This is a genomic window from Butyrivibrio sp. AD3002, from assembly GCF_000420905.1.
Classification (GTDB): Bacteria; Bacillota; Clostridia; order Lachnospirales; family Lachnospiraceae; genus Butyrivibrio.
On sequence record NZ_ATVV01000010.1, the window covers coordinates 1 to 57,671 of the forward strand.

Here is a 57,671-nt window from a genome sequence, read left to right on the forward strand (position 1 = left end):
AAAACAGAACCATAAGAATAAACGAAGAACTGACCGCTATGCATCAGGAGGTTATAAATAATCTTGAAAGCATCCAGGGAGCACTCCTTAGAATGAACAGATCCATTCAAGCGGAAGGTACTTTCGGAATCATAAAAAATGATCGTTGGTATAAAAGAATAGTCCGAAAAGGAATAGAATCCGTAAAACTTGAGGTTCTTTTGGTTTCAATAGGTCATAACTTATATAAATATCACAATGAAAAGATGCATCTCCAAGAAGCTGCCTGAGTTTAAAAAGTTTGTAGTTCTTGGGGAAAGGGGTATTATACTCTGTTTTTGCCAGAAACAACATGCCTCACAAAAAATGATATAAAAAGGGAGCTGGAAAAATGATTATCTCATTTTTTCACAGCCCCTTTTTGTGTGTAGGAGATGATTGATTTGTAATCTTCGGAACATAAATATTAACTACTCGTAAACCAGCCGAAAAATTTATATAAAGCTATGACCGTTTAGACACGGGAAACGACCGCTTAGACAAAATCTATTGAACATATATAACCGTAAGATATCATTTAGTTATTCTGATACTACTTGTAAATCGATTATGAGGAAAGACAGGAAAGGAAGCGGCCTATGAAAAGAAGATTTTTTAGAATGATATCGACGGTCATGACATTCGCAATGACCGTGTCTATGGCTTTTGTAACTATGGATGGGATACATGTGCATGCAGATATGACAGCGTGTGGACAAAACCATGATACAAATTTATATCAAAAACGAGTGATTTCCCAAACAGGCACATCACATACTTACCGATACTTTTGTCCTGAGTGCAATATGCTTCTTGATGGTACACAGACTTATAACCTGGGGTTTGATACAAAAACAACAGAACACCATTCTGATTATCCTAATGCAACCATCACCATAACAAACAGTTCATACCATACATACAGTGGTACATGTGATGTATGTGGGGCATACAGCATTGGTGAGGATCATAAATTTGATGACAAGGGCATATGTACGGTTTGTAAATATGATAAGAATAATCCAAACGGTAATGAGTCATCTTCAGGATCAGGTGGAGCAGAAGGTGCCGGGGGTAATTCCGGAGCTGGCGGTGGTAATTCTGGAGCTGCCGGGGGTAATTCCGGAGCTGCCGGCGGTAATTCAGGTTCAGGAGGACAAAATGATGATGGAGGAGCCGGTGGCGGCGATGGCGCTACATCACAGAATGGGCGCAAGATTGCAAGTATACCGCAGGTGAATAATCCTGTATATAATGGCAAAACACAGACAGGTGTTGCTTCCGGAACCGGATATACAATTACCGGTAATAAAGGAACAAATGCCGGTAGTTATAAAGCTACAGCGAAACTTAAGAATGGTTATACATGGCCGGATGGAAGCAAAAAGAATAAATCCTTTAAATGGAAGATTAAAAAGGCTCCGAATCCGATTGCTATAAAGACACACAAGAATTATAAAGTTAAATATTCAAAGATTAAAAAATCGAGTCTCGTAGTTCCGTATGGCAAGTTGTTCAGGGCATCCAAGGCTATAGGTAAAAAGAGATATTTCATAGTAAAGGGAAGTAATGTAGCAAGTGTAGATAAGAGCACGGGAAAAGTTACTATCAAGAAGGGTGTAAAGAAAGGAACTTATGATATCACTGTTAAGGTTACAGCACAGGGAGATAGAAATCATGAAAAGGGAGTTGTCACAGGGACTTTTAGAATAACAGTGAAATAAGGGGGCTCTTTCATGTACGTATTTTAGTTTTGAACCATAGTGAAATATAGTATAATTGTGAGAGAAATACATGTTTTTCCTGGCAATATGTTTTCATAATGAAGACTAAAATATAACGTATAAATCGGAAAGTGTTTACTCCCATATGGATGATAGAATAAACATTCGCTTCGAATATGCCCCTGAGCATGATAAGCCGCAGGTGATAATCAGAGCCAGTGAAAAGAATGAACTGGTAGAAAACATTATAAAGAGTATCGAGCAGTATGCACTCGGGAATATCATGTCCAAAATAGTAGTTCAGGACAGGGATAAGGAGATACTAATTGAGATTAACGATATTATTCGTATATATACCGAGAGCAGAAAGCTGAAGGTGTGTACCATGGCGGGAGTATATGAAGTAAGGGGAGCGCTGCGCGACTTGGAAGACAGGCTTGATAAAAGTTTTTTTGCACGAATAAGCCGCGCAGAAATAGTTAATATTAAAAGGATTTCAGGGTTTGATCTGAGTATTACCGGTACTATTCATGTATCCTTTGAAGATGGAAGCGAAACCTGGGTCGCGAGACGCTTTGTCAAGGACTTGCAGAAGAGGCTTAGCTTTATGCGAAGAGGTGGTGAGTATCATGAATAGATTGATAAAAAAAGGAATTGTTTTAGCAACAATAGGATTTTGGATAGGACTGGCTATTGGTGTTTTCATAAGCTTTTTGGCTAATGGTAATGCGGATGGCCCTATGGTGTTTACCGGCGAAATCTTTTTGAAACTTTTGGCAGGAGGAATATACGGCGCTATACCCATGGGGGGAAGCGTTATGTATGAAATAGAGGAGTGGAGCATTTTTAGAGCAACTGCGACCCATTTTGTTATAACTTTTTCGGGATTCATTATACTTGCTGCTGTGCAGGGGTGGCTAAGACTTGATAATCCTGTATTTTGGATAATTTCAGTGGCTTTTCAGGTATGTTATTTTCTCATATGGCTGTTTAATTATCTGGCATATAGGAAGTATATCAGAGAGATGAATGATGATATTAGAGCGATACGCTCAAATAAGCAGATAAACTGAATTAGTTATATTTACATAATTATGTTTATATATATTTAATTTTACATTCATCTATGATGTGGGCTACAATGAAAATAGTGATAATCGCTTAATTTTCTTACGTATCAACTTATAAGGGGGTTATAAGATATGGCAGTTGATTATGAGTGGTTTAAAGGCGAAGTTTATAAGCTCACAAAAATTGATCTTAATGCATACAAAGAAAAGCAGATGAAGCGCAGAATTGATACGCTCATCGGTAAGACAGAATGTAAGGGTTATGATCAGTATATGGATCTTATCAAAAAGGACCAGACTGCAAGAGAAACCTTTATTACTTATCTTACAATCAATGTTTCCGAGTTTTTCAGAAACATCGATCAGTGGAATTTGATGGATAAGCAGATGGTGCCGGAGCTGATGAACAGGTTTGGTAAGAATCTGAAGATTTGGAGTGCTGCCTGCTCTACAGGTGATGAGCCATATACGATTGTCATGCTCATGTCCAATCATGTACCGCTCAATCAGATAAATGTCATGGCATGGGATATTGATACCGTAGCACTTGCGAAGGCAAGAGCGGGTGTCTATGATGCCAAGGAAGTATCGGGCGTTCCGGCTGACCTTAAGAAGAAATATCTTACGCAGGAAGGCGATAAGTGGCGTGTTTGCGATGATGTCAAAAAGCGTGTAAACTTTAAGCAGGCAGATCTTTTGAGAGAGCCTTATCCGAAGGATTATCACCTTATTGTATGTCGAAATGTACTTATCTATTTCACAGAGGAAGCTAAGGACGAGATTTTCAGAAAGTACTATGCTTCTCTTGCTCCCGGTGGAGTGCTGTTCATAGGTAGTACAGAGCAGATTATAAATTATAAGGAGATTGGCTTTATCAGAAAGAGCTCATTCTATTACGAAAAGCCGATGTAAAAAGGGGAAATATATGAAAAAAGTTTGGGGAAAAATAATACTGGGGACAATATGTATATTAGGATGCAGTCTGTTTGCGCCGAGTATTGGCGCAAAGGCTGCATCTTTGCATGGAAGTAGCAATGAGGAAAAGATTTTCTTTTTCCTGAGAGAAGAAATGAATTTCAACAATGCTGCCGGTGCCGGTGTTCTTGCAAATATTGAGAAAGAATCCTCGTTTAGGACAAATGCATTATCTGATGGTGGTACAAGCTATGGTATTTGCCAATGGCACGCAGAGAGAATGTCAAGACTTAGAGCCTGGTGTGATGACCACGGGTATGATTGGGAGGATCTGGAAGGGCAGCTCTATTACCTTGAATATGAGCTGGACACGTATTATCCATACACATGCTCGGTTCTTCGTGGGGTGAAAAATTCAAAATCAGGGGCTTATAGAGCGGGACATGATTGGTGCTACTATTTTGAAGTACCTGCGGACAAGGAGGAACGGGCCAGGGAAAGAGGCGAGCTTGCGCGTGATTATTACTGGCCAAAGTATAAAAATGTAAAGACCAAGCTTCAGAAGGGTAAAACCTATGAAACTGATATAGGCATTTTTAAGGCAACGGGAGATTTTGAGGTCACATTCTTAGAGATGACTGATGAAGAAGTGACTTCTCTTGAAATACCGGGAAAAGTCAAGATAGGTAATATTACCGCCAAAATAACGGCGATCTCTCCAAGGGCTTTTGAGGATAATGAAAACCTTGAAAGCGTAACAATAGGAGGGAATGTAACCAAAATAGGAAAGTGTGCCTTTGCAGGCTGCTCGCATCTTAATGAAATTACAATCAAGTCAAAGAAAATAAAAACCTTCGGAAAGGCCTGCTTTAGAGACATAAGTGAAACTGCTGTATTTTATGTCAAGAAGGCTGTTAAAAAGAAATATGCCAAAAAGCTGAAAAAAGTGGCACCTGAAGGCATTGAGATTCAAAAATATTAAGTATACTTTTCTTGTGAGGTAGGACTTATATGGAGCATAACAAGATATATCTGGTCTATTCACTTTTCATATTCCTTGTAGGCATGGGATTTTTTACCGCAGGAGAGTTTAACAGGCCGCCTAAGCCGGAACTCAAGGATCCAAATTTATTGGGGCATGAGGATGAAGAAAATGGAGAACAGGAAGGCCCCGGGACGGCTGAAATATCCGGAGAAGATATTCAGATGCCTGTACCTGAGCCTGAAGAACCAACCATAGAAGACATTGCTCTTGAGACGGACGAGGAGGGTGCAGTCGAGGAAGAGGCTGAATCCGAAGAACAGGCAGAGGGTGAAGAGGAAGAAGTCGGACCTCCGCTTTATGACGGTCACGAGGAGGAACGAATAGAACTAATTAAGGAAAACTACATCGCACAGGAAAAATATGACAGTTCCAGATGGACAACCTACGTAGGGTTCATGTTCTGGGCATTATCAATTGTTTGTGCAATCCTATATTTCAGAAGCTAAAAACAAAAGAAAAAGGCTATATCCGTAAGTTGCGGATATAGCCTTTTATTATGCTCTGGTTGGTTTCCAGGTTATCTCGTAAAAACTTTCCATTATTTTTCTGAGCTCATTCATCATGGAAAGACATGCACTATTCTCATCGGTATATCTCATAAGACCGATCTTTTTCTTATGATCCAGGAAATACACTTCCCAAAATTCTTTATTCTTGGTCAGACACACTCTGCCGTCACGCTCTTTACCAATCTTGTACAGTTTGGATGGAACGAGGTGTTCTTTGAAAAAACTCTTTAACTCTTTTGCTGTCATACCTTCCTCCAATATGCAATCCACAATGAGATAATAAAAATAACTATTTCATGTAGTATTTAAAACTACATATACATTACCACAAAGGAAGCAGACTATCAAGTATTATTAAAATCAAGTGAAATTTTTTCTAAAAATTGTCAATTATCCGACTATTTATTGTATATAATCATGAAAATGATATAATTCGGCAAAAATTTACAGGAATTTTATAATTTTTTTGAAATTTTTGTACGATAATATATTTATAAAAATATGGTCGCCTACATGGAGATTATTATTTTGTTGAGGGGGAAATTGAATATGAGTATAACAAGGATCAGGCTACTTAAGCTTCATTTTATTTTGTGTATCACAGTTATGATTTTTGTATCGGGCGGTATCACCGCGAGGGCAAAGACGGTAAATACCGGTGAGGTGGTTGTCTACATGAATGCGCTCAGAGGTGAATTAGGGCTTCCTGCTTTTGCTGTATCGGATTCGCTTAACCAGTCCGCAGCTATCAGAGCAAGCGAACTGCCGGCGAGATTCGATCACACGAGACCTGACGGAAGCGCATGGTATACAGTTGGTTCCGGCATCTATGGCGAAAATCTTGCACGCGCGGACAATGATGAGAAAAAAGGAACGCTGAATATAATGGCGGCCTGGTATCGCAGCCCGTCTCACAGGGCAAATCTTTTGAGCAAGTCCACGCAGATAGGAATTGCCTGCTACGAGGATGCAAACGGAGTGGCCTATATCGCCTGCGAATTTAATTGAATACTATGGGAAACAGCTATTCTTCCTTTACGAAAGGATGGCTGTTTTTTTATATAAATATAATAATTCCCATCGCTGTTTTATGACATAATTAAATTGTATATGTAGTTTACGTAATCAGGAGTGTTTTTATGAGTAGACGGGCACTTTCCGCAATTATTAGCTTAATACTTGTGCTCGGTACGGCAGGGTGTAATGAAGCGGTTCCTCCGAATGAGCCTGCCGAGCCTACTGCTTCAGAGCAGGAGGGCGGTTTTGTTGTGTCCGAAGAAATGCAGAACGGGACTGCCGGCATTTCACTTACAGAGAGTGAAGAAGAGGGCGGTTTTGATACTTCAGGTATTGATACCTCGGAGCATGTTGTCATAACTTATCTTACGACAGGAGATAAGCCGGTTGGAGAAGCGGCTGAAAGACTCAGGGAGACCATAGCTGAGCTTAATGAGACACTTAATGAAAAGGTCAATGCAGAGCTTAATATTGATTTTGTGGAATGGGATAATTACCTCGAAAACTATAATGAGAAGCTGGCATTGCTTGATGGAAGCGTAGATCTGGTGGGAGCCTCGACAGACTGGCTTGACGGATGGATCAATGCTAAAAAAGGTGTCTTTTTACCTCTGTCGGAAAATATGCTGAAAAAATATGCGCCCCTTACCTATGAGTCAGTTACACCTGAACATTGGGATATGTGCAAGTACAATGACGATATTTATTTTATGCCCGAGGATAATTATACCCAGTGGACAAACCATGGATTTATCTATCGTATGGATTTTGCAAAGGAACTGGGGCTGGAAGACGGCATTACAAACTGGGAAGAGTTAACCAGGTATCTGGAGAATGTCAGGAGTATTCATCCTGAACTTAAGGAAGTATGGGATGCTGATGGTACCCAGTATCTTAATATGGCAGAGGGATGGATAGTTTCCCATAGCGATTATGTACCTATTCAGGGGCTGTGTTCATCCAATCTGTGGGGCGGGACATTGGAAGATCCTTATACATTATATGTTCCTGCAATGCAGGATACGGATATGCTTATTGAATATGCAAGGCTCATGAAAGAGTGGGATGCCAGGGGAGTGTGGCCTTCGGATGTTATGACGAACAGCAGCGCTGATAATCGCGAGGAATACAGAAAAGGACAGGTTGCACTGGAACAGCATCACACACAGACCTATGTAAATCTTTGCTCAAAGACGGGTGAAAATATTCTATATCAGGACAATCCGGATGCAAGCTCAGGATTCTTTTACTTTGGGCAGGAAAACGGGAACCTTGTTGCACAGATTATCACTCACGGTGCCATGGCGGTTTCAGCGGCATCTGAAAATCCCGAGCGCGCACTTATGGTATATGATCTTTTGCGAAACGATCCTGTCTGCTATAGACTGATATGCTATGGAATAGAGGGAGTTTCTTATTCGATAAACGAGCAGGGGCTTCGCGATCAGCCTGAAGGCTATAATCCGGAAGCTGACAATATATATGACATAACCAACTTCTGGTGGGGCAGAAACGACAATAATGAGATTCGCGACGCAAAGACCAACTGGGATACGGTAGATGAGCTTTACACAGCCTATGAGAAAAAGAAGATGGATTATCCCTATGGGCAGTTTGTTCCGGATGAAACCGAGATAGAAGGCAAGATAGAAAAGTGTAATGAAATTTACAATAGTTATATGAAACAGATTTCTTACGGAAAGTATGATGGTACAGCTGAAGATATCGTGACAAAAATGCAGGATGAGCTTGCACTTGAGGGGATTGATGATGTTACGGCTGTTTTACAGGAACAGATAGACGCATTATATAAGTGATCATTTTATGCAAACATGATTGATATGAAAACCGGAGTGTAAATTCTCCGGTTTTTTTATGTCAAAAATGGCCGAAAAGCACGATTTTTCATTGAAAACATTGTGCAAAACACTTAGAATATAAGTTATAAAGTTTTTATAAATATAGAGAGGGGAATATACAATATGGCTCAGACTAATATGCTGGCTATGATCCTTGCAGGTGGCAGGGGAAGCCGACTCCACGAGCTCACAAACAAGGTTGCAAAACCTGCTGTAGCATACGGAGGAAAATACCGCATTATTGATTTTCCGCTTAGTAACTGTGCGAACAGTGGAATTGATATTGTCGGAGTCCTTACTCAGTACGAATCGGTACTTCTCAACAGTTATGTTGCAGCCGGCGGACGTTGGGGACTGGATACAAAGGACAGCGGAGTATTCGTTCTGACTCCGAGAGAAAAGGCAGATTCCGGACTCGATGTTTATCGCGGAACCGCTGATGCAATTTCACAGAATATTGATTTCATCGATGCATACGATCCGGAGTATCTTCTTGTTCTTTCCGGAGATCACATCTACAAAATGAATTATGATAAGATGCTCAGATTCCACAAAGAGCATAAGGCAGATGCGACCATCGCTGTTCGCGGCGTTCCGAAGAAGGAAGCAAGCCGTTTTGGTATCATGAACACTGATGGCAACGGACGCATTATAGAGTTCGAGGAAAAGCCCGCTAAGCCTAAGAGCAATCTGGCTTCCATGGGTATCTATATCTTCAACTGGAAGACCATGCGCAAGATGCTTATCGAGGATATGAAGAATCCTGATTCCAGCCATGACTTTGGTAAGGACTTTATCCCTGTAATGCTCAATGAAGGCAAGGGACTTTATGCTTATGAGTTCTCCGGTTACTGGAAGGATGTCGGAACAATCGATTCTCTTTGGGAAGCTAATATGGATCTTCTTGACAGTGAGAACGAGCTTAATCTTGATGATACATCCTGGAAGATTTATTCAGAGGATGTCGGAATGACACCTGCATATATCGCAGAAACGGCCAAGATTGACAGAGCTTATATCAATCAGGGTTCTGCTATCGGAGGAGAGGTTAAGAACTCAGTTATTTTTGCCGGAGCAAAGATCGGACCCGGAGCAAAGGTTATAGACTCTGTTCTTATGCCTAATGCTTCAGTCCTGGAAGGTGCTACGGTTACCAGATGCCTTGTGGCAGAGGGGGTACGCATTGGCAAGAATGCTGTTGTCGGAAGCAAAAAGAGCGAGGAAATCCTCCTTGTTGCAAAAAGTGTAAAGGGGGATGATAAATAATGGAAAATAAGGCATTTGGCGTGATCAATTCCGCCGCTAATTATATTCGCGTTGAGGGACTTCATGATTACAGACCTATAGGAGCTTTTTCATTCCTTGGAAGATTTCGTGTAATCGATTTTCCTATTTCCAACATGAGTAACAGTGGATTCGACAGAATTCAGGTATGCCTCAACAGCAGACCCAGATCAATAGTTGAGCACATCGGCTCCGGACGTCACTACAACATCAACTCCAAACGTGGTGCAATCCAGATGTTCTTTACGCAGAACAATGGCGCAAGCTCAATTTACAACACTGATATCAATGCCTATATTGAGAATATGGAGCAGATCGAGCGTATGCCTCAGGACTACGTTGTTGTTGCTCCAAGCTATATGATCTACAAGCAGGATTATCAGGCACTCCTTGATGAGCACGTAGCATCAGGGACAGATATTACACTTCTCTATCACAAAGTAGATCAGGCTAAGGAATATTACAGAGCTTGCAATACAGTGACTCTTAATAAGCAGAAGGGTATCGAGTCAATCGAGCGCAACATGGGTACGGCTAAGGAAAGAAATATCAGCATGGATACCTATGTTATGAAGAAGGGGATTTTCATTGATCTCATTAAGAAGTCAAGAAAAGAATCCTCTGCATATTCTCTGGCTGATATGATCGCCCTTTCATGCAAGGATCTCGATATAAGAGGATTCCAGCACAGAGGTTTCTTCGCAGCGATAACTAGTCTCGATGATTATTACAGAGCTAACATGGAGCTTCTTGATTATGGTACTGCAATGGAATTCTTCAGACCTGAGTGGCCTATTTATACAAGAACTACAGATGCATGTCCTACTCAGTATTTCCACGGCGCGAAGGTTACAAATTCTATGATATGTAATGCATCGCTCATCGAAGGAACTGTTGAGAACTCCATAATCGGACGTAATGTTCACATCGGTAAGAATGCGGTAGTAAGAAATTCAATTGTTCTTGCTTACAATAACATCGCTGATGGCGTGCATATCGAGAATGCTGTAATAGATAAGTGGGCTGATATAAGAAACGTGAAGAGAGTAGTTTCTGATTCGGTTACACCTGCCTATGTAAAGAGAAACGATATACTGTAACGTTTAAAAAATAAAACTAAATTTTAGCCACACATGGAACTTCCTTTATGATATTATTGAACACGTAGTGTTTAAATAATCATTATCGGGAGGTTTCCATGGGTGGTTTTTTTGGCGTAGCATCGCGTGAAAGCGCAGTTTTTGATCTGTTCTACGGAACTGATTATCATTCTCACCTCGGCACTCGCCGGGCAGGTCTCGCTGTATATGACAGGAAGAAGGGCTTCGATCGTTCCATACATAATATCGAGAGATCGTATTTCAGACCTAAATTTGAAGAGGATATGTTAAAAATGGAGGGACATCTCGGAATCGGCTGTATTTCCGATTTTGAGCCGCAGCCTCTCATTGTTCGTTCTCACCATGGCACTTATGCCATAACTACGGTCGGTAAGATCAACAACATTGAAGAGATTACCAATAAGCTATTTGCGGACAACAGATCGCATTTCCTTGAGATGAGCGGTGGCGATATAAACCCCACAGAGCTTGTTGCTTCCATCATTAATCAGAAGGTTACGATTGTTGAGGGCATTAGATATGCGCAGGAGATAATTAAGGGATCGCTCACAATGCTCCTTATGACTCCGGAGGGCATTTATGCAGCCAGAGATAGATTCGGTAGAACACCGGTTGAAATCGGCCATAAGGATGAGGGATATTGTGTATGCTTTGAGAGCTTTTCATATCTGAATCTGGGTTATGATCCCTACAGGGAACTCGGCCCCGGAGAGATTGCTTTCATCACACCCGAAAGTGTAGAGATAGTAGCTCCGGCCTTTGATGAAATGCGTATCTGTACCTTTCTGTGGATCTATTACGGATTTCCTGCTTCGACCTATGAGGGACTAAGTGTTGAGAATATCAGATACGGCTGCGGAAAAAAGCTTGCTCAGCGTGATATGCAAAGGGGACTGCATCCCGACCTTGTTGCAGGGGTACCTGACTCCGGAGTTGCTCATGCCATCGGATATTCGAATGCTTCTGGAATCCCGTATTCAAGACCGTTTGTAAAATACACACCCACCTGGCCGAGATCATTTATGCCCACAATTCAGTCAAGACGTGACCTCATCGCCAAGATGAAACTAATTCCCGTTAATCAGTTGATAAATAATAAGAGTCTTCTTCTTATAGATGACTCGATAGTAAGGGGTACTCAGCTTCGTGAGACAACTGAGTTCCTTTACAAGAGCGGTGCAAAAGAAGTTCATATAAGACCTGCATGTCCTCCGCTTATTTACGGCTGCAAATACCTGAATTTCTCCCGTTCGAATTCGGAGATGGAGCTTATCACAAGACGCGTCATTGAGAAGCTTGAAGGATATCCGAAGCCGGGTGAAGAGACTGTACGTAAGTATACCGATCCGGATTCTCCCCAATATGAGGCTATGCTTGAGGAGATAAGGAAAGAGCTTAATTTCACATCCCTTCACTACCACAGACTGGATGACATGGTGGAGGCTATACCGATCGAACCCTGCAAGCTGTGTACCTATTGTTGGAGCGGTAAAGAGTGATTCCACCTTCTGAAAACCCTTGAATCACCTTATTTTGCAAGTTTCAATATCTGTTTTTCACAAGAATAATCAGACTTTTTTGACAGATATCACTAAAAACGGCTTAAATACGGAAAAATCCGACTTTTTTTGTCAAAAAAGGCTTGTTTTTAGGCTTTTTGGGTGCTAGTATAGTCAATGTAGTTAAATTTTCTTATATTTGGAGGAAAACGATTATGAACAAGACAGAATTAGTAGAAGCAATTGCAAAGGAGACAGGTCTTTCTAAGAAGGATTCTGAGAAGGCTGTAAAGGCTTTCGTTGACGTTGTTTCAAAGCAGCTTAAGAAGAAGGATAAGGTTCAGCTTGTTGGCTTTGGTACTTTCGAGACTACAAAGAGAGCAGCTAGAACAGGTAAGAACCCTCAGACTGGCGAGAGCATCAAGATTCCCGCTTCTGTAGCTCCTAAGTTCAAGGCTGGTAAGGCTCTTAAGGATCTTGTTAATAAGAAATAATTTAAACTTCAGAAACAGCCGGTAGTCGTAAGACTACCGGTTTTTTCAATTAATCAAAAATTGTTTATGTTTGTTGTTTTGCTGAAGATTTGTAGTTAAAATAGTAAGTAGATTGAATTTAAGCATAACGTTGGAGGGTATGGAAATGTTTAAAGACAGTAAGGTGTGGGTAGCAAAAGCAGACAATGGGGATGATTTATGCCTTTTGCCGAAGATGGCAAACAGACACGGACTGATTGCAGGCGCAACCGGTTCAGGTAAAACGGTTACACTTAAGGTTCTTGCGGAATCCTTCTCCGATATGGGTGTTCCGGTATTTCTGGCCGATGTTAAGGGCGATCTTGCAGGAATGATCCGCGAAGGCTCAGGGATGGAAGAGAGAATAGAGAGATTTTCTCTTGCAGGAACAGGCTACGAATACAAAAAGTATCCTGTTACTTTCTGGGATCTTTTCGGAGAGAAGGGAATTCAGCTTCGCACCACTGTTTCTGAGATGGGACCTATTCTTTTGTCCAGAATTCTTGGACTTAACGATCTTCAGAGCGATATCCTCACAATTGCATTCAAAATAGCGGATGATAACGGGTGGTTTCTGTTTGATACCAAAGACCTGAAGGCTCTTTTAAATGAACTCTCAGAGAACAATAAGGAATATGCCGCCAAGTACGGTAAGATGAGTCCCGTATCCATAAGCGCGATCTTAAGAAGCGTTGTTGCATTGGAGACACAGGGGGCCGAGACTTTCTTCGGAGAGCCTGCGCTTAATCTCACCGATTGGTTTACAACAGATACGAACGGAAAGGGAATGATCAATATTCTTGATTCCGAGAGCCTTATAAATAACGGCGTTTTATATTCAACCTTCCTTCTCTGGATGCTCTCAGAGCTTTTTGAGACGCTTCCCGAGGTGGGAGATATGGAGAAGCCCAAGATGGTATTCTTCTTTGATGAAGCGCACCTTCTTTTCAAGGACACCTCCAAGGCCCTTCTTGATAAGATAGAGCAGGTCGTAAAACTTATTCGCTCCAAGGGAGTCGGTGTTTATTTCATCACTCAGAATCCGAGAGATATTCCGGACGGAGTTCTTGCACAGCTCGGCAATAAAATACAGCATGCGCTTCATGCCTATACTCCCGCAGATCAGAAGGCTGTTAAGGCCGCTGCGGATTCCTTCAGGGAGAATCCCGAGTTTAAGACTTATGATGCTATCATGGAACTTGGAACGGGAGAGGCTGTTGTGTCCTTCCTTGATGAGAACGGTACGCCGGGAGTTGTCAGACGTGCATTTATTCTTCCTCCTATGAGTAAAATCGGAGGAATTGACGACTCTGAGAGAGACAGCGCAATAAAGGGAAGCCTTCTCTACAGTAAATATGCAAATGCAGTAGATTCCGATTCTGCGTATGAAATGCTTCAGAGAAAGGGAGTAATGCTCGCAGAGGAAGCTGCTAAGGCTAAAGCTGAGGCAGAGGCTGCAAAAGCAAAGGAGAGAGAAGAGGCAGCCAAGGCAAAAGAAGAGGAGCGTGAAAAGCAGAAGACAGAAGCTGCAAAGAAGCGCGCTGCAAAATCCGTTGCTTCAACCGTGAGCGGCACAGTGGGACGTGAAGTAGGTAAAGCTGCCGGCAAGGGTTTCGGAAAGTTCGGAAAGACACTTGGAGGCAACATCGGAGCAAGCCTCGGCCGAGGAATTATCGGTACTTTGTTTAAACTATAATCTGGAGACATACACATGTGGCTGCTAATTCCAACAGCATTTTTTCTGACGGCATCTGTTCTTGCCGTTAAATTCAAAGAGAGCATATGCGATACCATAGCCATGACAGGTGCAATGCAGATACTTGCATTGTACCTTCTGGCTGTTATCGGGGAAATGAGGGCTATTTATGTAATAGCTCTTTTGATAATAGCCTTTTTTGTGCTGATTATTTATGCGGAGCACTGTATAAAGGAGGCATCGCTTGCATCCAAGGTTGTGAACATTAACAGCAAGAAAAGGGTATTTCGAAGATGTTTAAAGGTATTCTTTAAACCCTCTGTAATTACCTTTATCCTTGTTTTGACAGCTGTTACCTATCTTACAAAGGACCAGATTTTCACCTGGTGGGATGATATCAATTTCTGGTCATCTGATGCTAAACAGTTATTTTATCTGAACAGGTTTCCCGGAAAATACGGCAATGTTTCACCGGAATTCGGAGATTATCCGCCGGTAACGTCGCTATTTAAATGGGTCTTCCTGCAGATAAGTCCGGGCAGATATATTGAAGGACTCCAGTTTGCCGGCTATTTTGCGTTAAACGCAGTTTTTCTTATGCCTCTTGTAAAAGCAGTGAGGGACAAGCTTTCAGCGCCGGCAACTCTGCTTGCATTTATGGTCCCGGGAATTGTAAACGGGATTATCTTTTACGGAACTCCGGCTGATATCACTATGGGCATCATATATGGAGCTCTGCTGTATGCCATCTGGGACAAAAGAGACCATGCAGGTCTTTTTTATTACGGAAGGATTGCGCTATATGCAGCGGTGCTGTTCCTTACGAAATCTGTCGGTATCGAGTGGGCACTCTTTGCACTTTTGTTCTATTTTATGCTTGGATACAAAGAGAGAGGAATAATCTTCGCGTCACTTTTTTCGGCATCCTTTTACGGAAGCTGGCTTCTGTTCTGTCTGATAAACAGGAGAGTGGCCAAGGCTACGGGACTTGGAATAAAAATGGCAACAGGTTCCTATTCTGTCCCCGCTAATGCACTTGATAAAGCCAGATACTTTTTCCTCGGGCTTTGGACCATGCCGATGCATGCTGATCACAATATAACCTTTGACCTTCCGATAGGCGCGGTGATAATCCTTATCTTTGCTGCTTTTATTGTTATGGTAAAAAAGGGAATAATAGCAAGGGAGCAGGCGAAGCCGATAGGAATTTTCCTTTTGATATCAGCGATTATTTCACATGCAATTATTTTCATTGCACATATTTCGCTTTTTCAGGCTGAGGATCAGTATCTTGATGCCTTTGCTATGACAAATTCGATAGCAAGATATGGGGCACCTTTTACTATAGGCGGCATATATCTGCTTGCGGGAATGGCTTTTACGAAGGCGAGAAGATATGAGAAGCTTTCGGAAAAATCCGATGATCCGGATAACAATAAAAAAGCGCTTCTGATTTACATCGCGTTCGCAGCTTTTGTGCTTCTTACGGCAGATTATAAGGGTATGTATAAGTATCTTGCGGGATATAGAACAGAACTTGCCGATAATAAGACGTACAACGGCGATATGATAGACGATGGCGGAGAGATGTTTATCGAAGCAGTTTACGGACACAGAGACCTCTGGGGACACAGAGTATTGAATCTTAGGAGCGGTGAATCCAATCACTGGGTACATGATACCTATATAAGCAAGGAAGCATCGCCTGTTCCGGCAGTATATGATACACTTACAGAGGCTGATACAGTAGCCACTATATGTGAAAAAATATCAAGCAGTCATGCTGAGTATCTCTTTGCGGAAGCACCCTCTGTTGGGGAAGAGACTATGGCAGAAACTTTTAACACCATCACGGAAGGTGAGGAATATTTTAAATTCTGGAAGATATACAGGATAGAAAAATCAGGAAACGATATTAAACTATACCCTGTTTATTTATATTAAATATGGAAAATAAGACAATACCGATTATAATCCCGGCCTATGAGCCGGATGAAAAGTTAATAAAGCTTCTTTCCGACCTGAAAGCATCGGAGCTTAAACCTGTTGTAATAGTGGATGACGGCTCGGATAAGGATACCTATGGACAACTCTTTGAGACGGCCAAGTCTGAATATGGGGCAGTTGTCCTTCGACATGCAGTCAATATGGGTAAGGGAAGAGCACTGAAGGATGCCTTCAATTACTGCTTGAATGAGTATCCCGATATGATAGGAGTCATAACCGCTGATTCCGACGGACAGCATACAACGACAGATATCACAAGGGTCAAGAGAGAGCTTTTGGAAAACAGCGATGCTCTGATTTTAGGGTGCCGAAATTTTGATGAGGGCGGAATTCCCGCGAGATCCGTGTTTGGAAATAAAACCACCAGCAAGGTGATGGGTGTCCTGACCGGAGTAAAGGTGACTGATACACAGACCGGTCTGCGTGCGATTCCTGCGGGATTTATGCGCTACCTTTTGAATGAAAAGGGTGAGCGTTTTGAGTTTGAGACAAATATGCTCTTAGCCACCGGTTATCTGGGGATTCCGATAAGGCAGGTGGATATACAGACAATTTATATTGAGGAAAATAAATCCAGCCATTTCAGACCAATAAAGGATTCGCTTATTATTTATGCGGTGTTCTTTAAGTTTATTATTTCCTCGCTTTCGTCGAGTGTAATAGATATGCTTATGTTTGCTCTGTTTTGCAGACTTTTCAGGAATGTCGAGGACCTTTTTATAGGATATATTCTGCTCTCTACGATACTGGCAAGAGTGATATCCGCCACCTACAATTTTATGGTTAATTACAAGGTGGTATTTAAGGGGAGAGGAAACAAATTCCTTGCTGCAGCCAAATATCTGCTGCTTGCCGTTGTTATAATGCTGCTTAGCGGCTACGGAGTTACCTTTATTCACGGCTTCTTTGAATCGGCTCCGGAAGTATATGTGAAAATCCCGGTGGACACCGTATTGTTTTTGCTTAGCTTTGTTATACAGCGCGAATTTGTATATAAATAAATGACTTAGGTTTTGTTGGAGATTAGAGTAATGGATAATCGTCTAAATAGAAAACCACGCAGAAAAAAATCAAAGAGCTACTACATGGGGATAATGGTTCTTTTTATCATCTGCGTGATGTATATGATAATGTATCCCCAGTTTGGTCCATCGAATGAGGGGAATAATGCCGGAAGTAGCAGCTCTGAGCTTTCAAGCTACGAGCCTGCGGAAAATTCAGCGCAGCTCCTTACAGACGATGCAAAAAGCGATGCCAAAAGTGCAGCAGAGGCTGCTATATCAGCAATTGAAGAGCGTGATGGGAAAACCTACAACTTCCGCTATCCTGACCGCTTATCCGGCCATTTCGAAAAGCATGGGGCGGAAATGGGCTTTTCTTCAGAGGAAGAATATCTTGAAGGAGCCAATGCTCTTATAAACAATCCGGAGGCTCTTCACAAGACTGAAGCCGAGGACGGTGATGATATTTATTATCTTGAATCAACCAATGAAATCGCCTTTGTTTCCACAGACGGATACATCAGAACCTATTTTATTTGCTCAGGCAAAGCTTATTATGACAGGCAATAGGTTCGATTTATAAAGTAATTATAAAGAGAGAATATCCTTATTTAGTAAAAATTTAGAACTGAATTTCGTCTATTCTGATAAAATATTAAGTGTGAGAGTATTTGTAACAATTGTTTGCATTTATATATCAGGAGGACAATATGGATAAGAACCAATTCTCCCGTGTCAATCAGCGAGCGTTTACGGTATGCCTAATTATTGTGGCTACTTGTGCACTCGCTTTTTTGTTTGAGGGTGTTACGGTAGGCTTTTCCGGCGGAAGAATCCTTGAAATAGCTTCCGTTGTGATAAGTATTGCGGTAATGTGCGTAGCGATGGCGAAGTTCAGGGAAGGCCGTATCGGTTCTTCGATGATCATGATTGGTGCAACGGTTACTTTCGTTGTTGTAATGGCTGTCGAAGGTCAGCTCTACTATGTTATGTTCGGACTTCCTATTCTTGTATGCGGAATCCTTTATATGAACAAGCGCATTATAATAGGCGGAAGTTCGGTAATTCTGCTTATGTATGTCATCACCGCCCTAAGAGTCCTTTCGAAGGGGGAAAGAAGCGGTACAGAAATAGCACTTACCGGAATTGCTACAATACTTACGATTCTGGCATCATATTATACGATGAGCCTCTTGAACGCCTTTAATGAGGAGCATTTTGATACTATTCAGGAAAATGTAAAGGTTCAGGAAGCAGCAAGTCATGATATGGGAAAAATCGCGAGACGTATTTCCAGGCATTTCGACAGCGCTCAGGGTACTATAGCGGAACTCGAGTCGATTATTGAAAATACAAGCTCCGGAATGAAGGATATAGCAAGCTCTACAGAGAGTACCGCAAATGCCGTAACGGATGAAGCCCAGAAGGTGGCAGAGATAAGAGAGCAGACACAGGTTGCGGATTCTCAGAGACAGCAGATGATAGAAGCTTCGCATAGTACCAAGGAGACGGTTGCTGAAGTGGCTCAGACCATCGAAGTTTTGAGAGACAAGGCAAGAGGCGTCCGCTCTGCCAGCCAGATTACTGCCGAATCTACTAAGGCTGTTCTCAACAAGGTAGAAGAGGTTCAGAAAATTCTTGGTTCGATCATGGCTATTTCAAAACAGACGAACCTCCTTGCACTTAATGCTTCAATTGAGGCTGCCAGAGCGGGAGAAGCCGGAAAAGGCTTTGCGGTTGTTGCAGATGATATCAGACAGCTTTCTGAGCAGACTAATAATGCATCCAATGAGATTACAAAAATTATCGGTGAACTTACAGAAGATGCAAATAAGGCCATGGAGAGTATAGATAATACGGTTGAGTCCGTGGAATTGCAGAATCAGGTAATCCGTGATACCGCTTCCTCATTTGAGACGATCAATCATAATTTCGAGGATCTGATTGATAAGATCAGTGATATCGGAACCAGTATGGAGATGATTGATAATTCCACAAATGAGATAAATGATAATATTTCTAATCTGTCCGCCACAAGTGAAGAAGTTGCTGCACTTTCCAATGACGGACTAAAGAATGCTCAGGAGGCGGTTTTGAAGTTCGAAAGCTTCAGAGAATCCCTGGATGGTATTTACAAGCAGGCACAACGTCTCAAGGAGATTAACTTTGATGCGGATGACTCTGATGACGATTGATTAAGGAGGTTAATATGAGAGTATTATTTGCTGCAGGACGTGTTCGTGAAGTTACAGATGTCGAAGTAGTCGGCATGGATGTCGGCGATGGCCAGATTATTGGAACACAGGTGAATTTTATTATGGCAAACGGAAACAAGGTTGAGTATATCTACAGTCAGGGTGTACCGATTGAGGAATCCGGTCAGAAAGCCGTAGAATTTGTTCAGGAATTATATAAAAACGGCTATGCAGACTTCTCCCAGGAAGTTGTAGAAATGCTCTAAAATCTTGTTTTTTTCATAAAGAGAAACAGATCAGATCGCAAAATTTAACAGTATAGTTATGATAATGCACGCGATGATGAGGCTTATCATTCCTACATTTAAAACGGAGTCCTTACAGAATTTGTCCTGAATCGGAGTATTTGGGGAATTCTGTAGGAGACTTCCTTTTTTTACGTAAAAAATCAGCATGATAAGGCCTATTATAGCGACGATGTACTGAATCACGGAATAAATAATGGAACCCGTATTGGAGGGTGAAAGATTGGGATCAATCAGCATCGGCACAAAGGCTCCGAAGAAATTGAAGGTACAGTGCATGATGATGGTATAGATCAGTTTCCTTGTGTAAATATATACATAACCAAAAACAATTCCCAGCGCAAAAGCATAGAAGAACTGGAAAACATTGGTGTGTATAAGTCCGAAAATAAACGCGGATATAATGATGGCATTCCATTCACCATAGCGCCTGCAGTAACCGATCACTGCATATCTGAACATGATTTCTTCAAAAATCGGAGCAAGTACAACGCTGAGAAGAAAGACCATAGGAAGTGACATATTTGTGAGAGTGGATGACAGAACATCAGTCATGTCCTGTCCGGTAATGCTGCCCATTATTACTGCAAGTATCTGCCCTATAAGGGAGCCGATTATTCCAAGCGGAAACATGTACATGATAAATCTGAAAAATTCTCCCGGGGTAAGCTTCCTTCCCTGAGCCTTCTCCTCAGGAGTCATAAACTGCATACCCTTAAGCGGAAGAAGATCCCTGGTAGCCGGAGCGTTTAAGATGATTATTGAAATCGGAACAGCAATAAGGTATCCCGAGCACATGGTGATTAAGGTTGTGAGAGTGGTGTTAGTCCGGAATTGTTCTATAAGCTGCATATAAAGCTCCATGTTCAGACCGTCACCTGTTTGCGGGGAAGCGCTCAGATACGAGAAGTAATTAACGAAGATATATATAAACATTGCTGCAGCTACAACAACTACGCTGAGTATATTGGAGAAAACCACATAAAAGAGAATTGAAAAACCAAGGTGCGAGAATTTCTTTTTTACAGACATAAATAAACTCCTTTTGATATGAAAAGTAAGTATGTATTTATCATATCCGTTTACGAAATTATACGAAATAAAGTCAAGGGTGTAAAGAAACCCCTTCTGTGATATTATAACATCTATGAAAGAACGGGACGAATCAAGAGTCGGCATCAGAAGAACCAAGCGTGCTGAATACCGACGGGAGCTTAAAAAGTTTATAAGTGAAGGAAAAGGCCACTACAGATGCAGATTTGCTGAGGCTGCCTATGAGCTTGGCGATATGTACCGAAAGGGAATCGGAGGTACGGCGGACATATCACAGGCCTATTATTACTATTTGCAGGCAGAGTACGCGGTTATCTTAAGGCTCCAGGTCAGAAGAAACAGTGAGGATGAAGCGTTTATAGCCAAAATCAGACTAGCGCTCACAAGCCTTCGAAGAAAGCTTGGCTACGGCAGTGAGAGACTCTACTGCAGTACACATCCCTTTGTGCTTTATCAGGCTCTTGAAGGCGGCTATGAGATTATGATTTCCTTCAGACGAATGAAGAGCGGCAGGATTAAGATTATAGGAGCCAGAATACCCAAGGCAGGCGCGGACGAATGTAAGAGGTCCAGGATGCTTGTCACTTATGACAGATTCCACTATTGCGAGCTCAAGGATTTCGTTATTACCTATGCACAGAATGTTCAGGGCTTGTGGTATGAGAATTCCGAGGATTGTATCAGGGTTGATGCGATTACACTGGTAATGGATGAGATAAAGGGAAACCGCTGTGAATTTTATTATCATGGGAAACTGGTTGCTTATATTTGGGCAGAGGATTACGTGGTAAGTTCGGGTAGACCTAGGTATATCAGGTTCTGAGAGGAAACTGGTTTATTAAAAAATTATAAAAAACGCCTTAAAATCACTTTTTTCGGGTTGTATTATTGCGAAAGTGTGATAAAATCTAATTATATTGATGGGTGAGATATTTTAGTGCAGGCAGGACCTGCTAAATAAATCGTTCTGCGGTTTATGTATTTATGAGGGAGAAAGAGCCGATGGTTTTTACCACCGGCTCTTTTGTGCAATTATGATTCGTTTTCAGCTGCTTCCATGACGCTCTCAATCTTATTGTGCAGCCAGACAATATCCTGATCAAAGGCTTTCAGCAAAGCTGATGAATATTTGGATTTTCTTATAGCATCGGTTTTTCTCACATCGGATAGAAGAGACTTGAGCTCATCAATATTCTCAAGAGTTTCTGTCATTTCTTCCTTCAGAGAAGCAGATCCGCGTATGCAGCCATCCAGAACACTTCCTATACGGCTTCCCTTATATAGTATCTCACGGGCGGAGGTCATTATATCAGATCTGAAAACCTCCAACGCTTTCAGGTAATCAGCCTGAATAGCATCCTGTTTATCAAGTGTCTCCCTGAAATCCTGATTGAGTCTGGAAAGACTTTGAATCAATATATTCGTGTAGTTGGTGCTCTGCCTGTAATACTCGTTGCTGGCAGAGGAGTACATATCCGCGTACCGGGAAGCATCTCTGTGAGCGGATTCTATGGTGTTTACGGAAGACCTTACTGTTCTAAAGCCATTTTCCAATGCACCGAGCTCTGCATCAAGGGCAGCAGAGATATCATGAATCTTCCTGGACAGATCTCCGACCTCAGCGGCAACCTTCGTGGAAAAGACCCTGCTTTCTTCGTTCATATGAGTGGCATCTATAGTTGTATTAAGCGCCAGAAGATCAGCCTCCGATGCCAGGGCTTCGAGCATTTCTTTTTTCTTTGAAAGGCTTTGTACCTGCTTGTGGTACTGATCGAGGGATGAGAGTGTGTACTCAACGGATTTTTTTAATATGTGTGAAAAGGATGAGTAGCTGCGTATCTGCGCAACAAGCTCGGAATCTGGCATATACTCGGCAGAGAGCTTTGGCAGGTTTATCTGCGGAATCTCTATCTCATCGCTGAGCTCCGAATTGTCGGGGAGCTCAGGTAGATTATCGGTTGTCTCCTTTATGGATGAAAGAGCCTCGCGTACCTTTTCTATGGTTTCGTTTAAAGTGGCAACATCGTCTATATGCCCCTTGGTATCATCCACGATGTCGGAGAGCATTTCCTCGAGTTCATCAAAGCTCTCATCCTGATCCGATGAAAAGGATGAAAGGTCACTTTCTATTTGGTCTCTTCTTCCTCTTAAAGCTGTGGGAATGTCACGAATAGGGGAAATGAGGTCTGAGAGCTTTTTCCGCTTGACCACTTCCTGCCTGCTGATGGTAGGAGCAAACTCTTCGAGCGGCACATAATTATTATCAAGTTCATCATCATATTTTCTGCCAAAAAGCGCCAAAGTTCTATGCTCCTCCCCACGGAAATAATAACTTATAAACTCATTATATCATAATATTTTTAGAATAAATTAATTGCATTTAAGGTATGGTTTACCTAAGATTAATGATAGTAAAAAATATGGAGAAACCATATATGACAAGGCTTTTGACATTATATAAAAAGGTAATTATACCGGCTTTTATAATTATTCTATGTACGTTCGCACTTGCAGGCTGCAAAGGCTCTTCTGCAGGGGCGGACGGCGTCAGCACGATTAAAATTTGTGTAGCTATGCCCCGGGATGACTTCAGATGCGACTATGTCAGGCAGTTTGCATCTGATGTTGAGACCGGCACGCAGGGGCGCGTTAAATGCGATGTTCACTACCAGGATGAATACGGGGACCAGCTGCTTATCTATGATGATATGAAAAAAGGAAAGGTCGATGTTTCGATCATAGCTGCACCCTATTTTACTGATATAGTTCCTGAGGAAGGAATAACCGGACTTCCTTATCTTTTCACAGATCATGAGACTGCATGGGAATTTTCCGAATGTGACATCAATAGAGAGGTGGATGACAAGCTTGAAAAGAGAGGCTTTAAAGTGCTGAGCCATTACTGCGGATCCTTCAGAAATCTGTCCAATTCCGTTCGCCCGATCAATACTCCCGAGGATATGAAGGGACTAATAATAGGAACCGTTAAGAGCAAGACCCTGATGGATATGTTTTCAGTGCTTGGAGCAACCTCCTACAGTTATGTGAGCTCTGAACTATATGACAATCTGAACAGAAGGACTTTTGACGGAGCCGACTGGTCAGCAACTACCTTCTATACAAACGAATACTATAAGATTCAGAATTATGTTGCAGTTACCAATCATGCGTATAATTTATGGAACATGGTTATGAGGACAAGCGTGTACAACAGTCTGAGCGAAGAGGACAGAGCTGTCATTGATGCTGCAGCCAAGGTATCCGCGGAGGGAGAGCACGAGGCGGTTCATCAGAATGAAGAGGATATTTTTAAGAAGCTTGAGGAGCTTGGACTTGAGGTTACATATCCGGATCTCAAGCCGTTTATAGAGGCGACCGAGAAAATTCGCGAGAATTACTCAGGTGATTTCAAGGATGTTTACGCCAAGACCAGACAGTGGCTGGATAACAGGTAATCACTAATTATAGTATTTTTTAGTATGAACAAACCCAAAATATGGTATAATTCTTACATAGACGTAAGGGTTATACCATTTTTTGTGATATAGCATCACACGTCTAAACTAAACAGGATGGGGGGAAGTGCATGAAAAAAATCTATGTACTCGATACTAATGTCCTCATTCAGGCGCCACATGCTCTGCGGTGCTTCGATGACAACGATGTTGTCCTGCCGCTGGTGGTACTTGAAGAATTGGATACGCACAAACGCGACGAGGGTGAGCGCGGTGCCAATGTCCGAGAAGTAATCAGGTTACTTGAAGAACTGAGAAAGGAAGGAGATCTTACAAAGGGAGTAGAACTGCAAGACGGAGCGATCCTTAGGGTAGAGAAAAACTATAAGGATGTAGAGCTTCCCAAGGATATGGTGGAGTACAAATCCGACAACCGTATTCTCAGAGTTTGCAAAGGGCTCTCGGATACACATAAGGAGCAGGTAATCCTTGTAACAAAGGATATTCTGATGCGAATAAAGGCACAGCTCCTCGGGATCCAGGCTCAGGACTTTACAACTGAACAGGTAGTATCAGGTGACGATCAGTATGCCGGAAGAATAAGGGTATACGCACCGGAAGAGAATTTTAAAGAGTTTAGAAGAAAGGGAGTACCGGTTGATGTAGTTTATATCTGCGATGAAAACGGAGATAAGATCAAGCCGGAACTCTATGAGAATGAATTTGTAGTACTTCAGAGCGACCAGTCCACCAATAAGACACAGATGGGCAGAGTCGATCACGGAGTTATCAGAAAGCTTGAATTTGAAAAAGCGCAGCCCTACGGCGTAACGCCCAGGAACGCAGGTCAGTACTTCCTTCAGGAGGCGCTGATGCAGCCCGCGGACAAGGCGCCGCTGGTTATAGTTAAGGGTATGGCGGGTACAGCCAAGACCTTCTATTCATTGGCAGTAGGTCTTGAGAAGATGATAAACAGACCTACGGGAGAGTACAGAAGAATCCTTGTCTGCAGACCGAATTCCCAGTTTGATGACGATATCGGATTTTTGCCCGGAGATGAGCAGGAAAAGATAGGACCTCTTATGAGACCTATAATCGATAACCTTGAACAGCTCATCGATTCGAGCGAGGAAGAGCGCTATAACGATGAGAAGGAACTTCAGGATAAGACGGATGAGATCTTTGAGAGAGGAATCGTTCAGACTGAAGCCCTTAACTTCATCCGAGGCCGTTCAATCCTTAAGACCTACCTCATAATTGACGAAGCCCAGAATATGACGCCGGCTCAGGCGAAGGGCATCATCACCAGAGCAGGTAAGGATACCAAGATAATTCTATTGGGAGATCCCAATCAGATAGACAGACCTTTCCTTGATGAGAGGACAAACGGTCTATCCTATGCTTCCGAGCACATGAAGGGCTCCGAACTCTGCTGGCAGATTACACTGTCTACAGAAGAGTGCGAGAGATCCAGACTTGCTATGGACGCCATCGGAAGAATGCGAGATAAAGTGATATTATAAGTGTCAGCGAATACATAATGCCTTCCCCCACTGGGGGAAGGTGTCAACGAAGCTGACGGATGAGGGGAAGCTCCGGTATGCCGGAGCTTTTTTTTGTTGTAAAAAACATCCTATAGCCGTAAAATCATTATAAACATCGCAATTTATCAAACATTTTTTAGACAACGAGGAAACCTGCATGAAATCTTTAATGGCTGCATTTTTGACCATAACCTGCCTGCTAAGTACAGTAAACTTTGGAGGTGGCATAGTGACAGACAGACCAAATGGTGGCATACGGCAGGGACTTGCCATGTACTGCCAGCCGAGGGACAGCATAGATGTGGTTATGCTGGGATCAAGCCATGTAAATTATGGAATAAATACCTATAAGATGTGGGAGGAATACGGAATCAGTGCCTATGACTATTCCTCTGCAGAGCAGGCGATTTGGATTTCCTACTATTATCTTAGAGAGATCTGTAAATATCAAAAGCCCAAGGTTGTGGTGCTGGACTTCTTTGCGCCCTGCGCCTTTCTGGACAACTACGCCGATAAGTACTATTATCTGAACGATGCGCTTTGCGGCATCAGATATTCCCTCAATAAAGTTGAAATGGTCGAGACCGCGGTTGATGGCGATGAGAATATGAAAAAGAAATATCTTTCCTCATATTATGGAGCGGATTCCGAAGGAGATCTTGCCACACTGAAGGATGGATGGAGTAAGGACTACAGTTCTTTTAAGGGTTATACACCTTCTTTTAAAATGGCTGCCGTGAATACACCAAGTCCAAATACCACTGATGTTAAGGCACCTTCCGAAAAATCTCAGAAATACCTAAGAAAAATAATCGATTATACATATAAAAACGGAATAGAACTGTACATTACGATAGTTCCCTATAACCTGAATGTAGGGCAGCAGGAGGGCGTAACCCAGGAGGAAGACCTGAGGTACAACTGGCTGGAGAATTACCTGGCGGAGATAAAGAACGAGGGTATAGACAATGTTTATTTTGACTATACTTTTAAACATATAGGTGATCTTGGAATAGACTACGAGGGCGGTACGCATTTTGCAGATGGAAGTTCGCACCTGAATTATTACGGTGCCACACAGTTTGCAAAATACCTTGCGCAGGATCTGAGAAGCAGATACGGCGAAGAAAAACTTCCGGATCACAGAGGTGATGAATATTACAGTTCATGGGACGCAGGCGTGGAAGAGCTTAAGGCAGAGGTTGCCGGTGAGGGCTGGGAATGGCGATAAAGAAGAATAAAAAACTAAGACGCATAATTTTTATAGCCATCACGGTGCTGGTAATAGTAATACTTGCCACTGTACTTATTCTGCTGTTCAGACCGGGGAAGAGTGATAGTACCGGCATGACTTCCTATGACGATCTGAAAGAGACAATCACAGAGGAATCTGCCGGAGACAATATAGAGGCGACTGAGGAAGAACCTGTAGAACAAGCTGTTGTAGATCCGGGCGAAGTCCTTGCAAGTGCGGCATACAAGGAAGGAATTATTAGCAGGGCGACTCAGTTTAGGGATGAGTGTGCTTCTTTGTACACGGATATATCCGGAGACCTTGCCAGATTTTCTCTTATTGATATTGATAAGGATGGGATTCCGGAACTTATAATGCACGATGTTTCCGGAAAGAGAGCTTTCTACTGCAGCTATGTAGGTGAAGCTGTCTCCGAGCCCTTTGAGATTTATGTCGATGAAACTGACGATGATTCTTCATATATGCCGGGCACTTACGCAGCTCTTTTTCTTGAGAAGAATCTCTTTATAAAATATGTTATTTCAAATAACGGCGGCAGAATAGAGTCATATCTTTACAGGGTTAATGAACAGACCAAAGCTCCGGAACTGATAAATAATGTTGCGGTGGAAAACGGAGCTTCATTTATGGCAGGAGACGGAAGCAGTGTTTCTGAGGAGGATTACAGGGCTGCCTTTTCGAGTGCGCTTGGGGATGATTACGGTCATTATTTTCTTGACGAGCTTATGATAGCTGACGGTGAGTATGATTTTAAATCCCAGTATTCCTGGGGATCATCGCCGGCTCTTTCACATATGACTCTTGACGAATTATCAGCTAAGATTGGGGGATAATTTACTTGCTTTTTCAGCTTACGACTATTGGCTTTATAATCATATCGGTTTTACTTTTTCATATCACACCGGGGAGATTTCGTAAGTGGGTGCTTCTTGCTGCGAGTGTATTTTTTATATACTGGCAGGGGAAAGCATTTGGGCTTACGGTGCTCCTTTTTATTACGGTGATCTCATACCTTTTCGGGGGATTGATTTCATATTTTCAAAAAAGAGATGAGGTGAAACTTGCGCATATAACTACTGCTATAGGCATAGCTATTCCTGCGCTTATTCTCTTTGGGTGGAAATATCTTTATATTGCAGCAGCATTAGTCGGAGTATATGTTCCGGAAAAAGTGGCAGAGCTCGGACTTCCGATAGGTTTATCTTTCTATACCTTCCAGGCAATCAGCTATGTTGCCGACGTTTCAATGGGAAAAACTACATTACAGAAGAATCCGTTTATCTATGCGCTTTACATGATGTGGTTTCCTAAGTGGATGAGCGGCCCGATTGAGAGAGAAGGGGCATTCCTTGAGGAGATTAAGAAGACGGAGAGCGTAAAGTTTTTTGACTTTGACAGGACAATTCGCGCGCTGTCATATCTTATTTGGGGACTTTTCATGAAGATGGTTATTGCCGACAGGATAGGAATTCCCGTTGACGCTGCCTTTGAAAATCCGTCGGAATATGGCTTTCTGACTCTTATGCTGGTTTCACTCTTATATACGATGCAGATATACTGCGACTTCGCAGGCTATACCAATATAATGATAGGAATTTCCGCGCTGTACGGGATAGAGCTCACACAGAATTTCAGGACGCCTTATCTTACGGAGAATATAGTGGAATTCTGGCGAGGTTGGCATATTTCGCTAAGTAATTTCCTAAAGGATTACATCTATATTCCGCTTGGAGGAAATCGCAGGGGCAGTGCCAGAAAAGCCTTTAACACCTTGGTGGTTTTCTTTGTGTGCGGTATGTGGCACGGAGCAGGACTTACTTTCATAATCTGGGGAATTTTCCACGGAGTTATGAATGTATTTTCAAGCTTTTTGAGAAAGAGCAAAGCGGCATTTCTTGTAAAAGGAATGCTCGGACGAATTATAAGCTTTATTCTGGTATCCTTTGCCTGGATCTTTTTCAGAGCTCCGGATATGAGCGTTGCCGCTTCGTATATCAAAGGGATGATTCCTTTTGTGGGTACAGCAGGAATTAGAACTGGGCTTTCCTTTGAGGACGGACCAATGCTGGGACTCGTGCAGACAGAATGGTGGATTGCAGGATTATCTCTGGTTATCCTTACAGTTATGGATATCATTTCGTACAGGAAAGACACCATCCCACCCGAAACCATGTCCGCAAGATGGGGAGACATTACCAGAGGTGCGGTGTTTGTTTTCCTCGCACTTGTAATATTGATATTCGGAAAATACGGAGCAGGGGAAGAAATCAGAAGCTTTGTCTACGCACAATTTTAAAAGCCTTCCCCTAGGGGGGAAGGTGGCACGAAGTGCCGGATGAGGGGAATAACCTAATAGGATAAAAACATGAAAAGAATAATAGTTACTTCAATTAGTTTAATAGTATTTTTCTGCCTTCTTTCAGTCGCCAACAATGTCCTCTGCGTTAAGACCGAGGCCGGTGTTACGCAGTCGAGGGCACTATACGATCAGCCTAAAAACACAATAGATGTGGTTATGCTTGGTTCAAGTCATGTTCACTGCGGAATCAACACTGCGAAGCTTTTTACCGATTATGGCATAGCTGGTTATGACCTTTCTTCCGCGGAGCAGCCTTTGCATGTTTCCTATCATTATCTGAAGGAGCTATGTAAATATCAAAAGCCTAAGGTTGTTGTTCTCGACTTTTTTACGGCAGCAGCTTTTCAGGAGGATTACAAATACCACTATTATTTCCTCGGTGACAGCTTGTATGGCATGCGCTTTTCGCTAAACAAACTGCAGCTGATGACGGCTTGTTTTGATAATAAAGAAGAACTGTGGAATAAATATTTCCCTTCCTTTTTCGGTTATCATGACAGATATAACGACCTTGAGGAAAAGGATTTAGAGGCTGCTTTCGGCAAAGATTACAGCTATTATAAGGGCTTTGTTCCTCATTTTCATAACGAGTCTATGCCCGATCCTGTGATTGATACCGATGAGTGCAAGGCACCGCTTGAAAAGTCGGTGAGATATCTGGATAAGATAATAGAATATACAAAAGAAAATGATATAAAGCTTTATATAACAATGGTGCCCTACGAGCTGAATGTGGAGCAGCAGGAGGGCCTTAAGCAGGAGGAAACCCAGCGCTACAACTGGCTTGAAAATTATGTGAGAGAGCTTAATGCAGCCGGGGACGATCACGTCTGCTTCGATTATGTATTTAAACATCTGAGTGACATCGGTCTTGATTATACCGGAGGCTCCGACATATCGGATGGTAGCTCTCACCTCAACTACAACGGAGCAAATAAGTATTCCGATTACCTTGGAAATACTCTGATTAACAACTACGGAAGAGACCTCCTGCCCGATCACAGAGGTGATGTCGCCTACGATTCCTATCTAAGATACGCCGAAGCAATAGATCAGCTTGTCGCTGAAAATCAAGATTAAAGTAATCCTTCCATTTCTTTGCTGTTGTGGAAGACGATTATATTTACGATTCCAAAAATGACACCAATAATGCAACCGCCAAGGTGTGCTACGGTATTGGCATCCTTCTGGAAGAAGCATTCATAGACAATCAGTAAACCAAACAACAGAATATTTATCAGCATGTTTTCTTCCTTAACAAGCTGATCTCTGTTTACGATTAGCCATACCACCATAAAACCTGATAAACCCATGGTGCATCCGCTCGCGCCAAGGGAACCAAAGAAATCGTCAAAAGTAATATTGTAGGCCAGTGTGAGAACATTACCTGCAATACCGGCTAAAAAATACATAATGAAATAAAGACCGTGTCCCATATAGTTTTCAAGTAATGCGCCGATTGCAACCAGGCACAGCATATTTCCGAAGATGTGATCAACGTCTGCGTGCATAAAGGTTGCCGTAATCAGTCTATACCATTCTATTTTATCCGTGTAAAAAAATGCGGCGGGATCCAATATCAGATCATCATAGAAATTCGGTGCGATGCTGTTAGATGCAAGATAAACAAGAACGTTTATAATTACAAGAGCTATCGTTACATAAGCTGTCCTATAAATCTGACCTCTTGTCTTTTTGAAAACCGGACGATAAATATTGTTATCGGACGGGGCTTCTTTGATTTTATTCATAATCCATATTCCTCTAAAGCTTTCTAAAGATTCCCCTCAAAGGCTAATTATACAGCATGTCGGCTGTCAAAGAAATCTCTTTTCTAATACTCTGTGTTCGTATAAAATATTGATATTATGGAAAATACAAACACAGAGAAAAAAACAAATTCATTTTGGAGCATTTTAAGAATAGTGCTCATTCTAATTCTTCTTGGGGTCATAATATATGAGGGAGTCATGATATATTTTGATCAAAAGGAGTATTCTGTCGCGATTTCGGAGTACGACAACATCGCCGATCAATATGTCATTGTAAAAGATGATAATTCCGAACTATTCGAAAAAATCGATGAGGATTCAGAGGACGAATATCCGAGGCTGGATATCAATTTTGAGGCATTAAAGGGCATCAATTCCGATTTCATTGGATGGCTCTATTTCCCAGCCATTTCCACAATTAACTATCCGGTGGTAAAGGAACAGTCAATCGATCAGTATCTTCATAAGACCTTTGAAGGAACACCCAATAAGGCAGGCTGCATATTTATGGATGTTGATTCTGATGCTGATTTTTGCGGCCTCAGTGACTTCTTATTTGGTCATAACATGAGAAACGGTTCGATGTTCGGTTCTCTTAAAACTATTTATAAAAACAAGGACAAGGATATCCTTGCGGATAATCCGTATGTATATATTTATACGGAGGATAAGATATATAAGTACAAAGTATTCTCATACTATGCTACAACCGTGGGCTCATACAGCTACACGGAAGTTAAGAACGAGAGTGAATACGAAGATTTTGTAAATTATGTTAAAAACTGTTCTATGAAGGAAATCTCCGGAGATATTGATTTTTCGGAGCATCCTTCACTTCTTACATTGTCGACCTGTTCCGGCCAGTCGGGCAGTGGAAACAGGTTCGTTGTTCACTCTGTAAAGGTCGCTTCCTTTGACAGGCAATAGCGACGTAATATCGGTAGCGATTATTTTTTCCAAAACAGAAAAATACAATATTTAAAGGCTCCAAAACCGATATGTATTCACGATTTTACGTAGATTACAATTAAATCACTCAAACAAAAGTGTTTCAGAGAAAGGAAGGTCGTTATGACTACATCATTAACAATGGCAATTGTAATTGCCGCAATCATTATCATTTCTATTATCATTATTGCAGCCGGATATGTTAAGGCACCTCCGGACAGAGCATACATTATATCCGGTATGAGAAAGGTTCCTCGTATCCTCATTGGACGCGCAGGTATCAAAATCCCCTTCTTTGAGAGGGTCGACAGATTGTATCTTGGGCAGATGACTGTTGACATCAAAACAGAGCAGTCCGTTCCTACCAATGACTTCATCAACGTTAATGTTGACGCTGTTGCAAAGGTAAGAATCGGTACTACTCCAGAAGCAATTCAGCTTGCTGCCAAGAACTTCCTCAACAAGAATCCCGAGCAGATCACACTTGATCTTCAGGATTCCCTTCAGGGTAACATGCGTGAGATCATCGGTACACTTGCTCTTAAGGCAATCAATACCGACAGAGACAGCTTCTCAGATCAGGTTATGGAGAAGGCTTCAAAGGACATGAGTAAACTCGGTATCGAGATTTTGTCCTGCAACATTCAGAACGTAACCGATGAAAACGGTCTCATCAATGACCTTGGTATGGATAACACCTCCAAGATCAAGAAGGACGCAGCTGTAGCTAAGGCTCAGGCTGAGAAGGAAGTTGCAGTTGAAAAAGCAAAAGCTGACAAGGAAGCCAATGATGCAAGAATTGCAGCTGATCTTGAGATTGCACAGAAGCAGCGTGACCTTGCTATGAAGCAGGCAGAACTTAAACTGGAGACCGATGCTGCTATGGCTAAAGCCGATGCCGCATACGAGATTCAGAGACAGGAACAGGAAAAGACAATTCAGACCAACACCGTTAATGCTCAGATTGCAAAGGCAGAGCGCGAGGCTGAACTTAAGCAGAAGGAAGTTGCTGTAAAGCAGCAGGAACTTGCAGCTGAGATTGAGAAAAAGGCTGATGCTGAAAAGTACCAGGCTGAGAAGGCCGCTGAGGCAGAGCTTGTAAAACGTCAGAAGAAAGCCGATGCTGATAAGTATGAGCAGGAGCGTGAGGCTGATGCTAAGAGAGCACAGGCTGAGGCACAGAAATTCGCAGCAGAGCAGGAAGCAGCAGGTATCAAAGCTAAGTACGATGCCGAGGCTGCAGGTATTGAAGCCAAGGGTCGTGCCGAGGCGGAAGCTATCAAGGCTAAAGGTCTTGCGGAAGCTGAAGCAATGGAGAAAAAGGCAGAAGCGTACAAGAAGTACAACGGAGCTGCTATGGCTGAGATGATGATCAAGATCATGCCTCAGATGGCTGCCGAGATTGCAAAGCCTCTTTCACAGATCGACAAGATCAATATATACGGAACAGGCGATGGAACAAACGGTGCAAGCCAGATTTCAGGCAACATGCCTATCGTTATGAAGCAGGTATTTGATACCATGTCAGAAGCTACCGGTGTTGATTTCACTGAGATCATGAGAGCCGGAACCTATGATGCTAAGGTAAACAAGAACATCAACCTCACCGGCAACGGTGTGAATGTGAGTGTTGAAGCAGAGGATACAGTTACTGAATAAGTAAAAAATGATCAAGATTTTTAATTTGAAAAAAGTTAAAAAAGTATCTTGACACATCTGTTTCATAAGCGTAAAATCACAAACTATAAAAGACAAGGGCGTCTTAGAGTTAACACTCTAAGGCGCTTTTTCTTATCTTTTTGAATACACTCCGGAGAATGTGTACTCACAATTGTATACATGTATTCATAAGTAATCACCGGGCATTGTTTTGACCGGAAGTTCTACAAATGATTTATTAGGCGGTGCAATGGGGCATCAGACTGTATGAGCAGTCTCCCTGCGCACCGCCAATTTTATTATCCCGACTAATTTAGGAATCGGAGGAGCAGGTTATGAGTGAAGAAATTTTAAGTGCAATTGATTCGAGTGTTTTCGGAGTTTGGTTTTTGATCGGAGCAGCTCTTGTATTCTGGATGCAGGCAGGCTTTGCAATGTGTGAGGCAGGTTTTACAAGAGCAAAGAATACAGGAAACATCATTATGAAAAACCTGATGGATTTCTGTATCGGTACTGTAGTATTTATTCTCATCGGTTTTGGATTACTCCTTGGTGAGGACATGATGGGAATCATCGGAAGACCGGGATTTGATATTTTTACAAATTATGCAAATTTCGACTGGTCCAATTTCGTATTTAACTTAGTGTTCTGTGCAACAACAGCAACGATCGTTTCAGGATCCATGGCTGAGAGAACAAAGTTCATTTCCTACTGTGTATACTCAGCAGTTATCTCAGCAATCATTTATCCTATTGAAGCTCACTGGACATGGGGCGGCGGTTTCCTTGCACAGATTGGATTCCACGATTTTGCAGGATCCACATGTATCCACATGGTTGGTGGTATCTCAGCCCTGATCGGTGCAGCATTCCTCGGACCTCGCATTGGAAAGTTCGAGAGAAATGCAAGAGGAGAAGTTGTTAAGGTAAACGCTTTTCCCGGACATAATCTTACAGCAGCAGCTCTTGGTGTTTTCATTCTCTGGCTTGGCTGGTATGGATTCAACGGAGCAGCATGTACTACAGTAGAACAGCTTGGAAGCGTATTTGTAACAACAACAATAGCACCTGCACTTGCAACAGTAACATGCATGATTTTCACATGGCTGAGGTATGGTAAGCCCGATGTTTCAATGTGTCTCAATGCTTCACTTGCAGGACTTGTAGCAATCACAGCTCCCTGCGATGTAACAGATGCTTTTGGTGCAATCGTAATCGGTATAGTAGCAGGACTTCTTGTTTGCTTCGGTGTATGGTTCCTTGATTACAAGCTTCACGTTGATGATCCGGTTGGTGCCGTAGCAGTTCACTGCTTAAACGGCATCTGGGGAACACTTGCAGTTGGACTTTTTGCAACAAACGCAGCACCCGGTTACAGCATTGCTGATGCAGCAGGAAATGAGATGACAGGTCTCTTCTATGGCGGCGGCTTCAAGCTCCTTGGTATTCAGTTTGTAGGATTTGCAGCAGCTGCAGCATGGACAGCAGTAACAATCACAATCACATTCGTAGCTATTAAAGCAATCCTTGGCCTCAGAGTTAGTGAGGAAGAGGAAATCACAGGTCTTGATGCAACTGAGCACGGTCTTGCATCTGCATATTCAGGATTCGCACTTATGGATATTTCAAACACACTGAACATGAGTGTCAATGAGAATACAGACCTTGGTGTTGATGAATATGACAAGGCTACAGAGTTCCAGAAGAATGCATCAGTTCCTGTTGTAACTGGTCCTGTTAAATCAGATTCTGCTATTCATAAGGTAGTAATTGTTACAAAGCTTTCAAGATACGACAAGCTTCGTAAGGCAATGAACGAACTTGGTGTAACCGGAATGACAGTTACTCAGGTTATGGGATGCGGAGTACAGAAGGGCTCAGGCCAGAAGTACCGCGGAGTTGAGATGGATGTGACACTTCTTCCCAAGATTAAGCTGGAAGTTGTTGTCAGCAAGATTCCTGTAGAGGATGTTATTGAGGCAGCTAAGAGAACTCTTTATACAGGAAAAATCGGTGATGGGAAGATCTTCGTTTACAGCATCGATAACGTAGTTAAGATTCGCACCGGCGAGGAAGGCGTACTTGCTTTGGCCGACGCCGAGTGATGAAATAATTCCCCGAAATAGCCTTCCCCTTTGGGGCGCACGACATCCGGGGGATGTCGGTTCTGCGTGGACCGGAGCGGAGACAGGTGGCGCGAAGCGCCGGATGAGGGGAAATAAAATAACCAGGAGGAACAACAGATATGTGCGCAATACTCACATATACAAGGGAAGAAATCAGTAAGGATTTCTTTGAGGAAATGCTGCAAAGGACAGCATCCAGAGGGCCTGACAAATTCAGGACACTAAAGGTAAATGGCGGATGGCTCGGGTTTAATCGCCTGGCGATCATGGGACTGAATTGCAAAGGAATGCAGCCCTTTGAACTGAACGGAAATGCTGTTATTTGCAACGGAGAGCTTTACGGATTCAAAGCCCTTAAGTCATATCTGAAATCAATGGGTTATACCTTTCAGAGTGACAGCGATTGTGAGATCATTCTTCCGCTTTATGAGAAGCTTGGAACCAAAATGTTTTCACTTCTCGACGCAGAGTTTGCGATGGTCATCTATGATGATGAAAAGAGAAAGTTTATCGCAGCGAGGGATCCGATAGGAATCAGACCTCTTTACTACGGATATGATGAGGATGGGTACATACTGTTTGCCTCTGAACCTAAGAACCTCACAGGTGTTTGTAAAAAAATATCACCTTTCCCGCCCGGACATTATTACGAGGACGGCAAGTTCATTTCTTACAGAGACATGACCGAGGTTAAGGAAATTAGAACCGACAACCTAGAGACAATTACTAAAAACATTCATGACAAGCTTTTAAATGGAATAAAGAAGAGACTGGATGCAGACGCTCCTGTTGGATTCCTTCTTTCAGGAGGTCTGGATTCATCTCTGGTTTGCGGAGTGGCCGCAAGTCTTCAGGACAAACCGATAGAGACCTTTGCAATCGGAATGGATATAGATGCTATAGACCTTAAGTATGCAAGAGAGGTTGCAGATTACATCCACAGCAATCACCACGAAGTGATTATCAGTAAACAGGATGTTCTGGATGCACTCGAGCCTGTTGTAAAGGCTCTTGGAACCTACGACATAACAACAATCAGAGCATCAATAGGAATGTATCTTCTTTGCAAATGGATCCATGAAAACACCGATATTAAGGTTGTTCTGACCGGAGAAATTTCGGATGAACTTTTCGGATATAAGTACACAGACTTTGCACCAAGTGCCGAAGCCTTCCAGGAGGAAGCGAAAAAGAGAGTACGCGAACTTCATATGTACGATGTACTTCGAGCTGACAGATGCATAAGTGTTAACTCACTGGAAGCAAGAGTTCCTTTCGGAGATCTGGACTTCGTGGATTATGTAATGAGCATTGATCCCGAGAAGAAACTCAATACTTACGGAATGGGTAAGTACTTATTAAGGAAAGCCTTTGAGCCTGACAAGTTTATTCCTCATTCAATCCTTATGAGAGAGAAAGCTGCATTCTCAGATGCGGTCGGACATTCACTTCGAGATGACCTCATGGAATATGCAGAAGCTCATTATACGAATGAGGAATTTGAAGAGAAAAGGAAATCGTATACTCATGCGACTCCTTTTACCAAGGAATCGCTTTTATATAGAGAATTGTTTGAAAAGTATTATTCCGGACAATCAGATATGGTTATAGATTTCTGGATGCCCAACAAGAGCTGGAAGGGATGTGACGTAAACGATCCTTCAGCCCGAGTTTTAAGTAACTATGGAGCATCAGGTAAGTGATAATAATCCCTCATCCGTCAGCTTCGCTGACACCTTCCCCCAGAGGGGAAAGGCAAAAAATCAAAGCCTTCCCCTTGGGGGGAAGGTGGCACGAAGTGCCGGATGAGGGGATATAAAAGGAGGAAACGGTAATGATAGAAGCAAGTAAACTTACAGAAGAATTTGGATGTCTTGTTTTTAACGATAAGATCATGAGGGAACGTCTTCCCAAAGATATTTACAAGGCAGTACATAAGACAATAGAGATGGGTTCTCATCTCGAACTTGATGTTGCTAATACAGTAGCGGCAGTCATGAAAGAGTGGGCTATAGAGAACGGTGCAACACATTTCACACATTGGTTCCAGCCTATGACAGGCCTTACAGCCGAAAAGCATGACAGCTTTATTTTACCCACCGATAATGGCGGAGTTCTCATGGAGTTTTCCGGAAAAGAACTTGTTAAGGGTGAACCTGACGCATCAAGTTTTCCTTCAGGTGGTCTTCGTGCAACCTTTGAAGCACGTGGCTATACAGCGTGGGATCCTTCATCTCCCGCCTTCATAAAAGATGGTTCTCTTTACATCCCGACAGCATTCTGCTCTTACGGCGGAGAAGCTCTTGATAAGAAGACACCCCTTCTTAGATCAATGGAAGCTCTGTCCAAGGAAGCTGTTAAATTGCTCCACCTCCTGGGGTATGAGGATGTAAAGCGCGTAAACACCACAATCGGCTCTGAGCAGGAGTACTTCTTAATTGATAAAGACTTCTACAAAAAGAGAAAGGACCTTCTTTTCACCGGCCGTACACTGATCGGTGCACCGGCAACAAAAGGTCAGGAGATGGAGGATCACTACTTTGGAGTTATCAAGCCCAAGGTATCCGCATACATGCATGACCTTGATGAAGAGCTTTGGAAGCTTGGTATTCCCGCAAAGACAAAGCACAACGAGGTAGCTCCTTCTCAGCATGAGATGGCTCCCGTATTTGAGACAGCTAACATTGCTGTTGATCACAACCAGCTTACAATGGAGGTTATGAAAAAAGTTGCCGATAAGCACAACTATGCATGCCTCTTACATGAGAAGCCGTTTGAAGGAATCAATGGTTCAGGTAAGCACAACAACTGGTCAGTTTGCACTGACACCGGAATGAACCTTCTTGATCCCGGAAAGAATCCCGGAGAGAACATTCCTTTCCTTCTGTTCCTGATGGCTGTTATTTCAGCTGTTGATGAATATGCACCGATCCTTCGACTTTCCGTTGCATCTGCAGGAAACGACCACAGACTTGGCGGCAACGAGGCACCTCCGGCAATTATCTCAATTTTCGTAGGTGATGAGCTTGCACAGGTACTTAGTGCAGTTGAAGAAGGCAAAGCATATGAGAGCCAGGGTAAGGTTCAGATGGCAATGGGAGCAAAGGTTCTTCCTCATTTCACAAAGGATAACACAGACAGAAACAGAACCTCACCTTTCGCATTCACAGGAAACAAGTTTGAGTTCCGTATGCCCGGTTCCTCAGTTTCAGTAGCAAATGCTAACATCGTTCTTAACACAGCAGTTGCTGAAGAAGTAGCTAAGCTCTATGAGAAGCTTTCAGCTTACAGTGGAGACGAACTTAAAGAGAAAGTAAGAGAAGTCCTTAAGGAAACACTTGCAGCTCATAAGAGAATCCTCTTTAACGGAAACGGCTACACAGACGAGTGGGTTGAGGAAGCAGCAAAGAGAGGTCTTGCAAACCTTAAGTCACTTCCCGATGCAATGCCTTACTGGATCAGTGATGAGTCAGTTGAACTTTTCACAAAGCATGGCATCTTCACTAAGGAAGAGATCCATTCAAGATATGACATTCTCCTTGAGAACTACTCAAAGTCAGTTCATATCGAAGCACTTACAATGCAGGAGATGGTAAGAAAGGATCTGACAGAAGGTATTGTTTCTTATCAGAAGGATCTCGGAAAAGAAATCGCTCAGAAGAAGAGCCTTCTCGGAGACGGAAGCGCAGTTCTTGAGACAGGAGTCCTCAAGACAATCGATGAGGCATCCACAGGAATGTGCAAGGCACTTGCAACACTTGAGGCTGATACAAAGAAGGCTGAAGAGAAGGAAGATCTTCTTGAGCAGGCAGCTTACTATCAGCAGACAATTCTTTCAGATATGGATGAACTTCGTAAGTATGCTGATGAAGCTGAAGCCCTTATCCCTGATAAGTATCTCAGCTACCCGACTTATGGACAGATGCTTTTCTCACTTAGATAAAAAGTACTAACTTAACAAGGCTCCTTGAATAAACTTTATTCTTGTGAGCCTTGTAATAAAAATACTACTTGAAAATGCTATTAGATTTTTATCAATAACCTAGTGGTGAGTGTATAGCATATATGAATTTTAATCGATTATGCGTAAGCAACGAGATTAAAATTCATATATGCTATGCGCGCGCCACGGACTATTAACAAAAAAATGGTAGGAAGAGAAATGGACAATTGGATGAATGAGCGTGATGCCTGCGGTATCGGCGCGGTTATAAATATAGACGGTAAGGCCGACAATAAAGTTCTTGACGATGCGCTGAGTATTGTTGAGAAACTTGAGCATAGAGCCGGAAAAGATGCCACAGGAAAGGTCGGCGACGGTGTTGGTATTCTGGTTCAGATTTCACACAAATTCTTTGGTAAGCAGGCGCAAAAACTCGGAATTACACTGAAGGATGCCGGAGACTACGGAATCGGAATGTTTTTCTTTCCCCAGGATTCAATGAAAAGAATGTTCGCAAAGAGAATGCTCGAAGTAATTGCGGAGAAGGAAAATCTCAAGGTCCTCGGATGGAGAGATGTGGAAATTCACCCTGAGATTCTTGGTGAAGTTGCAAGAAACTGCATGCCTTATATCTGCCAGTGCTTCATAGAAAGACCTGATGATGCAGAGAGAGGAATTGAATTCGACAGAAGACTCTATCAGCTTAGAAGAGAGTATGAGAAATCCTCCGAGGACACCTACATATGCTCATTTTCATCAAGGACAATAGTATATAAAGGAATGTTCCTTGTGGGACAGCTCCGCAATTTCTATGAGGATCTTTTATCACCTGATTATCATACGGCAGTTGCCCTTGTGCACAGCCGCTTTTCAACAAATACGACTCCTTCCTGGCAGAGAGCGCATCCGTACAGAATGAGCGCGCACAACGGTGAGATCAATACTATCCGCGGTAACAGCGACAGAATGCTTGCCCGTGAAGAGACCATGCATTCAGATGTTTTCGGAGACGACCTTGCAAAAGTTTATCCTGTAATAGCTTCTTCAGGTTCGGATTCAGCCATGCTTGATAACACACTTGAGTTCTTATATATGAACGGCATGGATCTTCCGCTTGCAATGATGCTTACTATTCCTGAGCCCTGGAAGCACAATGATTTCATGGAACAGGACAGAAAGGATTTCTATCATTACTATGCGACAATGATGGAGCCCTGGGACGGACCTGCGGCTGTCCTTTTCACAGACGGAGAGGTATTTGGCGCAACTCTTGACAGAAACGGACTCAGACCTTCCAGATATTATGTCACCAAGGACGGCAGACTTATACTGGCTTCCGAGGTTGGTGTCCTTGACATACCCGAAGAAAAAATCCTGAAGAAATCACGTCTTTCTCCGGGACACATGCTTCTTGTTGATACAAAGCAGGGACGAATCATTTCAGATGAAGAATGCAAGCAGAAGTATTCGACCGCAAAGCCTTACGGTGAGTGGCTCGACAGACATCTTCTGCATTTAAATAAATTAACGATTCCCAATAAGAAGATTCCGAGAAGCACGCAGGAGATGCGTGATAAGCTCTACAAAGTATTCGGATATTCCTATGAGGATGTAAAGAGCCAGATCATGCCTATGGCTACAAACGGAATTGAGCCCACTGTTTCCATGGGCACAGATATCCCGCTGGCAATGCTTTCACAGCATCATCAACCTCTGTTCTGCTACTTTAAACAGCTTTTTGCACAGGTTACAAACCCTCCGATCGATTCGCTTCGTGAGAAGGTAGTAACGGATACAACTGTGTACATCGGATCAGACGGTAATCTTCTTGAGGAAAAGAGCGACAACTGCCGCGTACTCGAGGTTAACAACCCGATTCTCACAGGTGTTGATCTTATGAAAATCGAAGCTCTTGATCAGCCCGGTTTCCATGTAAGAAAGATTTCACTTCTTTATTATAAGAACACTCCGGTGGAAAGAGCACTTGAGCAGCTCTGTATCTCAGTTGACAGAGCAGTTGCGGACGGCATCAACATCATAATCCTTTCTGACAGAGGTGTTGATGAAAACCACATGCCTATCCCTTCACTTCTTGCAGTGTCTGCAGTTGAGCAGCATCTCGTAAGAACAAAGAGACGTACGGCAGTATCACTTATCTTAGAGAGCGGCGAGCCCAGAGACGTTCACCAGATAGCTACGCTTCTTGGTTTTGGTGCAAGAGCTATTAATCCTTATCTTGCTCAGGAATGTATTGCAGAGCTTATTGATATAGGAATTCTCGATAAGGATTATCACACTGCAATCGAAGACTACAACAAGGCACTCCTTGGCGGCGTTGTAAAGATTGCTGCGAAGATGGGTATTTCTACACTTCAGTCCTATCAGTCAGCTAAGATATTTGAGGCAATCGGACTTTCAAGCGAGTTTGTAGATAAGTACTTTACAGGAACAGTCAGCCGCGTCGGTGGTATCGGAATCAAGGAGATTGGAGAGGACGTTGAGCTTCGTCACAACAAAGCCTTTGATCCGCTTGGACTTTCGACAGATACAACACTTGACTCCATCGGCTTCCACACTCTCAGAAGTGGAGAGGACAAGGAAGATCATATGTATAGTCCGAAGACTATCGTTACTCTCCAGAGAGCAGTAAGAGAAGGTGATTACGACAGATTCAAGGAATACACCAAGATGGTCGACGATGAAAACAGACCTCACACATTAAGAGCACTTCTTTCCTTTGTTCCCACCGGCAAACCGGTTCCGCTTGAAGAAGTCGAGAGCGAGGAAGAAATCGTAAAGCGCTTCCAGACAGGAGCTATGTCCTACGGTTCACTTTCCAAGGAAGCACATGAGACTCTTGCTATTGCTATGAACAGACTCGGCGGAAAGTCCAATACCGGTGAAGGCGGTGAGGACGTTGCAAGATTCGGAACAGAGAGAAACAGTGCTGTTAAGCAGGTTGCTTCAGGTCGTTTCGGTGTAAGCAGCAGATATCTTCAGAGTGCAAAGGAAATCCAGATCAAGATGGCGCAGGGAGCAAAGCCCGGTGAAGGCGGACATCTTCCGGGTAAAAAGGTATATCCCTGGGTTGCTTCAACAAGATTCTCAACTCCGGGTGTTGCGCTGATATCACCTCCGCCGCACCATGATATTTACTCCATCGAGGATCTTGCACAGCTTATCTATGACCTTAAAAATGCAAATGACAAGGCAAGGATTTCAGTAAAGCTTGTATCAGAGGCAGGCGTCGGAACTATCGCATCAGGTGTTGCAAAGGCCGGCGCACAGGTAATCCTGGTATCAGGTTATGACGGAGGAACAGGTGCTGCTCCTTCTTCATCAGTACACCATGCAGGTCTTCCCTGGGAGCTTGGTGTAAGCGAAGCTCATCAGTCACTTTTGGATAACGGCCTTAGAAGCAGAGTGGTTCTTGAGACAGACGGAAAGCTTATGACAGGAAGAGACGTTGCCATAGCTGCACTTCTTGGAGCAGAGGAGTTCGGCTTTGCAACTGCTCCCCTTGTATGTATGGGCTGTATGATGATGAGAGTCTGCAACAAGGATACATGTCCTGTAGGAATTGCTACTCAGAACGAGGAACTCAGAAAGAGATTTAAGGGTAAGCCCGAGCATGTAATGAACTTCATGCTTTTTGTTGCAAGACAGCTTCGTGAGATCATGAGCGAGCTTGGCTTTAAAAAGCTTGAGGATATGATAGGAAGAACCGACTGCCTTAAGATGAGAAGCGTACCTAAGGCAAGATGTAAGGATGCTGCTGACCTTAAGAGAATTCTGGATGCTTCCTATGTTGGAAGAGATAAAAATCATTTCGAGCCTGCTGATATATATGATTTCGGACTTGAGAAAACTCTTGATTCCAAAGTGCTTATTCCGGAGTATGAAAAAGGAAAAGCCGCTCTTAAAAAGAATCTGCAGAGTGCTCAGACTGACAGCGATAAGAAGAGTAAAAATGCAGAGCTTAACATCAAGGTGGATATTTCAAGTACCGACAGAAGTTTTGGAACACTCCTTGGAAGCAGAGTTACTGCAGACTTTAATAACACCCTTCCGGATGATTCCATCAAGGTTGAAGCTCATGGAGGCGGCGGACAGTCCTTTGGAGCATTCCTTCCAAACGGTGTCACTCTGAAACTTTACGGTGATGCCAATGATGGTTTCGGAAAGGGACTTTCCGGAGGAAAGGTAATTGTAAGACCTTCTGAGAAAGCGACCTACAAAGCTCATGAAAACATTATCATCGGTAATGTTGCTTTATACGGAGCTACTGCAGGAAAAGCTTATGTATGCGGAGTTGCCGGAGAGAGATTCTGTGTCAGAAATTCCGGTGCCATAGCAGTTTCTGAGGGCTGTGGTGATCACGGTCTTGAGTACATGACAGGCGGAAGAGCGGTCATTCTCGGAATGACAGGCAAAAACTTCGCAGCCGGCATGAGCGGCGGAATCGCTTATGTACTTGATAAGGAACACACATTATATCTCCGAATGAATAAGGATATGTCTTCACTTTACGAAGTCACTGAAAAGTATGACATCGCAGAACTTCACTCAATCCTTGAGGATTACGTAAAGGAGACCGGTTCGGAGTACGGACGTGAGATTCTTGATAATTTCGATGACTACATCGCAGATTTCAAGAAGATTGTTCCGAATGATTATCAGAAGATGCTTACTGCAATCGGTAAATACGAGGAGCAGGGCATCGATCATGAGCATGCAGTGCTGGAAGCTTTTAAGGAGTTGACCTAAGATGGGAAAAGATACAGGATTTCTTGAATATAACAGAACAAATAACAGGGACGTTCCGCCCGAAGAAAGAATAAAGAATTTTGAGGAGTTCCACACTCCTCTTGATTCTGAAAAAAGAAGACAGCAGGCTGCAAGATGCATGAACTGCGGAGTTCCGTTTTGCCAGTCAGCAATGAACTTAAGCGGCATGGTAGTGGGCTGCCCTTTGAACAATCTCATTCCGGAGTGGAACGATGAAGTATATAAAGCTCATGATGAGCATGCATTTGCAAGACTTCATAAGACCAGCAATTTTCCGGAATTCACGGGCCGTGTATGTCCGGCACTTTGCGAAAAGGCCTGCATGTGCGGACAAAACGGCGATGCTGTAACGGTTCATGACAATGAGTTGTTCCTGGTTGAGACAGCTTATGCTAAGGGTTACATCAAACCGTTTATCCCGAGCATAAGAAGCGGTAAAAAAGTGGCTGTAATCGGAAGCGGTCCCTCCGGACTGGCCGTAGCAGACGAGCTTAATCACAGAGGGCACAAGGTTGAAGTCTTCGAGAGAGAGGATGAAATCGGCGGACTTTTGATGTACGGTATCCCCAACATGAAGCTTGATAAGAGCGTAATTAAGCGTAGAAGAAAGCTCATGGAAAAAGAGGGTGTTGTGTTCCATACAGGAACCGACGTAGGAAAGGATGTTAAATCCGCTGAGCTTCTTCCGGGATTTGACGCAGTTGTTTTTTGCTGCGGTGCTAAAAAGGCAAGACCCCTTGCGGTAGCCGATCCCGAGAAGGTAAAAGGTGTTTATAATGCAGTTGATTTCCTTACATCAACAACCAAAGCGCTTGTAAAAGGTGGCGGCAAGACAGTTGCTTCACTTCAGGCACAGGGTGGATATATCGATGCAAAGGATAAAAATGTAGTTATTGTAGGCGGCGGAGATACAGGTAATGACTGTATCGGCACAGTTATAAGACACGGCGCAAAGAGCGTTACAGCTCTTGAGATGATGCCAAAGCCTCCGGTTGAACGAGCTGCAAATAATCCCTGGCCGGAGTGGCCAAAGACCTTAAAGACAGATTATGGTCACGAGGAAGCCATCCATGTTTTCGGAAGTGATCCGAGAGTTTTTGAGACAACGGTGAAGGGAATAACAACAGATAAAAAGGGTAACTTAAAGCAGATCGAAACGGTTAAGGTTACTTTTAAGGACGGCAAGCTCACTGAGGTTCCCGGTTCGGAAAAAAACTTGAAATGTGATATACTTTTAATAGCCGCAGGCTTCATAGGCTGTGAAGATTATACCGCTGATGAGTTTTCACTTAAGCGCAGCCAGAGAGGCACAGTATTAACTGCTGAGGACGGCTATCACATTCAGGGAACAAAGCTTTTTGCTGCAGGGGATATGCACAGAGGACAGTCTCTTGTTGTATGGGCTATCGCAGAAGGAAGAGCCTGTGCCAAGGAAGTTGACGAGTACCTGATGGGATATACGAATTAAAATCTTGTTGGGGAAGTTGTCATGGGTGAGAATTCAGCATATTACAATGAGTTACAGAGTAGACGCAGGGATAACATCAATAGTGTCAAAGCGCTGCTGCCGCAGTATGCGCATGGATTTGTTGATGAATGTCTTTTGAAATATCAGATAAATACTGCGTACAGCTATGCCCATGACATCTACTTTTTCTTCGGATACATAAAGGAGAACAATCCTCTATGCAGGAATCTTGAGATAAAGGATATCCCCCTTATGGTGCTTGAGCACATGAAGGCACCGGATATAAATGAATTCCAGACCTATGTCGCGCAGGGACATAAGGTCACAAAGTCAGGCATCAAGCAGGCGAGGGAGAGAGCCATCGCGAGAAAAATGGCCTCTGTAAGAAATTTCTTCAAGTATCTGATTAAGTTTGATTACCTGGAAAATGATCCAACTTTAAAAGCGGTGACAAGGTCCAGGGAAAAGCAAAGAAGATCAATCAACCGTCTCGACAGCGACCAGGTGAAGATGCTGATGGACACGGTTACCAATGTGAAGTCAGGTTCGCATCATTCACAGGTTATGAGCGAGCTTACGTCGAAAAGAGATCTTGCGATTATTACACTTTTGCTCAATACCGGAATTCGTGTATCGGAGTGCGCGGGACTTGATCTCAAGGATGTCGATTTCAAAACCAATACGATCAAGATTGTGAGAAAGGGCGGCTTTGAGGACGAGCTCTACATCAGTGAGATAGTTCGTAACACTCTTCGAGATTATATAAATAACGAGAGAGAATCTCTGATGGCTGAGGATGAGGAAGAGGAAGCTCTTTTCATATCGCTTAAGCACAACAGGCTATCAGTCAGAAGTATTCAGCACATGGTAGGAAAGTATGGTCAGAATACCGGACTTGAGAAGAAGCTCACACCGCATAAACTAAGGCGTACTTACGGAACCGCGTTATACAATAAGACCAGCGACATCTACATGGTTGCCGATGTTTTGGGACATAAGGATGTAAACACCACGGTTAAGCATTACGCAGCAGTGGAAGAGGAGCACAAGAGACGTGCTGCCGGAATTGATATTTACGATATGAATGATGATGAATGATTATGAGGGTTGTCACAGAAGTGGCAACCCGATTTTTTTAGCACAATTGCTTAATGAAGTATTTTAAAAAATTGTGCAACATTTTTTAATGCTGAACTGTATAATAGGTAAAGTCGATTTTATTTAGGAGGGACTATGAAAAAACAAGCATTATCAGTTTTATCGGTTTTACTGGGCATATGTCTGGTAACCGGATGTGGGGGATCAAGTGGGATTAATGAATTAACAAAAAAAGTCGGGGGATTTAAATCTTCTGAGAGTACTATCGGAGAGTCCGACATACTACCTACCGATGATCAGAATGGTGACAAGGATGTGTCTTCAAATGATGATCAGAAAGGCACCAAAGACGTACTTTCAAACAATAAAAAGAGCGGTACCATAGACGTACTTTCTAACATCAAAAATAAGTATGCATCTGCTACGGTAGACAGCGCACATGAATTCGGCGAGCCTATGTATAATCTTCCCAAAGATTATGTATTTGAGTTTGACTGTAATGAAGAAGCAATGAAGTGGGATTATAACATGGCTTTCAGTGTATATACAACACTTGATTTCGAAAATCCTGACAAGTATACCCACGACTGCAGCGTATGCTCACTTGAAAACGGTAAAATATTAGTAGAACCGTCTGCTGTAGATAATTTCTATGACATACCCGAGAGCACTATTACCGCAGAAACAGATACTTTTGCTGCATGGGAAACAGAGTGTGATGGTACATGGGGAAGCCTTAATAAGCTGTATTTAGTACAGAAATACGATCTTCAAACAGGTGAGGAACTTGCTAAACCTATTATCACACCTTTTAGTATTCGCCATGACATTGAATCAACGACGGTAAAGCAGAAAATAGATGACAATAACAATTATTATCTTGAATGGACTCCTGTAAGAGGAGCTTCCTCATATCTGGTTTTTAAGCTGACTGATTTAGGCTATTATCTGGTTTATAAGACAACAGATACAAAAGCGTCTGCAGATAGTTTTTGGGGACAGCTTGATTCCGATAGGTGGAGTGAGTTAGTAAATAAGGATTTAGAAGAAAGTGGTTATGATACTACCACTTCTGAAAAGCTTTACATGAATAGTGATCTGCATGATGACAAGCACTGCAAGTTTGCTGTAGTAGCCGTAAGAGATGGAAAGACATCAGGTATCAGTAATATAGTTGATTCTGATGAACTCGCTGATTTATTACCATATACGAAAGAAGGAAATCTTGAGGTTACAATAAGGCAGGTAAGCGATCTGCCGGTTTACATTAATGTGACAACAGTAAACGATAAGACTATGCAGATGATTATCGACTATCATGGATGTGTTTGCAAACATGGGGACGATGATTCAACAACATATTATCTGTTTCCTAAGATTTATCATACGGATTTATCTCCGTTTTTGATTACTGTACATGGTATGCCCTATGGTGAATTTACAAAATATGCGCAGCAGGTAGCTGACAGACAGGATAAAATTACTGCTACAATGCCTACAGGCAGAGTAGAGACAAATGTAGATGTTTCTAACGTCCCTACCATGGAAGATCCGGAGGTATCAGAAAATCCGGAGACATCAGTAGAACCTGCAATACCCGAAGAGCCTACGAGTCAGGAAGAACCAGAGGCTCAGGAAGAGCCCACAACTCAGGAAGAACCTGAGGTTCAGGAGCAGCCTACCACTCAGGAAGAACCTACCACCCAGGTTAATCCCGGTTCAGCTAATGAACTGATGACAGAAGTGGCAGACATGGTTAACACCAATTTGACATTATTGCAGGAGCAGAGCGGTGTTTCTTTGGATGATGTTATATTCGCTGAGTCACCTCTCGAAGAATGGATGGCGTACTGCCTGATGGCCAGAAGTGAATATATTCCGGTTCCTTACAGCGAGTTCCCCGAAGGAGCCGATGTAGAAGGCACGACTAACAAACTGTTATCTATGTACAGACAGAATCCTACAAGTGGTGTAATCAATGGTATTAAGTATTCATATGATTATGAGACATATATTGTAGAGTATGTTGACGATACAAATGACAGACTGGGCAAGTCGGTAGAGGAGTTTAAAAAGGCTAAGGAAGTAGCTGACTGCGTAACAGCAGGCTTATCAACAGATTATGATAAGGTAGTTGCATTGAACGATTATTTCTGTACCAATGCATCCTATGATGAAAGCTCTATGTCTACTGAAGTAGATATGAATTCACTCACACAATCATTTATTGATGCTCATACACCTTATGGTATTTTGTGCAATAACTACGGTGTATGTGAAAGCTATTCTGAAGCTATGGCTCTTGCAGGAAGACTTGCCGGTCTGGATGTAATTATTGAAACCGGAGATCTGTATGGTGCCGGCGGACATGAATGGAACAGAGTAAATATTGATGGAAACTGGTGTATTCTTGATATAACCAACAATGATAACGAGATGGTACCTAACGGTCTTTGCAACATAACGGACAGTATGGCAACTCAGCTTTTGATATCAGATAAAACATCGTATTTGTTCGATGCTTCAGCTAATACCGATTCTTATGAATACTATCACATGAACGGTGAGTATGTTGAATCTACTACCGATCTTGCAGATAAGCTTAGAGAGCAGTTAGACAGTGATGGTGTTGCGCATGTTCGCTGCAGCGAAAACATGACGCAGGATGATGTTACTGCAGTAGCTCAGCAGCTGTATAGTGAGGGCTATGACATCTCTGAAGGATATTTCGTATACAATATAGCTATACTTTCAAAGTAAAACACTTTTGTAGAGTTTGGAAAGTGAAGTAAAATAAAAAGTCGTCCTTTCAAAAATGAAGGGATGACTTTTTTTGTAAAAATTACAAAAATATTACAAATATTTAAAATGTTCGTTGCAATTTTCGGCTATTACTGTATAATTCTATTTTTGTGGGGGACTATATAATTGGAGGAGTGTTATGAAAAGAGTATTCAATGATCTCGGAAGATTTATTCTTCTGTCTGCATTCGCGCTGACATTATCTGCAGCAGTTTTAATAAGTTATCCCATGAGGGATGTTAAGGCATACGTAGAGGAAACCAAAAATTCTGACGGAACTTACACATATACAGATAGCGATACCAATGAGTCTGTTACATCAAAATGGAAAGACGGCTACGCAGAAAAATATATCGGAAAAGAAGAGGCAGCCTGTGTGATAGAGACCAAGTCCTATTACAACGTGATAGATCTTTATACCACATTGGATGTTGCAAGGTTAGGAAATTTCAGGACAAACAGTGACAAGCTCAAAGTAAAAGTGATGTACAGGCATGAAAACAATTACGGCCTTGATAATGCTGATACCAGCTCCTGCTGGATAATCACTCCTGATGGGAAAAAACTTTACAAGGATATTTACGGAAACAGGAAAGAATTCAATGCTTCCACGGAACAGGAAATATTAAAGACAAATAAATATGAGGCAAACGGAAGCTATAAGATAAGACTTTATACCAAAAAATCCGGTAAATATGTATTTTCATATGATGCCCTGGATCACAATGGGAACGTCATTACGACAAAGACAGTAAAGGTTGTGACCAAAGAGGATACAGATCCCATCAAAGAAGCAACCTTTGCAGGAAAGCGATTTTATGTAAGCAATGTCGGAAAACAGAAAGGTCTTAAGACTGATCTGTATAACATCAAGGGAGGCTATAACACTAAGAAATCCGGCAAGCTAAAGATTGTCATGAACAAAGGCTACAAAATCAAAAAGATTGAGATGGGCTATCAACATGTAGAACGCTCCAAGGCAAGTACGGACGATAAATGGACAAACAGTTTTGCTGATGTTACTTGGAAGACAATTAAAAACGGCAGGAAGATAAAGCTTAATTCAGAGAATGTGTATTCATATTTCGATAAATATGAGAAGAAGTCAAATGAAAAAGCTCCTGGAGGTTATGACATCTACTCCGATGAAAATCATGGACAGATATCAACCACATATATTCGCGTTACCTATTATGATACAAAAAGCAAGAGAACAGAGCGGACACAGCTTTCTATCAACAGGAACATCAAATGATTCATGGAAGGTGAGATACGAGGATGAAAATGACAGAAATAATGAAAAAGGCAGTGCTGCTTTTTGCTGCAATAACTATTACACTTACAGGTTCGCTTAACGCAAAGGCTTACACGACGATAACCTGGAGCGATCAATATAAAGCAAATGTTTTTATAAACAGTGATACCAATGATTCATGTGTTAACAAGAATTCCGGAGATCATGCAGCTAATGCTTATGTATGTGAGCAGATAAAAACAAAGACGATAACAACAGAATATTACGGTACAAAAAATGAAATAACACTCTATACAACCTACGACGTTGCGAGATTCGGGAATTTTAGAACAAATAAAAAAGTCTTAAAGCATAAGGTTACCGAGAAGGTGGAGGATAATTATTCAGAGTCCAACAGCTATGTTACCGGAACGGATGGAAAAAAATATTGCAAGGATATTTTTGAAAATAAGCAGGAATACTCCGAGGCTACTATAGCAAAGGCAGAGAAAACCAATAAGTTTCACGCTTATGGGGAATACGCCATCAGGTTTTATACAAAAAAAGCAGGTACATACAAGTTTTACTATGATGCATTGGATCAGGACGGAAATGTTATAACCACTAAGACTATCAAAGTAGTTGCAATGGAAGACGGTGACCCGATAAAGGAAGCAACCTTTGCGGGAAAAAGATTCTATGTCAGCGCCAATACACAATATAAAGGAAAAGAAACCAATCTGTATTCGACTAAGGACAGAGCATATACAACAAAAAGCTCCGGTAAGCTCAAGTTCAAAATGAATAAAGGCTTTAAAATTCAAAAGACTGAAGTCGGATATACTACCGTAGGATACAGGGATAACAGTACAGATGATAGCTGGGCAATTCAGAATAAAGGAACTGTGTGGACTGAGGTAAAAAACGGTATGAAGATTACACTGTCCTCAACAGATGAGGGGAAACCATGGTATGAGAAAGCAAAGAGACATGATGCCCCCGGACAAAGCAGAATTTATAGCACAGAAAGATATGAGCAGCGTGCAAGGACGTTTATCCGAATTACATATTTGGACAAGCGAAATGGGACGACAGGAAGTTCAACATTTACAATTTACAGACTTATAAATAAATAGAGAGTTTGAAAAAATATCTCTGTAAATTTAATATAAGGTTATTTAGAGGGTCTTCTATGATAAAATTATATAAATTATCATAGAAGACTTTTTGTAATGTCGAACAAAAAAGTGAAGTTTACAAACCGAAACCGATGACAGCGGGGAAGAAAGCAGCCATGAAAGAATTTCTGACAAAGCTTATCAACTTCTACAAAAAAGAAACGGAACTTGATGTGGTATTCTTTAAGCTCCTTGGAACATCGGGAGCCATAATAAGCCTGATAGGAGCTGTGCAGTCGCTATTTACGCTTAGTGACCTGTCGGGATTTTTTATAAACATGGGCGCTGCAGTAGGAAGCATAGCCCTTATCTTTTTTGTGGACAGGACAGGGCATTATCTTGCCGGTTATCTCATAACGTCCTTTGGGATATTCATGGGACTGTTTGGGATACTTTTTTTTGAGATGGGAGGACTCTATGGCTCGATGCCATATTTCTTCTCCTTTGGAATCCTTTTTACTCTCCTCATGTACAGAAGGCCGTCTCTTCGCTATGCAATGGTGGTTGTTCACGTGATCTACTATGCAGGGCTATGCCACATCGCATATTTTCATCCGGAAACCGTTACCCCGTTTGATACGGATATGTCAAGGTACGTGGACCAGCTCACAGGTATCTTCGTATCCAGTGTGGGCATAGGAATCATCTTCCATATGTACCTTAACGAATACAGGAAGCAGCAGCGTCTTGCCCAGGAATCCAGCAATGCCAAGAGCGTGCTGCTTGCCAATATCAGCCACGAGATAAGGACCCCTATCAACATGCTCCTTGGCATGAATGAGATGATCCAGAGGGAAGCCGAGAACGCCCGGATACTTGAGTACTCGCAGAACGTCGACTCCGCAGGCAAACAACTCCTTTTTATGATTAACCAGTTTTTGGACCTTTCAAGGATAGACATGGGCAGGGAAGAAGTGTTTGAAGAGAACTTCGACCTCAAGGGGCTCATAGACACACTCTCTATTTACTATAAAAAAGAAGCTGACAATAAGCGCCTTGACTTTGTGGTTGATACGGATAAATATCTTCCAAGATACTTTGTTGGAGATGTAAAAAAACTTAACCAGATCCTCATGAACCTTCTTTCCAATGCCATCAAGTACACGAAAGAGGGTATCATAGTATTCAGCATCCATAAAAAGGAAGAAAAGGACGGAATCTATACACTGCGCTTTGAGGTATCTGATACAGGAATGGGCATAAAGAAGGAAGAGCAGGATAAGATTTTTGAGAGCTTTGAAAGATTAGATATAGTCCGTAATCGTGGCATCGAAGGTACAGGCCTTGGCCTTGCCATCTCCGGTAACCTTGCAAGGCTCCTTGGAACGCAGATAAAGGTTAAGAGCAGGTACGGAGAGGGAAGCCTTTTCTGGTTTGATATAGGCCTTAAAAGGGGCGCAGACATAGAAATTGACAGCTCCTTAAATGAGAGCTTCATTGCTCCTGACGCAACGATCCTGGCAGTGGATGACAATAACATGAACCTGACGGTCCTTAAGTCTCTTCTTAAAAGAACTCTCATCAGGGTGGATACTGCTCAGTCAGCTCAGGAGTGCTATGACCTCTGCAGGGAGCGGGACTATGACCTCATCTTTATGGACTACATGATGCCTGATATTGACGGGATAGAAGCCATGGAGGAACTTCGAATCATGGACGGTGGCAGGATGAAGGATACACCCATCATCGTCCTTACAGCGGATGCAACTCCCGAGAGCAAGAGGATCTTTATGGAAAAGGGCTTTGATGACTACCTGCTAAAGCCCGTGGATGTAGGCCTACTTGAGAATACTCTTATAAGGAACCTGCCAGGAGGTCTTGTTACAAAGGTAGAAAAAGAAAAGCCCATAGAGATTCCACAGGAAACTCTTTTAAAGATTAAAAAGATACTTTCAGGGTATGACATCTCCCTGGATATGGCAATGAAGCACCTTAGCGGCGATATCCTGCAGTTTGTCAGGATTGCAGAGTTTTTTGTTAAGAGTGCTGATAAGAGCATGGATGAGCTTAAGCGCCTTCTTGAAAGAAAAGACTACGAAAAGGCAGCGCTCATAATCCATTCCATTAAGGGTAATTCCGGAAATGTAGGCGCAGAGGATCTTTATTATAACGCCAGGAGATTAGAGAAGAGAGCAAAAGAAAGCGATGGCACATACGTTGACGCAGCATCTCCTTTGTTCTTCATGGAGTGGGAGAGGGCAAAAGACGGGCTCTTAGCTGTCCTGTCCGAATTTGACAGAATAAGGCATGATGCTGCAGCTGCGGAACCGGAGGAGGAACCCCTTGATAAAGATGCCATCATAGATGAGCTTATAAATGCCATTAGTAACGGCAATCAGGCCCCTGCTCTCAAATACGCAGATAACCTTGCTGCAATCCTTTGCGGGGATGATACAGTTGATAAGATCAGGAACTGTATCATGAATATCGACTTTGACAGTGCAATGGAACTTGCCATGAAACTAAAGAAGTAACAAAAAGGCACTTATATATTACGTGATAACTGCTATGATTGATTACAAAGATATAAGCAGGATGATCACCTGCACATATGAGGGGAAAATGGAAATGATGGAGAACTACAAGATTCTCTGCGTAGATGATGATATAAATATGCTGAATACTCTGGAAGATATACTTATAAATGCCGGCTACAGCGTAAGCCTTTCAAAGTCCGGAAGACAGGCCATTGAATTTGTCAAAAAAGGCATCGGCTTTTCCCTGATCCTCCTTGATGTTGATATGCCCGGGATGGACGGATATGAGACACTTAAGGAGATAAAGGACCTTCATATGGCAAAAGACATTCCGGTCATCTTCCTTACTGCCAAGGACGAGCCTGATTTTGAAATAAAGGGTTTTGAGTACGGCGCTGCAGACTATATCACCAAACCCTTTGTAAAGAGCGTATTTCTTGCAAGAGTAAGGAACAGGATCACAGCTCCTTCAAGGCAGAAAGCCATCGAGGCTGAAAATCTTGGGAAACTTAGGAATATGCTCTCTGACCTGGAACTGAAGGTGGCAGAATACATAGCAGAAGGTCTATCAAACCAGGAGATTGCAGATAAGACCAGCTACTCCTATGGCTATGTAAGGCGAGTCGTATCCTCGATCCTTGATAAAACCGGGATGGAAAAGAGGACAGACATACGGCATTTTTTGAAATCGGGGGAGTACTAGGCCTGATATTTCATATGCTTTTTGGAAGGAAAGTCCATATGGGCTTTCTTTTTTTGCGTAATAATAAAAAAATTATAAATATGAAAAGAGGTAACAAAAAGGCACTTATTTTTTGAAATTAATTGCTTATGATAATTTGTGGAAAAAGATATTGGAGCGCCGGGCATATGTATGCCTGTGTACTTATGAGAGGTGGGATAAAAAAATGAAAAAGAGGTTTTTGACCGGGCTATTGACTGTAGTGATGAGCACTGCACTGGTGGTGATGCAGCCGGTAAGTGTTTATGCAGCGCCTTCGCCTATAAGTAAAGAAATATTTGTTGATCCCGTGACTTACTATAAGGTTGATACCAATCAGTTCTCAAAGAGCCAGGTGGATTTTTACCGGGATATGCTTACTACGCACAGGAATCAATGGCCTAGTCCCAAACAGAAATGGAACAAGATTGCCGGGGCAATATTAAGGCAGAAAAACAATCTGAAGGACGGGGATTCTGGTCGTCTTAATTCTGCTATAAGCGCTATGAGTGGAACCGGTCATATTTTGGATGATGATGGATCCTCTAATACTGACCACTGTAGTACGATACCTTTTCAGGAGGCAGGATCTCTTCAGCAAATGGAGAAGGACCTCCTTAGTGGTCTGAACTATTCCGGATCGGTCATCGACATGTGCGGCTTGTTTAAGGATGGTGAAAGCTTAAACAGCGGCCCTGTATTCTACCAAGGAGGTATGTCATGGGAAAATGATGGTAAAGCATATATGGTTGTCGCGGTTCTTTTCAGCGACTTCAAGGTAACGCCTATCCTTCCGGATGCTGACCCTGCCAAGGGTAATTTTGTTGAGACTACGGTTAGTGATGTAACAAGTGAAGGTGGGGAATTAAACTCACAGCTGATAAACAGAGCGGCAGACAGGACTCTTGACGCCTCACAGACAATAGGCAAAGACTCAGTTGTAACTATAAGGACCGAGGTGACAGGAAGCAAGGAGTATTCGATTAGTGAAACTTTAACTGTAGGCGCTGAATATGGATTTACAGGTGCGTTTAAGGGATCCGTAGAAGTGAGTGTAGGCGCCTCTCAGGTTTTCCATAAATCATTGACTGAAGGTCAAGATACTTCAAAAACATTTCACACTGACAATACAATTTCTGCCGGGCTTCCGCCATTTACAGGTGGAATGCTTAAGCAGGTTTATGGAACCCAGCAGGTGGAGACGACATATAACTGCCCGGTTGCTCTTACTTACAGGGTACGAGTACTTCAGTATCGTGCCGGGTATGAGAAAAATGCGAAGAAGTTACTTGATGCGCAGTCGTATGAGAGAGCGGATTTTGGCAAGGATAACGGTGGAGATGCGCGAAAAGACCTTTACAACCGGGCTGTTATAAATAAAAATAACAATGTTGACCCGGATGGAATCCATTGGAATAATATGCCTGAATCTATCCTTACAGCAAATAGAATATATGAAAGAGCAGCGACTGAGGTACCTATGGCCTCAACGCCGGCTACCTTCATCGCAACACTTAAGACTACAAGCGGTGAGCTTAAGGGCATAGCTCCGCTTTACCCGCTTAAATATGTGCGGCTGGAAAATAAGGCCCTTAATGAACTGGAATTGAAAACCGGTGAGAACTACAGGGTTGATCTGATCGAGCTTGAAGGGCTTGCAGAGAATGAAGAACGGGTGAAGGGACCTTACTACGGCTTTGATAAATCATTCGGTAAGTGGATACTTACAGATAAAAACCATAAAGAGTTGACCGATGAATCTGTGGCAACCCTTACAAAGAACGATAGAACCGGAGCGGTAACCTTAAAGGCAGTTTCCGAAGGAATGGTCTATCTGGAATATCTCATAGATGAGAACAGATACAGTACTTTTACAGACGGGAGCAAGTATGCAACAAACAAGAGCTTGAAGGAATTCCCATCGATTGAAGTAAAGATTACAAGCGCTCCTGTAACAGCCGAAAAGGATGCCGACCAAAATGAAGCTGGCAATAATGGTCAGGAACAGAGCGCA

General features: G+C 42.5%; 44 protein-coding genes (1 of these 44 running past the window's edge). 40 read left to right on the top strand and 4 right to left on the bottom strand.

The features are described from left to right. From G596_RS0108460 to G596_RS0108490, 7 genes are all read left to right on the top strand, one after another. Nucleotides 1–269, top strand: a 269-nt coding sequence (locus G596_RS0108460) for a transposase (protein WP_022761406.1), incomplete at its 5' end; no start/stop codon positions are given. Between the two features lie 348 nt (nt 270–617). Continuing rightward, complete coding sequence (locus G596_RS24750) at nt 618–1,742, top strand: hypothetical protein (RefSeq protein ID WP_155829210.1); 1,125 nt, start codon at nt 618–620, stop codon at nt 1,740–1,742. 145 nt (nt 1,743–1,887) lie between these two features. Beyond that, complete coding sequence (locus G596_RS21485; RefSeq protein WP_022761408.1) at nt 1,888–2,379, top strand: LytTR family DNA-binding domain-containing protein; 492 nt, start codon at nt 1,888–1,890, stop codon at nt 2,377–2,379. Further along, nucleotides 2,372–2,815: a DUF3021 domain-containing protein gene (locus G596_RS0108475; protein ID WP_022761409.1), complete on the top strand. Its 444-nt coding sequence runs from the start codon at nt 2,372–2,374 to the stop codon at nt 2,813–2,815. The genes G596_RS21485 and G596_RS0108475 overlap by 8 nt, the downstream gene beginning before the upstream one ends. 129 nt (nt 2,816–2,944) lie before the next feature. Beyond that, on the top strand, nt 2,945–3,724 hold the full coding sequence (locus G596_RS0108480; RefSeq protein WP_022761410.1) for a CheR family methyltransferase: 780 nt from the start codon (nt 2,945–2,947) through the stop codon (nt 3,722–3,724). A 13-nt stretch (nt 3,725–3,737) separates the two neighbouring features. Further along, the gene (locus G596_RS0108485) at nt 3,738–4,709 is read left to right on the top strand and encodes a phage tail tip lysozyme (protein ID WP_022761411.1); all 972 of its coding nucleotides are present in this window, start codon (nt 3,738–3,740) and stop codon (nt 4,707–4,709) included. 29 nt (nt 4,710–4,738) lie between these two features. Then, on the top strand, nt 4,739–5,218 hold the full coding sequence (locus G596_RS0108490) for a hypothetical protein (RefSeq protein ID WP_022761412.1): 480 nt from the start codon (nt 4,739–4,741) through the stop codon (nt 5,216–5,218). Between the two features lie 48 nt (nt 5,219–5,266). On the opposite strand, the gene G596_RS0108495 is transcribed toward G596_RS0108490, so the two are convergent. Continuing rightward, entirely contained in the window at nt 5,267–5,527 is a 261-nt protein-coding gene (locus G596_RS0108495; RefSeq protein WP_022761413.1) for a hypothetical protein, read from the bottom strand. A 303-nt stretch (nt 5,528–5,830) separates the two neighbouring features. On the opposite strand from G596_RS0108495, the gene G596_RS23685 reads away from it, so the two are divergent. The 12 genes from G596_RS23685 (at nt 5,831) to G596_RS0108555 (ending at nt 19,738) form a co-directional block, all read left to right on the top strand. Continuing rightward, nucleotides 5,831–6,289, top strand: coding sequence for a CAP domain-containing protein (locus tag G596_RS23685; RefSeq protein ID WP_022761414.1), 459 nt, complete (start codon nt 5,831–5,833; stop codon nt 6,287–6,289). 131 nt (nt 6,290–6,420) lie between these two features. After that, nucleotides 6,421–8,115, top strand: a complete 1,695-nt coding sequence (locus G596_RS0108505) for a DUF3502 domain-containing protein (protein WP_022761415.1) — start codon at nt 6,421–6,423, stop codon at nt 8,113–8,115. A 165-nt stretch (nt 8,116–8,280) separates the two neighbouring features. Beyond that, on the top strand, nt 8,281–9,423 hold the full coding sequence (locus G596_RS0108510; protein WP_022761416.1) for a glucose-1-phosphate adenylyltransferase: 1,143 nt from the start codon (nt 8,281–8,283) through the stop codon (nt 9,421–9,423). Further along, a complete protein-coding gene (gene glgD / locus G596_RS0108515) occupies nt 9,423–10,541 on the top strand; it encodes a glucose-1-phosphate adenylyltransferase subunit GlgD (RefSeq protein WP_022761417.1) in 1,119 nt (372 codons plus the stop codon). The genes G596_RS0108510 and glgD overlap by 1 nt, the downstream gene beginning before the upstream one ends. Before the next feature lie 98 nt (nt 10,542–10,639). After that, nucleotides 10,640–12,061: an amidophosphoribosyltransferase gene (locus G596_RS0108520; RefSeq protein ID WP_022761418.1), complete on the top strand. Its 1,422-nt coding sequence runs from the start codon at nt 10,640–10,642 to the stop codon at nt 12,059–12,061. 215 nt (nt 12,062–12,276) lie between these two features. Beyond that, complete coding sequence (locus tag G596_RS0108525) at nt 12,277–12,555, top strand: HU family DNA-binding protein (protein ID WP_022761419.1); 279 nt, start codon at nt 12,277–12,279, stop codon at nt 12,553–12,555. 145 nt (nt 12,556–12,700) lie between these two features. After that, nucleotides 12,701–14,269 carry a helicase HerA-like domain-containing protein gene (locus G596_RS0108530; RefSeq protein WP_026671254.1) on the top strand — a complete coding sequence of 523 codons (1,569 nt, stop codon included), beginning with the start codon at nt 12,701–12,703 and terminating at the stop codon, nt 14,267–14,269. 15 nt (nt 14,270–14,284) lie between these two features. Continuing rightward, nucleotides 14,285–16,213 (top strand): hypothetical protein, encoded by a 1,929-nt coding sequence (locus G596_RS0108535; RefSeq protein ID WP_022761421.1) that lies wholly within the window; start codon nt 14,285–14,287, stop codon nt 16,211–16,213. A gap of 2 nt (nt 16,214–16,215) precedes the next feature. Continuing rightward, entirely contained in the window at nt 16,216–17,277 is a 1,062-nt protein-coding gene (locus G596_RS0108540; RefSeq protein WP_022761422.1) for a glycosyltransferase family 2 protein, read from the top strand. A gap of 30 nt (nt 17,278–17,307) precedes the next feature. Beyond that, on the top strand, nt 17,308–17,847 hold the full coding sequence (locus tag G596_RS21495) for a hypothetical protein (RefSeq protein WP_022761423.1): 540 nt from the start codon (nt 17,308–17,310) through the stop codon (nt 17,845–17,847). Between the two features lie 140 nt (nt 17,848–17,987). After that, nucleotides 17,988–19,472: a methyl-accepting chemotaxis protein gene (locus G596_RS0108550; RefSeq protein ID WP_022761424.1), complete on the top strand. Its 1,485-nt coding sequence runs from the start codon at nt 17,988–17,990 to the stop codon at nt 19,470–19,472. 14 nt (nt 19,473–19,486) lie between these two features. Further along, entirely contained in the window at nt 19,487–19,738 is a 252-nt protein-coding gene (locus G596_RS0108555) for a hypothetical protein (protein ID WP_022761425.1), read from the top strand. A 30-nt stretch (nt 19,739–19,768) separates the two neighbouring features. On the opposite strand, the gene G596_RS23690 is transcribed toward G596_RS0108555, so the two are convergent. Then, on the bottom strand, nt 19,769–20,809 hold the full coding sequence (locus tag G596_RS23690) for a CPBP family intramembrane glutamic endopeptidase (RefSeq protein WP_022761426.1): 1,041 nt from the start codon (nt 20,807–20,809) through the stop codon (nt 19,769–19,771). Between the two features lie 115 nt (nt 20,810–20,924). Here G596_RS23690 and G596_RS0108565 point away from each other — a divergent pair, with 115 nt between their 5' ends. Next, nucleotides 20,925–21,653, top strand: a complete 729-nt coding sequence (locus G596_RS0108565) for an SEL1-like repeat protein (RefSeq protein WP_022761427.1) — start codon at nt 20,925–20,927, stop codon at nt 21,651–21,653. A gap of 209 nt (nt 21,654–21,862) precedes the next feature. On the opposite strand, the gene G596_RS0108570 is transcribed toward G596_RS0108565, so the two are convergent. Then, the gene (locus G596_RS0108570) at nt 21,863–23,131 is read right to left on the bottom strand and encodes a hypothetical protein (protein ID WP_022761428.1); all 1,269 of its coding nucleotides are present in this window, start codon (nt 23,129–23,131) and stop codon (nt 21,863–21,865) included. Between the two features lie 134 nt (nt 23,132–23,265). Between G596_RS0108570 and G596_RS0108575 the strand changes: the two genes are divergently transcribed. The 6 genes from G596_RS0108575 to G596_RS0108600 all read left to right on the top strand — a co-directional run bounded on the left by G596_RS0108575 (nt 23,266) and on the right by G596_RS0108600 (nt 30,523). Then, nucleotides 23,266–24,285, top strand: coding sequence for a TRAP transporter substrate-binding protein (locus G596_RS0108575; protein WP_022761429.1), 1,020 nt, complete (start codon nt 23,266–23,268; stop codon nt 24,283–24,285). Nucleotides 24,286–24,416: 131 nt separating this feature from the next. Further along, entirely contained in the window at nt 24,417–25,808 is a 1,392-nt protein-coding gene (locus tag G596_RS0108580; RefSeq protein ID WP_022761430.1) for a PhoH family protein, read from the top strand. 178 nt (nt 25,809–25,986) lie between these two features. Next, a complete protein-coding gene (locus G596_RS0108585) occupies nt 25,987–27,060 on the top strand; it encodes a hypothetical protein (protein WP_022761431.1) in 1,074 nt (357 codons plus the stop codon). Continuing rightward, the gene (locus G596_RS0108590) at nt 27,051–27,917 is read left to right on the top strand and encodes a hypothetical protein (protein ID WP_022761432.1); all 867 of its coding nucleotides are present in this window, start codon (nt 27,051–27,053) and stop codon (nt 27,915–27,917) included. The genes G596_RS0108585 and G596_RS0108590 overlap by 10 nt, the downstream gene beginning before the upstream one ends. Nucleotides 27,918–27,922: 5 nt before the next feature. Beyond that, nucleotides 27,923–29,380 carry an MBOAT family O-acyltransferase gene (locus G596_RS0108595; protein WP_022761433.1) on the top strand — a complete coding sequence of 486 codons (1,458 nt, stop codon included), beginning with the start codon at nt 27,923–27,925 and terminating at the stop codon, nt 29,378–29,380. A gap of 69 nt (nt 29,381–29,449) precedes the next feature. Continuing rightward, a complete protein-coding gene (locus tag G596_RS0108600; protein ID WP_022761434.1) occupies nt 29,450–30,523 on the top strand; it encodes a hypothetical protein in 1,074 nt (357 codons plus the stop codon). Here G596_RS0108600 and G596_RS0108605 read toward each other — a convergent pair. Then, nucleotides 30,520–31,194: a rhomboid family intramembrane serine protease gene (locus G596_RS0108605; RefSeq protein WP_022761435.1), complete on the bottom strand. Its 675-nt coding sequence runs from the start codon at nt 31,192–31,194 to the stop codon at nt 30,520–30,522. The genes G596_RS0108600 and G596_RS0108605 overlap by 4 nt on opposite strands. Nucleotides 31,195–31,413: 219 nt before the next feature. Here G596_RS0108605 and G596_RS0108610 point away from each other — a divergent pair, with 219 nt between their 5' ends. The 14 genes from G596_RS0108610 to G596_RS0108680 all read left to right on the top strand — a co-directional run. After that, nucleotides 31,414–32,142, top strand: a complete 729-nt coding sequence (locus tag G596_RS0108610) for a class B sortase (RefSeq protein ID WP_022761436.1) — start codon at nt 31,414–31,416, stop codon at nt 32,140–32,142. Nucleotides 32,143–32,286: 144 nt separating this feature from the next. Next, complete coding sequence (locus tag G596_RS21505) at nt 32,287–33,822, top strand: flotillin family protein (RefSeq protein WP_022761437.1); 1,536 nt, start codon at nt 32,287–32,289, stop codon at nt 33,820–33,822. Between the two features lie 335 nt (nt 33,823–34,157). After that, nucleotides 34,158–35,927 carry an ammonium transporter gene (locus G596_RS0108620; protein ID WP_022761438.1) on the top strand — a complete coding sequence of 590 codons (1,770 nt, stop codon included), beginning with the start codon at nt 34,158–34,160 and terminating at the stop codon, nt 35,925–35,927. Between the two features lie 140 nt (nt 35,928–36,067). Further along, entirely contained in the window at nt 36,068–37,651 is a 1,584-nt protein-coding gene (gene asnB / locus G596_RS0108625) for an asparagine synthase B (RefSeq protein WP_022761439.1), read from the top strand. A 131-nt stretch (nt 37,652–37,782) separates the two neighbouring features. After that, nucleotides 37,783–39,891 (top strand): glutamine synthetase III family protein, encoded by a 2,109-nt coding sequence (locus G596_RS0108630; protein WP_022761440.1) that lies wholly within the window; start codon nt 37,783–37,785, stop codon nt 39,889–39,891. A gap of 219 nt (nt 39,892–40,110) precedes the next feature. Beyond that, a complete protein-coding gene (gene gltB / locus G596_RS0108635; RefSeq protein ID WP_022761441.1) occupies nt 40,111–44,658 on the top strand; it encodes a glutamate synthase large subunit in 4,548 nt (1,515 codons plus the stop codon). Between the two features lies 1 nt (nt 44,659). Continuing rightward, nucleotides 44,660–46,147: a glutamate synthase subunit beta gene (locus G596_RS0108640; protein WP_022761442.1), complete on the top strand. Its 1,488-nt coding sequence runs from the start codon at nt 44,660–44,662 to the stop codon at nt 46,145–46,147. Nucleotides 46,148–46,168: 21 nt separating this feature from the next. Continuing rightward, nucleotides 46,169–47,245: a tyrosine-type recombinase/integrase gene (locus tag G596_RS0108645; protein WP_022761443.1), complete on the top strand. Its 1,077-nt coding sequence runs from the start codon at nt 46,169–46,171 to the stop codon at nt 47,243–47,245. Between the two features lie 135 nt (nt 47,246–47,380). Beyond that, entirely contained in the window at nt 47,381–50,005 is a 2,625-nt protein-coding gene (locus G596_RS0108650) for a transglutaminase domain-containing protein (protein WP_022761444.1), read from the top strand. Nucleotides 50,006–50,186: 181 nt separating this feature from the next. Then, a complete protein-coding gene (locus tag G596_RS0108655; RefSeq protein ID WP_022761445.1) occupies nt 50,187–51,302 on the top strand; it encodes a hypothetical protein in 1,116 nt (371 codons plus the stop codon). Between the two features lie 29 nt (nt 51,303–51,331). After that, entirely contained in the window at nt 51,332–52,417 is a 1,086-nt protein-coding gene (locus G596_RS0108660; protein WP_026671257.1) for a hypothetical protein, read from the top strand. 158 nt (nt 52,418–52,575) lie between these two features. Beyond that, nucleotides 52,576–54,933 (top strand): response regulator, encoded by a 2,358-nt coding sequence (locus tag G596_RS0108665; protein ID WP_022761447.1) that lies wholly within the window; start codon nt 52,576–52,578, stop codon nt 54,931–54,933. A gap of 34 nt (nt 54,934–54,967) precedes the next feature. Next, a complete protein-coding gene (locus G596_RS0108670; RefSeq protein ID WP_155829214.1) occupies nt 54,968–55,639 on the top strand; it encodes a response regulator in 672 nt (223 codons plus the stop codon). Between the two features lie 205 nt (nt 55,640–55,844). Continuing rightward, nucleotides 55,845–57,671, top strand: partial view of a fibronectin type III domain-containing protein gene (locus G596_RS0108680; protein WP_081646698.1) — the 5' portion only. 408 nt of this gene lie beyond the right edge of the window; 1,827 of the gene's 2,235 nt are visible here — the first part of the coding sequence; the start codon lies at nt 55,845–55,847; the stop codon falls past the right edge of the window.

Bases quoted from the DNA above. Each gene is read 5' to 3' on its own strand.
- G596_RS0108660 (WP_026671257.1), top strand. From the start codon at position 51,332: ATGACAGAAATAATGAAAAAGGCAGTGCTGCTTTTTGCTGCAATAACT.
- G596_RS0108590 (WP_022761432.1), top strand. From the start codon at position 27,051: ATGGCGATAAAGAAGAATAAAAAACTAAGACGCATAATTTTTATAGCC.
- G596_RS0108605 (WP_022761435.1), bottom strand. From the start codon at position 31,194: ATGAATAAAATCAAAGAAGCCCCGTCCGATAACAATATTTATCGTCCG.
- G596_RS0108510 (WP_022761416.1), top strand. From the start codon at position 8,281: ATGGCTCAGACTAATATGCTGGCTATGATCCTTGCAGGTGGCAGGGGA.
- G596_RS0108485 (WP_022761411.1), top strand. From the start codon at position 3,738: ATGAAAAAAGTTTGGGGAAAAATAATACTGGGGACAATATGTATATTA.
- G596_RS23685 (WP_022761414.1), top strand. From the start codon at position 5,831: ATGAGTATAACAAGGATCAGGCTACTTAAGCTTCATTTTATTTTGTGT.
- G596_RS0108600 (WP_022761434.1), top strand. From the start codon at position 29,450: ATGAAAAGAATAATAGTTACTTCAATTAGTTTAATAGTATTTTTCTGC.
- G596_RS0108540 (WP_022761422.1), top strand. From the start codon at position 16,216: ATGGAAAATAAGACAATACCGATTATAATCCCGGCCTATGAGCCGGAT.
- G596_RS0108535 (WP_022761421.1), top strand. From the start codon at position 14,285: ATGTGGCTGCTAATTCCAACAGCATTTTTTCTGACGGCATCTGTTCTT.
- G596_RS0108620 (WP_022761438.1), top strand. From the start codon at position 34,158: ATGAGTGAAGAAATTTTAAGTGCAATTGATTCGAGTGTTTTCGGAGTT.
- G596_RS0108550 (WP_022761424.1), top strand. From the start codon at position 17,988: ATGGATAAGAACCAATTCTCCCGTGTCAATCAGCGAGCGTTTACGGTA.
- G596_RS0108475 (WP_022761409.1), top strand. From the start codon at position 2,372: ATGAATAGATTGATAAAAAAAGGAATTGTTTTAGCAACAATAGGATTT.
- G596_RS0108530 (WP_026671254.1), top strand. From the start codon at position 12,701: ATGTTTAAAGACAGTAAGGTGTGGGTAGCAAAAGCAGACAATGGGGAT.
- G596_RS0108480 (WP_022761410.1), top strand. From the start codon at position 2,945: ATGGCAGTTGATTATGAGTGGTTTAAAGGCGAAGTTTATAAGCTCACA.
- G596_RS21505 (WP_022761437.1), top strand. From the start codon at position 32,287: ATGACTACATCATTAACAATGGCAATTGTAATTGCCGCAATCATTATC.
- G596_RS0108575 (WP_022761429.1), top strand. From the start codon at position 23,266: ATGACAAGGCTTTTGACATTATATAAAAAGGTAATTATACCGGCTTTT.
- gltB (WP_022761441.1), top strand. From the start codon at position 40,111: ATGGACAATTGGATGAATGAGCGTGATGCCTGCGGTATCGGCGCGGTT.
- G596_RS0108505 (WP_022761415.1), top strand. From the start codon at position 6,421: ATGAGTAGACGGGCACTTTCCGCAATTATTAGCTTAATACTTGTGCTC.
- G596_RS21485 (WP_022761408.1), top strand. From the start codon at position 1,888: ATGGATGATAGAATAAACATTCGCTTCGAATATGCCCCTGAGCATGAT.
- G596_RS0108525 (WP_022761419.1), top strand. From the start codon at position 12,277: ATGAACAAGACAGAATTAGTAGAAGCAATTGCAAAGGAGACAGGTCTT.
- G596_RS0108580 (WP_022761430.1), top strand. From the start codon at position 24,417: ATGAAAAAAATCTATGTACTCGATACTAATGTCCTCATTCAGGCGCCA.
- G596_RS23690 (WP_022761426.1), bottom strand. From the start codon at position 20,809: ATGTCTGTAAAAAAGAAATTCTCGCACCTTGGTTTTTCAATTCTCTTT.
- G596_RS0108670 (WP_155829214.1), top strand. From the start codon at position 54,968: ATGATTGATTACAAAGATATAAGCAGGATGATCACCTGCACATATGAG.
- G596_RS0108665 (WP_022761447.1), top strand. From the start codon at position 52,576: ATGAAAGAATTTCTGACAAAGCTTATCAACTTCTACAAAAAAGAAACG.
- G596_RS24750 (WP_155829210.1), top strand. From the start codon at position 618: ATGAAAAGAAGATTTTTTAGAATGATATCGACGGTCATGACATTCGCA.
- G596_RS0108565 (WP_022761427.1), top strand. From the start codon at position 20,925: ATGAAAGAACGGGACGAATCAAGAGTCGGCATCAGAAGAACCAAGCGT.
- asnB (WP_022761439.1), top strand. From the start codon at position 36,068: ATGTGCGCAATACTCACATATACAAGGGAAGAAATCAGTAAGGATTTC.
- G596_RS0108650 (WP_022761444.1), top strand. From the start codon at position 47,381: ATGAAAAAACAAGCATTATCAGTTTTATCGGTTTTACTGGGCATATGT.
- G596_RS21495 (WP_022761423.1), top strand. From the start codon at position 17,308: ATGGATAATCGTCTAAATAGAAAACCACGCAGAAAAAAATCAAAGAGC.
- G596_RS0108490 (WP_022761412.1), top strand. From the start codon at position 4,739: ATGGAGCATAACAAGATATATCTGGTCTATTCACTTTTCATATTCCTT.
- G596_RS0108640 (WP_022761442.1), top strand. From the start codon at position 44,660: ATGGGAAAAGATACAGGATTTCTTGAATATAACAGAACAAATAACAGG.
- G596_RS0108585 (WP_022761431.1), top strand. From the start codon at position 25,987: ATGAAATCTTTAATGGCTGCATTTTTGACCATAACCTGCCTGCTAAGT.
- G596_RS0108555 (WP_022761425.1), top strand. From the start codon at position 19,487: ATGAGAGTATTATTTGCTGCAGGACGTGTTCGTGAAGTTACAGATGTC.
- G596_RS0108610 (WP_022761436.1), top strand. From the start codon at position 31,414: ATGATATATTTTGATCAAAAGGAGTATTCTGTCGCGATTTCGGAGTAC.
- G596_RS0108655 (WP_022761445.1), top strand. From the start codon at position 50,187: ATGAAAAGAGTATTCAATGATCTCGGAAGATTTATTCTTCTGTCTGCA.
- glgD (WP_022761417.1), top strand. From the start codon at position 9,423: ATGGAAAATAAGGCATTTGGCGTGATCAATTCCGCCGCTAATTATATT.
- G596_RS0108495 (WP_022761413.1), bottom strand. From the start codon at position 5,527: ATGACAGCAAAAGAGTTAAAGAGTTTTTTCAAAGAACACCTCGTTCCA.
- G596_RS0108630 (WP_022761440.1), top strand. From the start codon at position 37,783: ATGATAGAAGCAAGTAAACTTACAGAAGAATTTGGATGTCTTGTTTTT.
- G596_RS0108520 (WP_022761418.1), top strand. From the start codon at position 10,640: ATGGGTGGTTTTTTTGGCGTAGCATCGCGTGAAAGCGCAGTTTTTGAT.
- G596_RS0108645 (WP_022761443.1), top strand. From the start codon at position 46,169: ATGGGTGAGAATTCAGCATATTACAATGAGTTACAGAGTAGACGCAGG.